Origin of the sequence: Streptomyces sp. NPDC005962, assembly GCF_040629205.1 — a bacterium.
Classification (GTDB): Bacteria; Actinomycetota; Actinomycetes; order Streptomycetales; family Streptomycetaceae; genus Streptomyces.
Genome location: NZ_JBEXVE010000010.1, coordinates 1 through 54,582, shown reverse-complemented (window position 1 = coordinate 54,582; position 54,582 = coordinate 1). Strand labels below are relative to the sequence as shown.

The 54,582-nt window shown below is 69.4% G+C and carries 55 protein-coding genes and 7 pseudogenes (1 of these 62 only partly in view); 33 read left to right on the top strand and 29 right to left on the bottom strand.

The window, feature by feature from the left end; translation table 11 throughout:
- Positions 1–189: the 3' end of a DUF4232 domain-containing protein gene (locus ABZ370_RS18525; RefSeq protein ID WP_358621735.1), read on the top strand. Its footprint begins 468 nt before the window's first position; the window shows 189 of its 657 coding nt (coding positions 469–657); the start codon falls outside the window, past its left edge; it ends in the stop codon at positions 187–189.
- An 85-nt stretch (positions 190–274) separates the two neighbouring features.
- On the opposite strand, the gene ABZ370_RS18520 is transcribed toward ABZ370_RS18525, so the two are convergent.
- The 4 genes from ABZ370_RS18520 to ABZ370_RS18505 all read right to left on the bottom strand — a co-directional run bounded on the left by ABZ370_RS18520 (position 275) and on the right by ABZ370_RS18505 (position 4,869).
- A complete protein-coding gene (locus ABZ370_RS18520; protein ID WP_358621732.1) occupies positions 275–1,645 on the bottom strand; it encodes an FAD-dependent oxidoreductase in 1,371 nt (456 codons plus the stop codon).
- Positions 1,642–3,033: a cation:dicarboxylase symporter family transporter gene (locus tag ABZ370_RS18515; protein ID WP_358621730.1), complete on the bottom strand. Its 1,392-nt coding sequence runs from the start codon at positions 3,031–3,033 to the stop codon at positions 1,642–1,644. Before ABZ370_RS18515 ends, ABZ370_RS18520 begins: the two co-directional genes overlap by 4 nt.
- Before the next feature lie 130 nt (positions 3,034–3,163).
- Positions 3,164–3,967: an IclR family transcriptional regulator gene (locus ABZ370_RS18510; RefSeq protein ID WP_358621727.1), complete on the bottom strand. Its 804-nt coding sequence runs from the start codon at positions 3,965–3,967 to the stop codon at positions 3,164–3,166.
- Positions 3,968–4,083: 116 nt separating this feature from the next.
- Positions 4,084–4,869 (bottom strand): SMP-30/gluconolactonase/LRE family protein, encoded by a 786-nt coding sequence (locus ABZ370_RS18505; protein WP_358621725.1) that lies wholly within the window; start codon positions 4,867–4,869, stop codon positions 4,084–4,086.
- Positions 4,870–5,344: 475 nt separating this feature from the next.
- Here ABZ370_RS18505 and ABZ370_RS18500 point away from each other — a divergent pair, with 475 nt between their 5' ends.
- The 3 genes from ABZ370_RS18500 to ABZ370_RS18490 all read left to right on the top strand — a co-directional run bounded on the left by ABZ370_RS18500 (position 5,345) and on the right by ABZ370_RS18490 (position 9,377).
- On the top strand, positions 5,345–6,586 hold the full coding sequence (locus ABZ370_RS18500) for a carboxylate--amine ligase (RefSeq protein WP_358621722.1): 1,242 nt from the start codon (positions 5,345–5,347) through the stop codon (positions 6,584–6,586).
- Between the two features lie 39 nt (positions 6,587–6,625).
- On the top strand, positions 6,626–8,656 hold the full coding sequence (locus ABZ370_RS18495; RefSeq protein WP_358621719.1) for a hypothetical protein: 2,031 nt from the start codon (positions 6,626–6,628) through the stop codon (positions 8,654–8,656).
- A 133-nt stretch (positions 8,657–8,789) separates the two neighbouring features.
- Positions 8,790–9,377, top strand: a complete 588-nt coding sequence (locus ABZ370_RS18490; RefSeq protein WP_358621717.1) for a hypothetical protein — start codon at positions 8,790–8,792, stop codon at positions 9,375–9,377.
- A gap of 155 nt (positions 9,378–9,532) precedes the next feature.
- Here ABZ370_RS18490 and ABZ370_RS18485 read toward each other — a convergent pair whose 3' ends face one another.
- Positions 9,533–10,471: an EamA family transporter gene (locus ABZ370_RS18485; RefSeq protein ID WP_358622263.1), complete on the bottom strand. Its 939-nt coding sequence runs from the start codon at positions 10,469–10,471 to the stop codon at positions 9,533–9,535.
- 406 nt (positions 10,472–10,877) lie between these two features.
- Between ABZ370_RS18485 and ABZ370_RS18480 the strand changes: the two genes are divergently transcribed.
- The 4 genes and pseudogenes from ABZ370_RS18480 to ABZ370_RS18465 all read left to right on the top strand — a co-directional run.
- Positions 10,878–11,882 carry a hypothetical protein gene (locus ABZ370_RS18480; protein WP_358621715.1) on the top strand — a complete coding sequence of 335 codons (1,005 nt, stop codon included), beginning with the start codon at positions 10,878–10,880 and terminating at the stop codon, positions 11,880–11,882.
- A gap of 215 nt (positions 11,883–12,097) precedes the next feature.
- Complete coding sequence (locus ABZ370_RS18475; RefSeq protein WP_358621713.1) at positions 12,098–13,150, top strand: helix-turn-helix domain-containing protein; 1,053 nt, start codon at positions 12,098–12,100, stop codon at positions 13,148–13,150.
- 175 nt (positions 13,151–13,325) lie between these two features.
- Positions 13,326–13,754, top strand: coding sequence for a peptidase inhibitor family I36 protein (locus ABZ370_RS18470; protein ID WP_358621710.1), 429 nt, complete (start codon positions 13,326–13,328; stop codon positions 13,752–13,754).
- A 437-nt stretch (positions 13,755–14,191) separates the two neighbouring features.
- Positions 14,192–14,684 (top strand): annotated as a pseudogene (locus ABZ370_RS18465) (transposase family protein); the annotation flags it as partial.
- A 35-nt stretch (positions 14,685–14,719) separates the two neighbouring features.
- Here ABZ370_RS18465 and ABZ370_RS18460 read toward each other — a convergent pair.
- A complete protein-coding gene (locus tag ABZ370_RS18460; RefSeq protein ID WP_358621708.1) occupies positions 14,720–14,962 on the bottom strand; it encodes a DUF5302 domain-containing protein in 243 nt (80 codons plus the stop codon).
- A gap of 131 nt (positions 14,963–15,093) precedes the next feature.
- Positions 15,094–16,509, bottom strand: coding sequence for a DEAD/DEAH box helicase (locus ABZ370_RS18455; protein ID WP_358621705.1), 1,416 nt, complete (start codon positions 16,507–16,509; stop codon positions 15,094–15,096).
- 162 nt (positions 16,510–16,671) lie between these two features.
- Between ABZ370_RS18455 and ABZ370_RS18450 the strand changes: the two are divergent.
- A pseudogene (locus ABZ370_RS18450) lies at positions 16,672–17,011 on the top strand (class I SAM-dependent methyltransferase); the annotation flags it as partial.
- 23 nt (positions 17,012–17,034) lie between these two features.
- Here the strand turns inward: ABZ370_RS18450 and rpsR are convergent.
- The 4 genes from rpsR to rpmG are packed head-to-tail and all read right to left on the bottom strand — an operon-like array spanning position 17,035 to position 18,901.
- Positions 17,035–17,277, bottom strand: coding sequence for a 30S ribosomal protein S18 (gene rpsR, locus ABZ370_RS18445; RefSeq protein WP_358621703.1), 243 nt, complete (start codon positions 17,275–17,277; stop codon positions 17,035–17,037).
- A 33-nt stretch (positions 17,278–17,310) separates the two neighbouring features.
- Positions 17,311–18,477: a GTP-binding protein gene (locus tag ABZ370_RS18440; RefSeq protein WP_358621700.1), complete on the bottom strand. Its 1,167-nt coding sequence runs from the start codon at positions 18,475–18,477 to the stop codon at positions 17,311–17,313.
- On the bottom strand, positions 18,474–18,731 hold the full coding sequence (locus ABZ370_RS18435; protein ID WP_358621697.1) for a type B 50S ribosomal protein L31: 258 nt from the start codon (positions 18,729–18,731) through the stop codon (positions 18,474–18,476). The genes ABZ370_RS18440 and ABZ370_RS18435 overlap by 4 nt, the downstream gene beginning before the upstream one ends.
- Before the next feature lie 5 nt (positions 18,732–18,736).
- The gene (gene rpmG, locus ABZ370_RS18430) at positions 18,737–18,901 is read right to left on the bottom strand and encodes a 50S ribosomal protein L33 (protein WP_009719228.1); all 165 of its coding nucleotides are present in this window, start codon (positions 18,899–18,901) and stop codon (positions 18,737–18,739) included.
- Positions 18,902–18,989: 88 nt separating this feature from the next.
- Between rpmG and rpmB the strand changes: the two genes are divergently transcribed.
- The 6 genes from rpmB to ABZ370_RS18400 all read left to right on the top strand — a co-directional run bounded on the left by rpmB (position 18,990) and on the right by ABZ370_RS18400 (position 24,733).
- A complete protein-coding gene (gene rpmB / locus ABZ370_RS18425; RefSeq protein ID WP_358621694.1) occupies positions 18,990–19,226 on the top strand; it encodes a 50S ribosomal protein L28 in 237 nt (78 codons plus the stop codon).
- Positions 19,226–19,531 carry a 30S ribosomal protein S14 gene (gene rpsN, locus ABZ370_RS18420; RefSeq protein WP_358621691.1) on the top strand — a complete coding sequence of 102 codons (306 nt, stop codon included), beginning with the start codon at positions 19,226–19,228 and terminating at the stop codon, positions 19,529–19,531. Before rpmB ends, rpsN begins: the two co-directional genes overlap by 1 nt.
- A 190-nt stretch (positions 19,532–19,721) precedes the next feature.
- Complete coding sequence (locus ABZ370_RS18415; RefSeq protein WP_358621689.1) at positions 19,722–21,212, top strand: ABC transporter substrate-binding protein; 1,491 nt, start codon at positions 19,722–19,724, stop codon at positions 21,210–21,212.
- On the top strand, positions 21,209–22,945 hold the full coding sequence (locus ABZ370_RS18410) for an ABC transporter permease subunit (protein ID WP_358621687.1): 1,737 nt from the start codon (positions 21,209–21,211) through the stop codon (positions 22,943–22,945). The genes ABZ370_RS18415 and ABZ370_RS18410 overlap by 4 nt, the downstream gene beginning before the upstream one ends.
- 61 nt (positions 22,946–23,006) lie before the next feature.
- A complete protein-coding gene (locus ABZ370_RS18405) occupies positions 23,007–24,017 on the top strand; it encodes an ABC transporter ATP-binding protein (protein WP_358621685.1) in 1,011 nt (336 codons plus the stop codon).
- Positions 24,014–24,733, top strand: coding sequence for a dipeptide/oligopeptide/nickel ABC transporter ATP-binding protein (locus ABZ370_RS18400; RefSeq protein WP_358621683.1), 720 nt, complete (start codon positions 24,014–24,016; stop codon positions 24,731–24,733). The genes ABZ370_RS18405 and ABZ370_RS18400 overlap by 4 nt, the downstream gene beginning before the upstream one ends.
- On the opposite strand, the gene ABZ370_RS18395 is transcribed toward ABZ370_RS18400, so the two are convergent.
- Entirely contained in the window at positions 24,705–25,121 is a 417-nt protein-coding gene (locus ABZ370_RS18395; protein ID WP_358621680.1) for a hypothetical protein, read from the bottom strand. The genes ABZ370_RS18400 and ABZ370_RS18395 overlap by 29 nt on opposite strands.
- 196 nt (positions 25,122–25,317) lie before the next feature.
- Here ABZ370_RS18395 and rpmF point away from each other — a divergent pair, with 196 nt between their 5' ends.
- Both rpmF and ABZ370_RS18385 read left to right on the top strand, forming a co-directional pair.
- Complete coding sequence (gene rpmF, locus ABZ370_RS18390) at positions 25,318–25,488, top strand: 50S ribosomal protein L32 (protein ID WP_358621678.1); 171 nt, start codon at positions 25,318–25,320, stop codon at positions 25,486–25,488.
- Between the two features lie 7 nt (positions 25,489–25,495).
- Positions 25,496–26,716, top strand: coding sequence for a GTP-binding protein (locus tag ABZ370_RS18385; RefSeq protein WP_358621676.1), 1,221 nt, complete (start codon positions 25,496–25,498; stop codon positions 26,714–26,716).
- Between the two features lie 232 nt (positions 26,717–26,948).
- Here ABZ370_RS18385 and ABZ370_RS18380 read toward each other — a convergent pair whose 3' ends face one another.
- Positions 26,949–28,070 (bottom strand): histidine kinase, encoded by a 1,122-nt coding sequence (locus ABZ370_RS18380; protein WP_358621674.1) that lies wholly within the window; start codon positions 28,068–28,070, stop codon positions 26,949–26,951.
- Positions 28,067–28,749, bottom strand: a pseudogene (locus ABZ370_RS18375) (response regulator transcription factor). Before ABZ370_RS18375 ends, ABZ370_RS18380 begins: the two are co-directional and overlap by 4 nt.
- Before the next feature lie 475 nt (positions 28,750–29,224).
- Between ABZ370_RS18375 and ABZ370_RS18370 the strand changes: the two are divergent.
- The 3 genes from ABZ370_RS18370 (at position 29,225) to ABZ370_RS18360 (ending at position 30,159) form a co-directional block, all read left to right on the top strand.
- Positions 29,225–29,512, top strand: a complete 288-nt coding sequence (locus ABZ370_RS18370) for a hypothetical protein (RefSeq protein ID WP_358621673.1) — start codon at positions 29,225–29,227, stop codon at positions 29,510–29,512.
- A gap of 14 nt (positions 29,513–29,526) precedes the next feature.
- Positions 29,527–29,730, top strand: a complete 204-nt coding sequence (locus tag ABZ370_RS18365) for a hypothetical protein (RefSeq protein ID WP_358621671.1) — start codon at positions 29,527–29,529, stop codon at positions 29,728–29,730.
- 297 nt (positions 29,731–30,027) lie between these two features.
- Positions 30,028–30,159, top strand: a complete 132-nt coding sequence (locus ABZ370_RS18360; RefSeq protein ID WP_358621669.1) for a hypothetical protein — start codon at positions 30,028–30,030, stop codon at positions 30,157–30,159.
- Between the two features lie 238 nt (positions 30,160–30,397).
- Here ABZ370_RS18360 and ABZ370_RS18355 read toward each other — a convergent pair whose 3' ends face one another.
- Complete coding sequence (locus ABZ370_RS18355; protein WP_358621666.1) at positions 30,398–31,042, bottom strand: TetR/AcrR family transcriptional regulator; 645 nt, start codon at positions 31,040–31,042, stop codon at positions 30,398–30,400.
- 79 nt (positions 31,043–31,121) lie between these two features.
- Between ABZ370_RS18355 and ABZ370_RS18350 the strand changes: the two genes are divergently transcribed.
- Positions 31,122–32,141, top strand: a complete 1,020-nt coding sequence (locus ABZ370_RS18350; RefSeq protein WP_358621664.1) for an NAD-dependent epimerase/dehydratase family protein — start codon at positions 31,122–31,124, stop codon at positions 32,139–32,141.
- 357 nt (positions 32,142–32,498) lie between these two features.
- Here the strand turns inward: ABZ370_RS18350 and ABZ370_RS18345 are convergent.
- From ABZ370_RS18345 to ABZ370_RS18335, 3 genes and pseudogenes are all read right to left on the bottom strand, one after another.
- Positions 32,499–33,264: pseudogene (locus ABZ370_RS18345) on the bottom strand (transposase family protein).
- A 215-nt stretch (positions 33,265–33,479) separates the two neighbouring features.
- A complete protein-coding gene (locus tag ABZ370_RS18340; RefSeq protein ID WP_358621662.1) occupies positions 33,480–33,830 on the bottom strand; it encodes a helix-turn-helix domain-containing protein in 351 nt (116 codons plus the stop codon).
- A gap of 202 nt (positions 33,831–34,032) precedes the next feature.
- Positions 34,033–35,160, bottom strand: a complete 1,128-nt coding sequence (locus ABZ370_RS18335; protein ID WP_358621659.1) for an NADH:flavin oxidoreductase — start codon at positions 35,158–35,160, stop codon at positions 34,033–34,035.
- 295 nt (positions 35,161–35,455) lie between these two features.
- On the opposite strand from ABZ370_RS18335, the pseudogene ABZ370_RS18330 reads away from it, so the two are divergent.
- A pseudogene (locus ABZ370_RS18330) lies at positions 35,456–35,649 on the top strand (helix-turn-helix domain-containing protein); the annotation flags it as partial.
- A 264-nt stretch (positions 35,650–35,913) separates the two neighbouring features.
- Here ABZ370_RS18330 and ABZ370_RS18325 read toward each other — a convergent pair.
- Positions 35,914–36,663, bottom strand: coding sequence for an SDR family oxidoreductase (locus tag ABZ370_RS18325; RefSeq protein WP_358621656.1), 750 nt, complete (start codon positions 36,661–36,663; stop codon positions 35,914–35,916).
- 239 nt (positions 36,664–36,902) lie between these two features.
- Between ABZ370_RS18325 and ABZ370_RS18320 the strand changes: the two genes are divergently transcribed.
- The gene (locus ABZ370_RS18320; RefSeq protein WP_358621653.1) at positions 36,903–37,811 is read left to right on the top strand and encodes a LysR family transcriptional regulator; all 909 of its coding nucleotides are present in this window, start codon (positions 36,903–36,905) and stop codon (positions 37,809–37,811) included.
- A 330-nt stretch (positions 37,812–38,141) separates the two neighbouring features.
- Here ABZ370_RS18320 and ABZ370_RS18315 read toward each other — a convergent pair whose 3' ends face one another.
- A complete protein-coding gene (locus tag ABZ370_RS18315; protein WP_358621651.1) occupies positions 38,142–38,594 on the bottom strand; it encodes a class I SAM-dependent methyltransferase in 453 nt (150 codons plus the stop codon).
- Here ABZ370_RS18315 and ABZ370_RS18310 point away from each other — a divergent pair.
- Both ABZ370_RS18310 and ABZ370_RS18305 read left to right on the top strand, forming a co-directional pair.
- A complete protein-coding gene (locus ABZ370_RS18310; protein ID WP_358621649.1) occupies positions 38,587–38,991 on the top strand; it encodes a pyridoxal-phosphate dependent enzyme in 405 nt (134 codons plus the stop codon). The genes ABZ370_RS18315 and ABZ370_RS18310 overlap by 8 nt on opposite strands.
- Positions 38,992–39,375: 384 nt before the next feature.
- Positions 39,376–39,582, top strand: a pseudogene (locus ABZ370_RS18305) (aminotransferase class I/II-fold pyridoxal phosphate-dependent enzyme); the annotation flags it as partial.
- Positions 39,583–40,068: 486 nt separating this feature from the next.
- Here ABZ370_RS18305 and ABZ370_RS18300 read toward each other — a convergent pair.
- From ABZ370_RS18300 to ABZ370_RS18290, 3 genes are read right to left on the bottom strand one after another with little or no spacing between them, the layout of a single operon-like run.
- Entirely contained in the window at positions 40,069–40,695 is a 627-nt protein-coding gene (locus ABZ370_RS18300; protein ID WP_358621646.1) for an RraA family protein, read from the bottom strand.
- Positions 40,692–41,348, bottom strand: a complete 657-nt coding sequence (locus ABZ370_RS18295) for an RraA family protein (protein ID WP_358621644.1) — start codon at positions 41,346–41,348, stop codon at positions 40,692–40,694. The genes ABZ370_RS18300 and ABZ370_RS18295 overlap by 4 nt, the downstream gene beginning before the upstream one ends.
- Positions 41,348–42,010, bottom strand: coding sequence for a 4-carboxy-4-hydroxy-2-oxoadipate aldolase/oxaloacetate decarboxylase (locus ABZ370_RS18290; RefSeq protein ID WP_358621641.1), 663 nt, complete (start codon positions 42,008–42,010; stop codon positions 41,348–41,350). Before ABZ370_RS18290 ends, ABZ370_RS18295 begins: the two co-directional genes overlap by 1 nt.
- Before the next feature lie 74 nt (positions 42,011–42,084).
- Between ABZ370_RS18290 and ABZ370_RS18285 the strand changes: the two genes are divergently transcribed.
- On the top strand, positions 42,085–42,984 hold the full coding sequence (locus ABZ370_RS18285) for a LysR family transcriptional regulator (protein WP_358621639.1): 900 nt from the start codon (positions 42,085–42,087) through the stop codon (positions 42,982–42,984).
- 24 nt (positions 42,985–43,008) lie between these two features.
- Here the strand turns inward: ABZ370_RS18285 and ABZ370_RS18280 are convergent, their stop codons facing one another.
- Positions 43,009–43,617 carry an aldolase/citrate lyase family protein gene (locus ABZ370_RS18280; protein ID WP_358622260.1) on the bottom strand — a complete coding sequence of 203 codons (609 nt, stop codon included), beginning with the start codon at positions 43,615–43,617 and terminating at the stop codon, positions 43,009–43,011.
- 40 nt (positions 43,618–43,657) lie between these two features.
- Entirely contained in the window at positions 43,658–43,861 is a 204-nt protein-coding gene (locus ABZ370_RS18275) for a hypothetical protein (protein WP_358621637.1), read from the bottom strand.
- A gap of 485 nt (positions 43,862–44,346) precedes the next feature.
- Here ABZ370_RS18275 and ABZ370_RS18270 point away from each other — a divergent pair, with 485 nt between their 5' ends.
- The 5 genes from ABZ370_RS18270 to ABZ370_RS18250 are packed head-to-tail and all read left to right on the top strand — an operon-like array spanning position 44,347 to position 49,948.
- Positions 44,347–45,774 (top strand): SLC13 family permease, encoded by a 1,428-nt coding sequence (locus ABZ370_RS18270; RefSeq protein WP_358621635.1) that lies wholly within the window; start codon positions 44,347–44,349, stop codon positions 45,772–45,774.
- Between the two features lie 31 nt (positions 45,775–45,805).
- Positions 45,806–47,041, top strand: coding sequence for a CoA transferase (locus ABZ370_RS18265; RefSeq protein WP_358621633.1), 1,236 nt, complete (start codon positions 45,806–45,808; stop codon positions 47,039–47,041).
- A complete protein-coding gene (locus tag ABZ370_RS18260) occupies positions 47,041–47,982 on the top strand; it encodes a hypothetical protein (RefSeq protein ID WP_358621630.1) in 942 nt (313 codons plus the stop codon). The genes ABZ370_RS18265 and ABZ370_RS18260 overlap by 1 nt, the downstream gene beginning before the upstream one ends.
- Positions 47,983–47,990: 8 nt before the next feature.
- Positions 47,991–48,953: a D-glycerate dehydrogenase gene (locus ABZ370_RS18255; protein ID WP_358621628.1), complete on the top strand. Its 963-nt coding sequence runs from the start codon at positions 47,991–47,993 to the stop codon at positions 48,951–48,953.
- On the top strand, positions 48,944–49,948 hold the full coding sequence (locus tag ABZ370_RS18250) for a glycerate kinase (protein ID WP_358621626.1): 1,005 nt from the start codon (positions 48,944–48,946) through the stop codon (positions 49,946–49,948). The genes ABZ370_RS18255 and ABZ370_RS18250 overlap by 10 nt, the downstream gene beginning before the upstream one ends.
- Here the strand turns inward: ABZ370_RS18250 and ABZ370_RS18245 are convergent.
- The gene (locus tag ABZ370_RS18245) at positions 49,914–50,687 is read right to left on the bottom strand and encodes an IclR family transcriptional regulator (protein WP_358621623.1); all 774 of its coding nucleotides are present in this window, start codon (positions 50,685–50,687) and stop codon (positions 49,914–49,916) included. The two genes, ABZ370_RS18250 and ABZ370_RS18245, sit on opposite strands and share 35 nt — an antisense overlap.
- Before the next feature lie 55 nt (positions 50,688–50,742).
- On the opposite strand from ABZ370_RS18245, the gene ilvA reads away from it, so the two are divergent.
- Complete coding sequence (ilvA, locus tag ABZ370_RS18240; protein ID WP_358621621.1) at positions 50,743–52,008, top strand: threonine ammonia-lyase IlvA; 1,266 nt, start codon at positions 50,743–50,745, stop codon at positions 52,006–52,008.
- Positions 52,009–52,158: 150 nt separating this feature from the next.
- On the opposite strand, the gene ABZ370_RS18235 is transcribed toward ilvA, so the two are convergent.
- From ABZ370_RS18235 to ABZ370_RS18225, 3 genes and pseudogenes are all read right to left on the bottom strand, one after another.
- A complete protein-coding gene (locus ABZ370_RS18235) occupies positions 52,159–52,542 on the bottom strand; it encodes a VOC family protein (RefSeq protein ID WP_358622257.1) in 384 nt (127 codons plus the stop codon).
- Positions 52,543–52,721: 179 nt separating this feature from the next.
- Positions 52,722–53,042 carry a sensor histidine kinase gene (locus ABZ370_RS18230; RefSeq protein WP_358622254.1) on the bottom strand — a complete coding sequence of 107 codons (321 nt, stop codon included), beginning with the start codon at positions 53,040–53,042 and terminating at the stop codon, positions 52,722–52,724.
- Positions 53,043–53,190: 148 nt separating this feature from the next.
- Positions 53,191–53,742 (bottom strand): annotated as a pseudogene (locus ABZ370_RS18225) (integrase); the annotation flags it as partial.
- Between the two features lie 233 nt (positions 53,743–53,975).
- Here ABZ370_RS18225 and ABZ370_RS18220 point away from each other — a divergent pair.
- Positions 53,976–54,287 (top strand): hypothetical protein, encoded by a 312-nt coding sequence (locus ABZ370_RS18220; protein ID WP_358621619.1) that lies wholly within the window; start codon positions 53,976–53,978, stop codon positions 54,285–54,287.
- Positions 54,288–54,582 lie beyond the last annotated feature (295 nt).

Sequence of the window (54,582 nt, the reverse complement as noted above, 5' to 3'; positions counted from 1 at the left end):
GGCGTCAACTACCCGGTCAACAAGACGGGTGGCTCCGGCGTCCGCATCACGGGGCTGGTGGTGACCCCGCCGAACGAGACGAAGTCGGTCACCCTCGACTGGCCGGGCACCGGCACACTGCCGGTCACGGACGGTACCGGCTCCGCGGTGAAGGTCGGACCGATCGGGGGCATCGGCCAGGGCGGCTGACCCGCACGTCCCAGGGTGCTCGGGTGGCACCACGCCGCTGCCCGAGCATCCACCGGTGCGGACCGCGAAGCCGACCGCCGGCGATTCATGTGATGGCAGACTGGGACGCCACGGCGCCGTCGGTCTCCGCCGTGCCGGGGCGATCGACGATCGCCCCGGCGGCGCGCAGGGCGTTCTGGAGATCGGCAACCGGCAAGTCGCCCGGGTCCACATCGGCCTTGGCCGAGAGGGCGGCGGCGGTCCCGGCCGCTTGGCCGAGGGGCATCACCCCACCCATGTGCCGCAGGCCCGCCATCGCGGCGGGCTCGGCGGAGAGGATGCGCCCCGCGACCAGCACCCCGGGGGCGCCGACCGGCAGCAGGCACCGATAGGGCACGGCGAAGGGCCCGTCAGGGCTCGAGAGATGCACGTCGTGCCCCTCATGGACGTCGACCGGCCCGCCGCCCCAGCTCACGGCGTCCCCAAACTCCCGGCCCGAGCGGACATCGTCGCCGGTCAGGCAGTAGCGGCCGCGGACACGGCGGGTCTCACGGACTCCGATCCAGGAAGCCGTAGTCGTGAGCGAGGCCTTCTCGAACCCGGGCATCTCGGCCCGCAGATAGTCGAGCGTGCTGCGGGCCTGGCGGCGTCCTTCGACCTCGGCGCGGCTGAGGTCTTCGGCCGAGGTGCCGTCGTGGCCGGCGACCGCGGTCATCAGCAGGAACGCGTCACCGTTCGACGGGCTCCACGACAGAGCCAGCGTGCGGTAGAACAGCCGCCCCGCCGCGACACCGTTGTGCACGATCTCCCGTCGCGTCTGCTTGGGGGTGCTCAGCAACCGCTCACGGTCGACGCCGGAGACCCGCAGCATCAACGTCATCGGCTGACGCGCCGCGGTCTCGACGTCGGGAAGGAACTCCGCGCCCGCCCGGACGGCGACAGCCCCCTGCCCGGTCGCGTCGACGAGCCGGGCCGCGGTCACGGCGGCGGGCCCGGCCGGTCCTTCGTAGAAGACGGTGGTGCGGGTGTCACCGGGAACGAGGTCGTTCACGTGTGCGTGGTGCACGACTCGCACACCCGTCTCGCCGATCAGGTCGTCCAGCACGAACTTGAGGATTTCGGGATCGAACGGGAACGTCTCAAAAGCCAGCGGCCGGTCGGTCAGCTCGCCGGCCACGTGCCGCACGAACTCATCCCCTCCTCCGGCCTGGCGGAGCCGACGGGTGATCTCGTACGGGATTCCACCGGTGACCTGGACATCGCGCCAGAAGAAGCCGTTGAAGGCGGCGACCATGCCGCCGGTCGCCGTCCCACCGAGGAAGCCCGCACGTTCGAGGAGGGTGACCGAGGCTCCGGAACGGGCTGCCGCGACCGCGGCGCAGACCCCCGCGGGCCCGCCGCCGACGACCAGGACGTCACACGATCCCCGCGGTGTCGGAACCGGCCGGGCGGGTCGCGTGATGTGAGTGGGTGTCACGAGTGCGTCACCTTCGTCGTCTTCTCGTCTGCCGTCTCACCGGTTGGGGGTTCGGTGGTGGTGGGCTCCGGTGCGTCGGCGGGCAGCGGGGGGACCGGGCGCCGGTCGAGGACGGCACGGGCACGGTCGAGGTCCAGCACCCCCTCCCAGCGGGAGACGACCAGGCCCGCCACGGTGTTGCCGCACAGGTTCGTGATGGCCGCGCCGTCGGAGAGGAAGCGGTTGATTCCGAAGATCAGCATGATCCCGGCCACCGGCACGGTTCCCACCGCGGAGAGTGTCGCGGCCAGCACGATGAACCCGGCCCCTGTCACGGCCGCGACTCCCTTGGAGGTCAGCATGAGGATCGCGACAAGTCCGATCTGCTGCCAGAGGCCGAGGTGAACGCCCGCGGCCTGGGCGATGAACAGCGAACAGAAGGTGTAATAGATCGAGGTGCCGTCCTGGTTGAACGAGTACCCGGTGGGCACGGTGAGCCCGTTGACCTCGCGCGGCGATCCGAGGTTCTCCAGCTTGCGCAGGATCTGCGGCAGGACGACCTCCGATGAGGAGGTGCCGAGGACGACCAGGATCTCGCTGCGGATATACCGGAGCAGTTTGAAGATGTTGAGCCCGATCATCCGCATGACACCACCGAGCACGACCACGATGAACAGGGCCGCGGTCAACCAGTACAAGCCGATGAACTCGCCGAGCCCGGCCAGTTTGCCGGGGCCGAAGGTCCCCACGATCGCGGTGAGAGCGCCGAAGACACCGACCGGCGCCGCGTACATCACGATACGAAGCACCTTGAACAGCACCTGGCCGACGGCCTCGACACCGCTGACGATGGGGCGTGCCGGAGCGCCGACCATGCGCAGTGCTACGGCGAACAGGACCGCCACGAACAGGATTTGCAGGATGTCGCCCTCGACGAAGGGGGCGACAACGCTCTTGGGGACCACGCCGGTGAGGATTTCCCACCAGTCCTTGTGCTCACCGGCGTCGATGTAGCCCGCGACCTGGGGGTCGACGGAGATGGCCTTCAAGTCGATGTTCATGCCCTGGCCGGGCTTGACCACGTTCATCACGACCAGGCCGATGATCAGCGCGATGGTGGTGACGGCCTCGAAGTAGATGAGGGAACGGAGCCCGATCCGGCCCGCGACCTTCAAGTCGGCCACACCTCCGATCCCCGTGACCACCAGGCAGAACACGATCGGTCCCACGATCATGCTGATCGCGCTGATGAACACGGTGCCGAGGGGCTGCAGCGACTGGGCCGTGCCGGGTGCCAGCACGCCGAACGCGACGGCCGCGGCCACGGCGACCAGTACCCAGAACAGGAGTTCCTGGTAGAAGCGCTTTCTGGGCTTCGGCGATGCCGATGCCGTGTCGGCAGACCGCATTGTCTGCTCCTTCCGCGGAGCCGGGCGGAGCCCGGGAGAGAGATCGGTAACCGTTCCGCTCCCGGTCTCGCCGTTCGGTGGCCGGGGTTCCTCCTGCTCCGAAGGCCGCTCACCGACCGTGGGGCATGTGTCAGGCCGAGTCGCTCAGCGCTTCGCCGAGCGAGGCCGACAGTTCGCGTGCCGCCCGGATCACCGACGGCGCGAGTTCGTGGAGCCGTTCCCGCGGCATCCGGTAGACCGGGGCCGAAACAGCGAGCGCCGCGACCGTGGTGTGGGTGTGGTCCCGAACGGGCGCGGCGACGGAGGCGAACTCCAGGTGAGACTCCTGGAACGCCACCGCGTAGCCCTGACGGCCCGCCTCGTCCACCTCGGCCCGCAGCGCCTCACCCGACGTGATGCTGTGCGGCGTGCTGGCCGGCAGGGGGCCGTGCACGAACGGCTCCCGCTGTGTGTCGGACAGTCCGGCAAGCAACACCTTGCCGAGGGCCGTGGTGTGCACCGGGCGGATCTCACCGACGTGAGTCGCCACCCGGATCGCCACCGGGGGTTCGGTGACCGCCAGGTACACGACCCCGTGCTCCGTCAGCTTTCCGAGGAACACCGCCTCGCCGACCTCATCGGTGAGGCGGTGCATCACCGGTCGCGCGGAGGGGACCAGGTCGATCCCTTCAAGAGCGATCGAACCGAGCTGCGCGAATCGGAGTCCGAGGGTGTAGCGGTGTGTGTCGGGGTCCTGGTCGATCAGACCGACGTCGCCGAGCTGGATCAACAGCCGCCGGACCGTGCTGGCCGGAAGTCCGGCACTCCGGGCGATCTCACTGAGCGTCCGGGCAGGGCGATCGACGGCGAAGGCCCCCAGGACGGCGGCGACCCGCGACACCACGTCCACACTCGCACCATTCCGCTCAGTGGAGCGGATTCCGTCTGTTGGCATGGCCGAAATCGTGTGGCCGAATCACGGCCAGTGTCAAGAGGTGACACCGACCGTCTCCGCTGGGGAGCCTTGCCGTAACGCTCCGGAACGGCTTCGCCGTGCGGGGTTTCCGTAACTCAGCCAAGCCTCTTGAGCGCCGGATCGGTCGTGCCGTGGAAGTTGACGTCCTTGGTTTCCGGTGTGCACGCGTAGGGGGAGCGGTGCCGCAGCAGATGGCGGACGATCCGGCCGTCGGGACGGACGGCCAGGACCCGCACGGTGGGCCGGGGACGGGGCTTGAGGTTCTTGATGGTGGCCCAGGCCGCCCTCCTGACCGCGGTGGCGGCGTGGTGCAGCCAGCTCACAGCGGGTTCCCGCGGCCCGGCCAGGGCGACCCAGAACACCCCGTCGGTGCCCCTGGTGAGGTTGTCGGGGTAGCCGGGCAGGTCGTTCACGAGGGTGTCGCGCTTTCCTGTTCGGGGCCCGGTCAGCCAGTGGCGGCTGATGCGGCGGTCGCCGCTCTCCGCGACGGCGACGAAGGACTCGTCGGGGGCAAGGGCGACTTCCGTTGGCGAACTGCAGCCCGTCGCACAGCACTTCCGGACGGCCGCCGGGCTGGAGCCGCAGCAGTTGTCCGTGCCGCGGTGTTCCAGGATGTGGCCGAGCCAGTTCTCCAGGGCGTAACGACGACTGGAGACGGTGAAGTAGACCGTGCCGTCCGCCGCCGTTGTCACGTTGCTGCGGAACCGGAGCGGGGTGCCGTTCACCTCGTCGGCGAGGGTGCGCACCGTCCGGCTCCGTGGGTCGACGCGCAGCAGGCCGCGGCGGGCGTACGGCAGCGTCAGACGCCAGATGTGCCCGTCCTCGGTCCCGGTCAGTATCCGGCCCTCGGCGTCGACGGTCACATGTTCCGGGCCTCGCATGTTCCGGGCCAGGACGCGCGGAGGAGGAAGCGGCTCGACCGCACCGTGTGCCGCGGCTTCGTGCGGAGAAGTGCGCCGCCGCATGGCCTCAGACCACCTTCCGGGCCCGTGCCGCCCTGACACAGCGCGTCATCTCCTCGGCGTAGGGCAGCGCGACGAACGCGCCCACGGCCAGCCCGATGGCTGCTCGGCTGCCCGAGGCAGACTTTCCGTGAGCAGATTCCCGGCGTCGTTGAACGCCACCAGCGTCGCGCCTGCCGCCTGACCTGTCAGCTCAACTCCCTGGTCAAGGAGTTAGCGGGCCGGGCCGGCTCCCGCCCGTCCTGTCTTCTCCGTCACCCCGAGCGGGAGGCGTACCCGCCCAAACGTGCCGTTTCCGCCCTCGCACGCGGGAGTGAGGTGCTTGCGCGGCAGAACACCGGGTAGGCGCCAGCCACACCGTCGATGAGCGCACGCGCCGAAGGAGAAACAGCCTATGACAAAAGGCGAACCGGCCACCAGGAACCCGAACAAGGGCTATGTAGCGCTTCTCGGCTGGAGTCTCAATGCGGTGGAAGCCCTCGACCGGTTCGACCGGCGATACGTCGTCGTGGCACCGGAATGGGCCGAGAAGTACTGCGTCGAGCACGACATCCCCTATGTGCCGTGGAATTTCGAACGGCTCAACGACCGCTCCATGGAGATCGCCGAGACTCTTCAGAACGAGGGTGTCGACGTCGCGATCCCGCTGTTCGAGGAAACGGTTGAATGGGCAGGGGCGATCAACTCCGTTCTGCTGGACAACCCGCGTTTGTACGGTCAGGCCCTGCTGCTGCGGGATAAGGCGCTGATGAAGCGCCGCGCGCAGCTCGGCGGCATCCGGGTCGGAATATTCGAGGAAGCCCGCGACCGGGACGATGTGATCCGCTTCCTCAAGCGTGTCAATCAGACCCTGCTCAAGCTGGACGGTGACCCGAACGACCCGATCCACCTCAAGGCGTTCGACAAGGCAGGATGCCTCGGGCACCGCGTCATCCGCACCCCGGACGAGGTCGACACGATTCCGGAAGAGGAATTCCCGGTTCTCATGGAATCCCACCTCGATGGCTGGGAATTCGCGGTCGAGGCCTGGGTGCACAACGGGAAGATCAAGTTCCTCAATATCTCCGAATACGTCACGCTGGGATATTCGGTGTTCGTGCCGGCAACCCCGGACCTGGAACGGTACCGCCCGCAGATCACGGCGCAGATCGAGAAGCTCATCAAGACGTTCGACATCGAGTTCGGCTTCGTTCACCCAGAGTATTTCGTCACCAGTGACGGCGAGATGTACTTCGGCGAGGTAGCCTACCGGCCGCCGGGCTTCAAGGTGTTCGAGCTGCTGGAGCGGGCATACGGGTTCAACGCCTACCATGCACTGGTGCTGGCGTTCGACCCGAAGACGACCGAGGAGGAGATCGACGCCTTCTTCCCGCGCGAAGTGGTCGACGCGTCCGGGGTCGCCGGCTGCTTCGGTGTCTACCCGCGCCGCCGCGTCGTCAGCGACCTGGAGATCCCGGAGGAGACCGAGGACGACGACTACTACGAGTCGCACGACCTCTCGACGCCGCTCGAGGAGACTGTCACCAAGAGGACCGCGTTCGGAACCCACTGGGGTCTGGTGTACTTCTTCGGTGAGGACCCCTACCGGATGCGCGACCTGTTGAAGAAGCAGGAAGAGCTCGACTTCTACGTCTGACGACCGCGTGGACGCAGGAGACCTACCCGAGGAAACCCATTGAAACCGACCGTCGACGTCAGCGGTGAGGTCACGACGCTGGACAAGCGCGTGACCTCACTCGACGACGCCATCCAGGCCATGGCCGAAACCCGCGACTTCGGCAAGCACACGAAGCTGCGGCGGGTCCTGGAAGCATTGCGGCGGGTGCTCATGCAGCCGGGCGGCGCCGCGGCGGTCCAGGCCAGGGCGCAGGCCCTTGAGGAAGCCGGGCTTTTCCAGGGGACGGACTGGGCGTCACCGGAGATCCTTATCCCGTCGCTGGTCAGGCCGGGCCTGCACAGCGGAGACGCGGACACCGTTGTCATGGAGGCGACCAGCGAGCTGCGGATGCTCGCCGTCGCCAATGGCGACTTCGCGCACCCGAAGTTGCCCGCCGAGGACGCCCGCCAGTTCCTGTCCCAGGTACTGGCAATGAACCTGGAGCTGCTGTTCACCCCGCCCAGCGAGGCGGAGCGAACCCAGCAGGGCCGGACAGCACAGCTCATCCGGAGCCTGTTCCGCCACCTCGCCGACGGCATCGGTTACGACAGCGTCATGGACAACCTGGTCGACGAGATCTGGCGGATCTTGCGCCAGCGTCCGATCCAGGTCGAGGCGGTGCAGTCCCTGATCACCCGGATCGCGACATACCGCGACGATCCGGACGTCGCTCTTGGCGTGTCGTCGGGGCTGGGCATCGACCGGCTCATCACGAGCCTGTTCGGGACCACCGAGGCGTGCCGGGAGGACCCGGGCATCGAGGTTTTCCGCTCCCGGCTCGAGGCGATGGACACCGGCGGCCTGCAGTACGAGGCGACGGGGTTCGCGCGGGCGATGCACGACACCGGCCTGGTGTCGCCGTACCACGCGGAACTGCTCCGGTTCCTCCTGGGCGAGAGCGACTACCTCCTCGGTGAGGCGCTCGGTCTGTCCGACACCGGCCGGAACTGCCTGCTGCGCTACAGCCAGCTGGTGCACCGGCTGATCGAGGTGGCCGTGCACCCGCAGACCGCGCAAAGCGTCTACGGGCTGGCGCTGCTGCTCGACCGCGGCATCCTTTACGAGCCGCCGGTGGTGCCCTCGCTGTGGCGCCAGCTGGGGCTCGAGCTCTCCCCGGTCACGCGGGAGCGGTTGACGACGGTTTTCGGCGAGGTGCCGGGGCCGCGGGCGCGGCTGGTCGCGGGGGTGCTCTCGATGCTGGGCCAGCCGCTCGGCGTCGGTCAGGGCGACAACCCCACCTGCCAGTCGGCCCGCGCGCTGTCGATGTGGTCCTACAACGACCCGGACTACCTGCTGCAAATGGTGGTCTGGGCGGCCCGCGACGACGAGGTCATCATGCACTTCGAGGGTCAGCCGATCTCGTCGAAGGACAGCGCGACCGGAGTCGCGAGCACGCTGCCGATGGACCTGGACCCCGTGTCGCTGCTCGTGGTCCCCCACTTGGACCGGATCTACGCCGAGATGGGGCGGCGCTGCGCCGCGCGGCCAGGGGACCCGCACCGGTGGGTCAACCCCGAGTTTCACGGCTGGTGGGCGGGGCGTGGGTTCCACATCAACGTCGACGTCGCGACCGGAAACCTGGTCGACCTCGACGAGTTCCTGCGGCAGTTCCACGCCACCTACCACCCGTCCTACAACGGCGAGCAGCCGCTGATCCATCCGCAGCCGGCCGGCGTCGCCGTCACCGACAGCGCGGCCCGCTACGTCGGCTGGCACGCGATCACGATCCTGCGGGCCGCGCCGGACCCACAGGACGTCATGCGGGTGTATTTCTTCAACCCGAACAACGACAGCGGCCAGGACTGGGGCGACGGCGTCGTCGTCTCCACCGCGGGCAACGGCGAGCGGTTCGGCGAGGCCTCACTGCCGTTCGACCAGTTCGCCTCGCGGCTCTACATCTTCCACGCCGACCCGCTCGAGCGCGGCGAACCGGAGCGGGTGCCCGCCGAAGACGTCGCGCGGATCATCGGCTACATCGAGCGCAGCTGGGGCAACGACCGGCTACCCGCGGGGATGCTGCAAGCCCTCGAAGGGCCCACGACCCTATGAGCCTCGCGCTCCAGCCGGAGTTCACCGTCTGACCTGTGGGTTCGCCGGGCGGCTGGAGTGCGGCCGGGCCATGGAGTGCTCAGGGGCGGTTTCACGGAGACCGCCCCTCGGACGAGCGACAACGCCGCAGGTAATGACAGCGACGGGCGACGCCACGGGCAACCAGCTGCTGCGCAGCTCGCCGTCGGAGACGACGTTCTACCTGCCCGGCATGGAGCTGCATCAGAACAAGTCCACCGGCGCGATCACCGCCACGCGTTACTACTCCCTCGGCGACCAGACGATAGCGGTCCGCGACACCGGTGGCGTCACCTTCCTGTCCGGCGACCACCACGGCACTGCCCAGCTCGCGGTGGACGCCGTCACCGGACAGACCCAGCGCCGTCGCCTGGACCCCTTCGGCCAGGTACGCGACGACGACTCCTCCCCCGCCTCGCCCTGGGTCGACGACAAAGGCTTCGTCGGCGGCACCAACGACGACACCTCCGGCACTTCGACCGTGCGCCCGCCGCTGATGGGGCGGACACGCCAAGAGCTGGGCGGGGGCTCCTCGTTGTGGAAGAAGCCGCCGATCGGCGTCGCACCGTCACGGCAGGTGCAGGACCGGACCCGGGGTGGCGACGTAACGCACTTCGCGCGGAGCCGATCTGACCCGGCTCAAGAGGAAGTCGAACCGGGAGCCGAGGTGGTCGCGCAGCTCGGCGTCCATCAGTGCTGGTAGCGCAAGTACGTCGGAGACTCGTCCGCCCCCTCCTGCAAGGCGAACCGGCGGACTTCGCGGAGGTCCGCGACGAAGTCCTGGAGCAGATGTGCTGTCTGGACCCAGCCATTGCCCGGTGCGCAGGCGCACGCCCTCGGCACCGCCCCGACAGTCGGCTACCGTGCCGACTCCGCCGACGCGTCGGGCTCCGCAGCCGCTCGGCTGCCTCGCGCGTCCTCCGGAGCCTGAGCCTTCACATTCCCCCGCATCCGCGACACCGCGACCCCGGACAGGCACAGGAGGCCGCCGAGCAGCGTCAGCCAGCCGGGCACCTCGCCGAGGAACAACCACGACATGAAGACGACGAGCACCGGCACCGCATAGGTCGTCGCACCCATCTTCCCGGCGGTCGTACGAGAGATCGCATAGGCCCACGTGGTGAACGCGAGAGCGGTCGGGAAGACGCCCAGGTACACCATCTGCAACGTCGCCGACGTGGGAGCCCGGCTTACCTGCGACACCAACTGGCCCGCGAACGGCAGGCATACCAGCGCTCCGGCAAGCGCACCGAACGTCGTCACCTGCATCGGTGTGGCGTGCTTCAACGCCGGCTTCTGCACCACTACGCCCACCGCGTACACCACTGCCGCGAACAGGCAGAGCAGGACGCCGAGGAGCGACGATCCTCCCCCACCGGACGTGGACAGTCCGACCACCACGGCCCCGGCGAACGACACCGCCACGCCCGCCATGAGCTTGGGCGGGAAGCCCTCCTTCAACAGCCACCCGCCCAGGAGCGCCATCAGGATCGGACCGACATTGACGATCAGGGACGCCGTACCGGCATCCACGATCTGCTCACCCCGGTTCAACGCGACCGTGTACGCGCCGAACCACAGGACTCCCGAGGCGAGGATGCCGGGCCACGCCTTGCGGGGCGGGAACCCGCCACGCCGGATCAGCAGGAGACCGCTCAACACGACGGACGCCACCGCCAGCCTGCCGAAGGCGAGCGCGCCCGGCCCGAAATGCGCAGCGGAGCTGCGGATCGCGATGAACGACGATGCCCACAGCAGCACAGTGACCGAGGCCGCAGCGAGCGCGCGGCCGTCCACCCCGCTCCCAGCGCCCGCATCGCCGTCCGCCGCTGTCGCCCCCACCCGTCGGCTCACGATCGCGTCCTCCCCGAGCTCTCCGCGTGCGTCCTGCGCGCACGTCAGCGGCAAGCTTGCATGATCCGACTCTTTGGAGGAAGGCGAACAGTGCGCTGTTCCGGGCAAGAACCGGCAGGCCCTCGACATGTCACGGCTCACCGTGCACAAGGTCGTTAGCCGGGAGCCAGGCGTCACCCGAAGCCTGGAAGCGAACGCCTCCGGCACAATCCGGCACAAGACGCGTCGACGCCCGGGCAGACACGATCCTGCGCGCGCCGCCCGACAAAGGACCGAAAATCGCCGCATCATACGAGGTTCCTGTGGGGAGATACGAGCGATCGCACGCTCAGAGTAATCAGGGAGTTACGTGGGGTGGAAACAGGCGTTCGAGGACGCGACGAAAGAGCTGCGGGAGACCCGCAGACAACTGGAGCGTCTCGACGACCCGACGGTCGGGCTGTCCGCACTACATGGAGGGATCGCACAGAGCCGCCTGAAGATCCAAGAAGCAGTCCAGACGGGCGTCACCGGACTGCGCGAGGAGAACCGCGAAGTACGCCGACGCCAAGACCGGATGATCAACGACCTGAACGAGACCCGGGCCGAGCTCCGGCAACTCCTGGACCTCACCGACGTCCTGCGCCACGCCGCCCTCCCCGGGGCCGATGGCCCGATTCAGGGTGACCGGCCAGCCCAGGACGATGGGGCAGAGAAGCCTTCGAAGGAAGCCCCCGAGGCGCAGCTCGCGGATTCCGGGATGCCGACAGACCACGAACTTGGGCCTGGCTCCGCCGTCACCACAGCGCACCAGCACGCCGAGACCGGCGTCGATCAGCAGGGGGAGACCATGGAGAGCATCGAGCGGCAGCCGCAGGCCGAGACCAAGGACGACGACCAGGACCTCGCCCTCAGGCATGCGATCGAGACCGCCTACCGCGGCACCGAGGCCCCCGTGCAAGCCTTGCCCTCCGCGCCGCAGGCTTCCGGGAGTCAGTCCGAGGACCCACGGGTCACCCACGGCGTCCTGCTGCTGAAAGCCGCCGGCGTCGCCTCCGCCGAACTCGTCGCGCACCGCGACACCTGGGAGTGGCTCGCCGCCCTGGCCGTCGACCACGGCCACTTCCGCACCCCGCCCGCGGTGGAGGACATCAAAGAGGGCCGCATCCAGACCGTCCTGTCCGGACGCTCTCTCATCGCCCTACTGATCGAACTGTGGAACACCCGCTCCACCGCCGCCCCGCTGGAGGCCGACTGGGCCCTGGCGACGACCACCTACAACCGCATCGCGACCGAGCTCACCAACATCGCAGGCCAGGGTGAGACCATCCGCATCGTCCTCGACGACGGCCTCCCCCACGGCGCCGATGACTGACCGCAACCGCGGACGGAACGCGTGAAGGCCGCCCGGACTCCGGGCGGCCTTCGTGTATCCGCGGTGGCTACCGCTCCGGGGCCACCGCGGGCGGCACCATCCCGGCGGCCCGTCCGTCCGCGCGGGTGCTGAACCCTCTGTGTGCCGGGCACCAGCGTCGCCCGGCCGAAGCGGCGGTCTTCTCGATCGATGTCCTGCCGGGCATTATCGGTTGCATGCCCGTTTTCACGGAGATGTCAGGACAGGGCGGCATGGAGCCGGGGCCGGTGGTGACGGTGGGCACCGATTCCGTCCCGGTGCCGGAGCGGTTCGGCTGGTGGTCCGAGATGGTCGGCCACGAAGTCATGCCCGTGGCGGTACGCAGCGCGCACACGGCCGCCTTCCGGGGCCGGGCGGAAGCCGTCGAGCTGCCGCACAGCCAGGTGACAGCCTTCGATTTCTCCCCGATGACAGCCCGCCGCTCGCCGGTCCACATCCGTCGCCACGACCCCGAGAACTACTACCTGCTCCTGGTCCGGGACAGCTCGGTCCGGCTGGAGCAGGCGCGCGGCGTCGCCTGCCTCCAAGCCGGCGACATGGCCCTGTTCTCCACCTCGCATCCACTGGCCTGCGAGTTCCTCGACCACGGCTGCCAGACCCGCCTGACGCTGATGCGGCTGCCGCGCCCCGTCCCGGCGCTGGCCGGCGGCCGGGCCGACCGGCTGCTGGCCGAGCCGCTGCCGCACCGGGCCGGGTCGGCGGCCCTGCTCGGCCTGTATCTGGCACAACTGCCGCAGGCCGCCCGCACCTGCGGCCCGGCGGAGCTGGCCCGGCTCGGCGCCATCGGGATGGACCTGGCCACCACCTTGCTGGCGACCCGGCTCGGAGTCCAGGACTCCCTGCCCGCCGAGACACGCAATGCGGTGCTGCTGGCCCGGATCAACGCCTTCATCGACCACCACCTGGGCGACCCCGAGTTATGCCCCGCGGCCATCGCCGCCCACCACCACGTCTCCGTACGCACTCTCCACCTGCTGTTCCAAAGCGAACCGGAAACCGTCAGCGCCTGGATACGTCGGCGCCGCCTGGAACGCTGCCACGCCGACCTCACCGACCCCCGGCTGCGGCGGCGGTCGATCAGCGCCGTCGCCGCCCGGTGGGGATTCCTGCGCCCGGCGGACTTCAGCCGGGCGTTCCGCGCCGCGTACGGCGTGACGCCCAGAGAACTCCGGCAGGCGGCGCTGCGCGGTCTGCCGGATGCGCGACGGGCTGCGCAGAGCGACAAGTAAGGCTGCACGCATCGCCAACTCGCGGCCGACGGCGCGCGTCACGATGTGAGGGAACGGGGGCACTGGCACCGCGCTTCGCCCCCGCGGCTTCCACCTCTTGCCCAACTGGTCACAGCAGGGTTGCCGCGCCAGATCAGTACCTCCACACCGCTCCTAGCCAAAAGGGGGAACATTCATGCGAAGACTGCTAGCCGTGTTCGCCGGTGTCGCCGCGCTCGCAGCGACACTCGCCGGACCGAACTCCGCAAGCGCATCCGAGACCCGCTTCACCGAAGTCGCCGGGGTCAGCGGGCTGTACAGGGTGACTGGAGCCAGCAGCGAAGCCATCGCGCAGGACGCGTACGACCGTTGTGGGGCGGGCACGTGCTTCTTCCAGCACTACCGGGGCGAAGGGCTGTTCTGGACCGTCCCCAGCTGCGGACGACACCATCTCCCCGGCTACCTCGACGGCAAGGCGACCTCGGCCTGGAACAGGACACCAACCCCCGTCGTCCTCTACGACGGCACCTACACCGGGCGGCTGGGAACCATGCCGGGGTGGTTCAAGGGCGACCTCAACCCTGCCCACGACAACAAGCTGAGCTCCGTCGACGCGGCCTGCTGAGCCGGTCCAAAACCTCAGCGTTCCGTTGACACCCGGGGCGTGCTGGCGTCGGTGTCCTGCTGCCTGAAGTCGGCGGCAGGACACCGACGGTGCGCCCCGCGTCGGCGCCGACCGTCCAGGTGCCCTTGCTGGTCACTCCGCGATCGGTCCTCCGCTGGCACGCACATGGAGATGGGCCCCTGGCCTGCGTATGCACCGTCGGGACGACAGGATTTGAACCTGCAACCCCTTGACCCCCAGGGGTGTTGTTCAGGCGCGCGCATACCGTATGGCCCCAAACTGGTCCCGGAAGAGTCAAGGCGTTTCGTACACCGCTGTCCTCATTCACAGCGCCCCTCAGTCGCGCAATACACAAGCCATGGCCTCAGCTCGGCGCGCCACCCCACGTACATTCTGCCGCACTCGACCTTCCCCACTCCCTGGTCGAGTGGGTCACCATGCTCATCGTCACCGGGGGTGTGACCGCCGCTGCAAGCTCCCACCGCACCAGCGTGCCCTGGTCGGCCTGGTGTACCTGCGCCGGCACGACACCCTCGCCCAGATCGCGGCCGGGTTCGGCATCTCCGTCGGCACCGCCCACGCCTACACGACAGCCGTCGTCGGCCTGCTTGCCGACCGCTCTCCTGGCCTGCTGCGTGCCCTGCGAGGCGGACCCGGACTCCGTCTTGCTCGACGGCACCCTGAGTGCGACCGGGTCGGCGACGGCCGGGCCGACTTCTCCCACAAGCACCGCCGACACGGAGTAAACGTGCGGATGGTGACCGACCCGGTCGGGCGGCTGCTGTGGATCTCACCGACTATCCCGGCCGCGCGCACGATCTCACTGCGGCCCGCGCCCACCGGATCATCCGGATCTGCGAACGCCGGGGCGTTCCCATCCTCGCCGACCGCGCCTACATGGGAGCTGGCCCGTGGGTGACGACACCCCTCACTCTGGAGCGGCAATGCTGAAAGAGCTCATTGACTCAGCCGCCGCTCTTGCGCCGGAACGACCGCTGGCTCGCAGCCGGGCCGTTCGCCCTACGGATCTTCGACGCCTCGACGTTCGCAGCGAGGTCAGCGGCGTCCGCCTGCACACTGCGCTTGCGCTCCAGGGCCTCCCGGAACTTGCGTTTCAGGTCGTAGTGGCCGTCGCTATCGGGCACCAGAGCGGACGTCTCGGGGTCGGTCGGCTCCGAACCTTCTTTGGATGCAGACTCTGCGGTCATGGAGACCTCCTGGGTTCGGGCAGTGGGAAGCACAGCTTGTCATGCCGAGCACACCACGAGGGCGTTCATCTCGTAGGTGTATGCACCGGAGTTCCGGGCTCGGAAGTTTTCGACTATCAGGGCGACGGCTCTCAGCCGCCGCGACGCACCCGGGCCGCCTTGCGGGCTTCGGCGAGCTCGCGGGCCTCGCGAGCCTTTCTGGACTTGCCGCCGGCGCCGCGGGAGGTGTCCTTGCTGGTACCCAGGCCGCGGAAGGGCGCGTTGGTGTTCTTGGGCCGGGGCGCGGCCGGCCCGCCGTCGAGCGGGGTGCCGGAGGGGGCCTTGGCCCCGGTGATCCGGCTCAGCTCCGCCTCGCCCGAGCGTACCGTGGTGATGGTCGGCTCGATGCCGGCCTCTGCCATCAGTCGGCTCATCTCGCGGCGCTGGCCCGCCAGCACCAACGTGACGACGCTGCCGGACTCACCGGCCCGGGCGGTACGGCCCGCGCGGTGCACATAGTCCTTGGGGTCGGTGGGCGGGTCGACGTTGACCACGAGATCGAGGTCGTCGACGTGCAGGCCACGGCCCGCGACATTGGTCGCCACCAGGACGGTGATCTGGCCGTTCTTGAACTGCGCCAGGGCCCGTGTGCGCTGTGGCTGGGGCTTGCCGCTGTGCAGGGCCACGGCGTGCACTCCGCTGGCCCGCAGATGCCGGGTGAGCTGGTCGACCGCGTGCTTGGTGTCCAGGAACAGCAGTACGCGGCCGTCGCGGGCGGCGATCTCCGTGGTGACGGCGTACCGGTCGGGGCCGTGGACGACCAGAACATGGTGGTCCATCGTCGTGACCGCGCCCGCGGACGTGTCGACCGAGTGGACGACGGGATCGCGGAGGTAGCGGCGGACCAGGTGGTCGACGTCGCGGTCCAGAGTGGCCGAGAACAGCATCCGCTGACCGTCGGGGTATACCTGGTCGAGCGCCTCGGTCACGTGCGGCAGGAAGCCCATGTCGCACATCTGGTCGGCCTCGTCGAGGACAGTGATCCCTACCCGTCCCAGGCGGCAGGCCCTGCGCTCGATGAGGTCGTGCAGACGGCCGGGGGTGGCGACGACCACCTCGGCTCCATCGCGCAGCGCAGCAACCTGCCGGCCGATCGACATGCCACCGACGACCGTGGCCATCCGCAGCCGCAGTGCCTTTGCGTATGGCGCAAGCGCCTCGGTGACCTGTTGGGCCAGCTCTCGGGTAGGCACCAGGATCAGAGCCAGGGGCTGCTTCGGTTCCGCGCGCCGCCCAGCCAGCCGTGCGAGCAGCGGTAGGCCGAAAGCGAGCGTCTTGCCCGATCCGGTGCGCCCGCGCCCCAGGACATCGCGTCCCGCAAGGGCGTTGGGCAGCGTGGCTGCTTGGATCGGGAAGGGCTCGCGCACACCGAGTTCGCTGAGCGTTCGCAGCACCTCGGTTGGTAGTTCCAGGCTGGCGAAGGAAGCGACCGGGGGCACCGTTGGCGCAGTGGCCATGAGCGGGGCGGGATCGCTGTGCGAGGTGCCGGGGAGGTCAGGGTGATTCATGAAGAGCCTTCCGCATGCGAACGTACCGAGGAAGGCCCGGTAGGAATGAGCAGTCGACGAACAAGAGGAACCGGACAGGCAGGATCGCCAACCGTCACGAGCACGCAAAAGCATGAGGGTAACACGAAGTGACAGCCCCGCGTCCCGCGACAGCATCAGCAGGTCACGGCGGGCCAAGCGCGTCCGCTGGTCGCCGACCTCGGCTGCGGCCCCGGCTCCCTCACCGCACGGCTGGCCAGGCGGCTGCCGGAGGCGGTAATCGTCGCGGTGGACATGGACCCGCTGCTACTGGAGGCTGCTGGAGCTCGCCCGAACCCGCCACGCCGACGCGGCCCGCTACGTTGAGACGGTCATCGGCGAGCCCGGGTGGCCCGGCGCACTGGACCTGAACCGCCCGCTGGGCGCCGCCGTCTCCACGACGGCGCTGCACTACCTAGCCGAGGGCTCCCTGCGGCGGGCCTCTCACCATCTCGCGGCCCTGTTGCGCCCCGGCGGCGCGATGGCCGCCCCTGCCGGATGCGGCGGCTACCGGGAGCCGTAGGGGATCAGAGCCATCTCGCGGGCGTTCTTGATGGCACGGGCTATCTGTCGCTGCTGCTGTCGCGTCACATGGGTCACCCGGGGGCTGCGGATCTTGCCTCGGTCGGAGATGAACTTCCGCAGCAGATCCGTGTCCTTGTAATCGACATACGTGATGCCGGCGGCGTAGAGCGGATTGACGCGTGGGCGCTTGGCGCCCCGCCGGTCGGAGGTGGCGCGGCGGGCCATGAGTGAGTCCTTTCGGTGCGGGGTGATACGCGGTCAGGCGACCGTGTCGAGCAGTTCGTCGAAGGCGCGCGACAGCTCTTTCCAGCCGTCCGGGCCCGCCGCGTACTCGGCGTCGGTGAGGAGACAGGAGTCGAGCAGAGCGAGGAGACCGTCGCGGTCGAGTTCGGGTGAGGTGAAGGTGAGGTGCTGGCAGCGGTCGCCGTGTTCGGGGTGCCAGTCGAGGGAGGCGGCGACGCGGCGCTCGGCGGGCACCATCTCCCAGGCGGCGTCGGGCAGCGCGGCCAGCCACGGTCCGGCCGACTCCACGCACAGCGCGCCGCCCGCGGCGTCCCACGACAGCAGCGTGTCGCCCCGGTCCGCCAGCCAGAAGCGGCCCCGGCTGCGGGCGGCGGCGCAGCTCAGATCTTCCAGCGCATCGTAGAGCCGCCCCGGGTGGAAGGGACGCTCGCGGCGCCAGACGAGGGTGCTCACGCCGTGCCCGTCGCTCTCCTGGGGCAGCAGCGCGCAGGCCGGGTGCTGACGGGCGGCCGCCGCCTCCACGTCGAATCCGGTCAGCAGAGCGGGCCCCAGGGCGCCTTCGCCTAGAGGTACCTGCCGTGCGCCGGGCGTGAGCTGGGCGAGCAGGGCGTGGTCCCCGTCGTCGGGGAGCTCGTCGACCGATGTGCCCTCCACGACGGCGATCACGGTCGGGTACTCGAGTTGCCGGGCGAAGGTGTCGGCGACGGTGCGCTGGTCGGTCGGGGCGGCAGCAAGACCGACATCCGCCAGATCATCGCCGTTCGCCAGATACGGCAACACCAGCGCCGGGTCGATCGCGGTGGCCACTCCGGTCAACCGCAGAGGCGCGCCCTCGTCGGCGATGACCGCGGCCATGGCCTGGGGTTCGACCGAGTCCCACAACTCCACCACGGCCAGCCGATGCCCGCCGCCCGCGGCCAGCCGCAGCAGTTCGGGGACCATGTCCTCACGGAGTGCGCAGCACGCGCAGTCGTTCACCAGCGGCGCGTCGCCGCTGTCGAGCGGGCCGGTGGCGTCCCGGACGGTGCGGCGCACGGCGCTGTCGGTGGCGGCGGACAGGTCGTGATGCAGGGCGACGGAGCCAGGGACCGTGCGCAAGATCTCCTCGACTGCGGCCCGGCGGGCGTCGGCGTGCAATCCGCCCACGATCGCGACGGGCAGCCACACCTGGTCCCCGTTCACCGGCTCCTCCGTCCGGGTCCGTAACGCCGCTCGAAGCGCTCCACGCGGCCCGCGGTGTCCATGATCCGCTGGGTGCCGGTGTAGAAGGGGTGGCTCGCCGAGGAGGTCTCGACGTCGATGACCGGGTAGGTGTTGCCGTCCTCCCACTCGACCGTCGTGTCGCTGGTGGCCGTGGAGCGGGTGAGGAAGGCGAAGTCCGCGGACCGGTCACGGAATACGACCGGTCGGTAGGTGGGATGGATGCCGGGCTTCATGGCGGTCAGCGCTCCTCTCGGAAGTCGACGTGGCGGCCGACGACCGGGTCGTACTTGCGCAGAGTCATCCGGTCGGGGTCGTTCCGCCGGTTCTTGCGGGTCACGTAGGTGTAGCCGGTGCCCGCGGTGGACCTCAGCTTGATGATCGGGCGTAGCTCATTGCGTGCCATGAGCCACAGCATACATAAACTTGGTTTTCATTTTCATTAAGCTGCTACTGTGCCACCCACACCACCCCCGGACACCTGGAGAGGAACCATGTCCGCCCACTGCCAACTCACCGGCCGGCAACCCGGCTTCGGCCAGAAAATCTCCCACTCCCACCGCCGGACCAAGCGCCGGTTCGACCCCAACATCCAGCACAAGCGCTACTGGCTGCCCAGCGAGGGACGCCACGTCCGGCTCACTCTCAGCGCCAAGGGCATCAAGACCGTCGACGTGATCGGCATCGAGGCCGCCGTGACCCGCATCCGCGCCAAGGGAGGAAAGGTCTGATGGCGAAGAAGAGCAAGATCGCCAAGAACGAGCAGCGGCGTGCGATCGTCGCCCGCTACGCCGAGCGCCGTGCCGAGCTGAAGAGGGTCATCACCGACCCCAACACCTCGGACGGGGAACGCCTGGCCGCCGAGCGGGAACTGCGCCGCCAGCCACGCGACGCCAGCGCCACCCGCGTCCGCAACCGCGACTCCATCGACGGCCGCCCCCGCGGCCACCTGCGCGCCTTCGGCCTCTCCCGAATCCGGCTGCGCCAGATGGCGCACGCGGGCGAACTTCCCGGCGTCACCAAGAGCAGCTGGTAACCCCCACCGGGGCGCTTGGCGCGGGCGGACGCCACAAGCCCAGCTCCGGCATGCCGCGTCCGCACCGCGCCCCCGCCGCGCAGACGTTCACGACATGCGCCGACACCCCAGACCAAAGATGACAATGATTATCGTGTGCTAAGTTCAAGGACAGGTAAATTCCCAGCTCGCCGCCCTCAGGAAGACTCCTGTGAACCTGCCCAAGACCCTGCCCATCGCCGCGATATCCGTGGCGTCCTCGCTTCTGCTCACCGGCTGTTTCTCCTCCGGCACACGATCCGCATCCGAGGGCAAGCGCATCCGCGTCGCGATGATGCAGCCGCCGCGGTCCGCCCTGTCCCCGCTCAGCGACGACGCCTTCAAGCTGTCGCGCTGGAGCACGGCCGAGACCCTGGTCAACCTCGACAAGGACGGCGACGCGCGGCCGGCCCTCGCCACGAAGTGGCGGCGAACCGGCGATAAGACGTGGACCTTCACCATCCGCCAAGGAGTGGAATTCCACGACGGGTCAGCGCTCACCGCCCAAGCCGTCGTACGGTCCCTGAACGCCGCCACCCGGGCCGCGCCCAAGCCGCGCATCCTGGACGGGGTCGACATGAAGGTGAAGGCGAGCGGTGGCAGCACCGTCACCGTCACCACCGCCGAGGCGGACCCGCTCGTCCCACAGCGGCTGTCCTCCCCGCAGCTGTCGATCCTCGCCGCCAAGGCGTACCGGGGGAAGACCGTCAGCCCGGTCGGCGCCGGCACCGGCGCCTTCGTCCTGAAGAAGGTGAACGGCACCACCTCGGCCACCCTCGACCGCAACGCGGACTACTGGGGCGGCAAGGCCAAGGCCGCCGGCATCGACGTCACCTTCGTGCCCGACGGAGCCGCCCGCGCCGCCGCCCTGCGCAGCGGCGATGCCGACATCGTCGAGGCCGTACCCGTCTCCCAGGCGGCGCTGCTGGACGAGAACCAGATCAGCGAAGTCCCCATGCCCCGGACCAACACCCTTTATCTCAACACCGAGCACGGCCCCTTCGCCGACCCGGCGCTACGCGCCGCCGCACGCCGGGCCATTGACGCCAAGGCGCTGGTCAAGGGCGTCTACGAGGGCCGCGCCGATGTCGCGCGGGGGCTGCTGGGTCCGGCGCTGCCCTGGGCGGCCAAGGGGCGGGACGGCCGTACCAAGACGGCCAGGGCCGGTGACCCGGGTGGCCGGTCCATCACCATCGGAACCTTCACCGATCGCGCCGAGCTGCCCGAGGTCGCCACCGTGCTGCAGCAGCAGCTGCGGGACGCGGGCTTCAAGGTGAAGCTGGAGGTGCGCGAGTACGCCAACATCGAATCCGACGCGCTCAAGGGAAAGTTCGACGCCTTCATCCTCTCCCGGGCGACCGTGCTGGACTCCGGTGACCCGGCCGCATACCTGCACAGCGACTTCGCCGGTGACGGCTCCTTCAACATCTCCCAGCTCAACGACCAAGCGGTCGACGGGGCGGTACGGAAGGCCGAGGCCACCGCGTCCGGCGATGCCCGGCGTGCGGCGATCCTGAAGGCCGAGACCGCGATTCTCCACACCGGCGCCGCGATCCCCATGCTGCACGAGCGGGTCATCCAGGGGGACGCCACCGACGTCGTGGGCTCCGCCAAGGACCCGCGCGAGCGTGAACTCGTCACCCACGAGACGTACGTCAAGTGAGCGCCGCCCTACGGGCCGGCCTGACCCGGGCAGGAGCCCTGGCCGCCGTCACCGCCGCCGTCGGACTGCTGCCGTGGCTGTCCGGCCGGGACCCGGCCCTCACCGTGCTGCGCGCCCGGTCCGCCGAGCAGGAGCCGACGCGCGAGGCGCTGGCGGCCGTGCGGCGGGATCTCGGACTGGACGCCGGGCCCCTGGCGCTGCTCGGCGACTGGACAGGCGGGCTGGTGCGCGGGGACTTCGGGGCATCCTGGGTCTCCGGCACCGACGTCCTGCCGTCCGTACTCTCCGGGCTCGGCGTCTCCCTCTCGCTGATGGGCGCGTCGCTGATGGTGGCGCTGCTGGTCGCCGCCGCGGTGTGTGCTCCGGCGCTGGTGCGGGGCGCGCGGGGCACGGTGCGCGGAGGTGGTGGCGCGGTGGCCGCGATGCTGGCAGCCGTGCCCGAATTCCTGCTGGCGACGGTGCTGTTGATCGTGCTCGGGGTGTGGTGGGGCTGGCTGCCGACCTCCGGGTGGCAGGGGCCCGTGAACATGGTGCTGCCCGCCCTCGCCATGGGCGTCCCGGCGGGAGGCATCGTCGGCAGGCTCATCGACGACGCGCTGCCCGCCGCCTTCGGTGAGCGGTGGGCAGGACTGTGGCGGGCCTCGGGGATCACCGGAGGCCGGATCGCCTGCGCGGCGCTGCGGCGGGCCATGCCCGCGCTGGTGCCGCAGCTCGGCCTGGTGGCGGTCGGTCTCACGGGGGGCGCCGTCGCCGTGGAGACCGTCTTCGCCGTGCCGGGCCTCGGGCGCACTGCCCTTGGCGCCGCCAAGTCCCAGGACGTGCCGCTGCTGCAAGGCGCTGTGCTCGCCCTGCTCGCGCTCGGGCTGGCTACCGGCGCGGTGGCACATCTCGTACGCGGCCGACTGCTCGGGCCGGGGCTGAAGGACGCTGCGCTGGCCCTGCCCGCGCCCGTCGTGCCCAAGCCGACACGGCTGCGCCGGGCGGTGCCAGTGCTGCTCGCGGCCGTCCTGACGGCCGCCATCGGCTGGGGACTGCTCGGTGATCCGTACCGTCTGGACACCGATGGGCGCCTGGCCGTGCCGTCCTTCGCCCACCCGCTCGGCACGGACGCACTGGGCCGCGACGTCCTGGCCCGGCTGGGACACGGCGCCGCCGCTACGGTCGGCGTGGCCATCGCCGTGTGCGTGGTCTCTTATCTCTTCGCCCTGGCCTTCGGCTTCCTGCCGAACGTCTCGGCCGGCACCGCCGATATCGCCAACGCCCTGCCCCCGGTCGTCGTCGGCATCCTCGTCGCCGCCGTCCTCGGCCCCGGCACGGCGGGAGCATCGCTTGCGGTCGCCCTCGTCTCCTGGCCCCCGCTGGCCGCGCATGCGGCGGCGCTGGTGGTGGAGACGCGCGCGGCGGCGTATCTGGCGGCGCAACGGGCCATCGGGGCAAGGCCGTTGTGGATTCTCACCCGGCACATACTTCCCGCGGTCGCCGGTCCAGTCGCCCGCCACGCGGTACTGCGGCTTCCCGGAATCGCGCTGGCTCTGGCCTCGCTCGGTTTCCTGGGGCTCGGCGCCCAGCCCCCCGCTCCCGAATGGGGCCTCATGCTCGACGAATCACGGCTGTACGTCGAGCGGGCCCCCTGGGCCGCCCTCGCGCCGGCACTCGCACTCGCCCTGCTGGCCGGGCTGGCGGTCTCCCTGTCGACCGCGGGCCTGCGCACGCGCCGCGACACCGGCCCGTGAGGTCTCCGCCCGCCCCGCATACATGTCCGATCCGCACCCTCCGCACCGAAGGTGACCGCCCATGCCCGAACCGCTCCTCGCAGTGCGCGATCTTCACGTGACCCTGAGAGGCGGGGGTCACGCCATACCCGCCGTGCGGGGGTTGTCGTTCGGAGTGCGCCAAGGCGAAGTCGTCGCGCTCGTCGGGGAGTCGGGAGCGGGGAAGTCCCTGACCGCGCGGGCGGTCCTCGGGATGCCACCGCACGGGGCCGGCGTCACCGGCAGCGTACGGCTGCGCGGGCGCGAGCTGAGGGGAGCGTCGTACGCGGGCGTGTGGGGCCGCCGGATGGCGTTCGTGCCGCAGGACGCGCTGACCGTGCTCAGCCCGGTCCACACGGTCGGCGACCAGATCACCGCGGCCGTGCGGTCCGTCGCGAAGACCTCCCGCCAGGAGGCCCGGGCCCGCGCCGTGGCAGCCCTGGACCGCGTGGGCATCGCGGACGCCGCGCGACGGGCGCGGGCGTATCCGCACGAGTTCTCCGGCGGTATGCGACAACGAGCGGTGATCGCCATGGCGATGGTGAACGAGCCGGAACTGGTCATCGCCGACGAGCCGACGACCGCGCTGGACCCGGCAGTCGAGGCCCAGGTACTGGAGGCCCTGGCAACCGCCCGCGAAGCGACCGGCGCGGCACTGGTGCTGATCACACATGACCTGCGGATCGTCGCGCGGCACGCGGACCGGGTTGTGGTCATGTACGCGGGGCGGGCCGTGGAATCGGGCCCGGTGGAGCCGGTGTTCCGCGCCCCCCGAGCGCCGTACACCGCGGGCCTGATCGCCTCACTGCCACCCGCCGAGGTGGACGCGGCGGACCGGTGGCTGCCGTCGATCGCCGGTGCGCCTCCGTCGCCGACGCACCTCCCACGGGGCTGCGCCTTCGCACCGCGCTGCCCGCTGGCCCGGCAGGACTGCGAGGACCAGGAGCCCGCGCTGGCCGCCGCCGGGGAGCCGGGACAGCTGGCCGCCTGCCACCACTCGACGGACCTTCCCGTGCCGGCGACCGGACTCTTCTCACGGAAGGCGACAGCATGAGCGACCCGCTGCTGAAGGTGACGGACCTTGTCGTCCGCTACGGCCGCCACACCGCCGTCGACAAGGTCTCCTTCGAGGTCCACCCGGGGGAAACACTCGCCCTGATCGGCCCATCGGGCTGCGGAAAATCCTCCACCGCCCTGGCCACACTCGCCCTGCGCCGCCCGGACGGCGGGAGCGTACGCTTCGATGGGCAGGAGCTCACCAGCCTGCGGGAGCGCGAACTGCGCCCGCTGCGGCCCCGGTTCCAGCCGGTCTTCCAGGACCCCTACGGCTCGCTCAGCCCCCGGCTGCCAGTCCGCGACGCGATCGCCGAACCCCTGCGCGCACAACGGAGGCCACTGGCAACCGGCCAGGTCGAGAAGCTGATGGAGACAGTCGGCCTCGACACCGCGCTGGGCGACCACCTGCCGCACGAACTGTCCGGCGGGCAATGCCAGCGCGTCGGAATCGCGCGGGCGCTGGCCGGTGAGCCCCGGTTGCTGGTGCTGGACGAACCGGTGTCGGCACTCGACCCGTCGGTGCGCGCGGGCGTGCTGAACCTGCTCACCGCCCTCCAGGAGGACCGAGGTCTGGCGTACCTGTTCATCTGCCATGACCTCACGCTCGTACGCCACTTCGCACACCGTGTCGCCGTCATGCGGCAGGGTCGGATCGTCGATACCCGACCTGCCCGCGAGCTGAGCCTTACCGCACTCGACAGCGGTCCTGCGTAGCCGCCGTGTCATGGGCCGGGTTCCCCTCCCACGGTTCAACCCTCAGGGTCCTGTGCCGTGGCGCCGAGCAGCGGATCGGGCAAGCAGGCTCAGTGGTCGGCGCCGAGGGCCAGTTCACGGCCCGGCGCTGGGGCGAGGCGGCGCCGTGGTCGATGCCGGCGGCGAGGGGTGCGAGGTCGTAGTGGTCGGACAGCGGGGTCCTGCCCAGCGGGGTCCGCCACAGCTCGGCCAGAAACGACCCGGCGTCGACGTTGTCGGGGAGCGCGAGCACCACATGCGGGGATGCGGCGGCCCGCGCGCGCACCAGCGCGTCGGGCGAGGCGAGCCGCAGCAGGTCCAGGACGCGGCCCGGGGATTCCGGGGTGTTGCCGGACACCACGCCCAGCAAGCCGCGGCCCCTCACTCCGGCCCCCGTCCGATGGCGGTGACGAGCGCATAAGCGCTCCTGCGCACCCGCAACATCACCAACGGCACTTTTCCTCCTGAGCGACGGCCTCACAGCAACCAGCACGCTACATGAAAACGGAATCCATTTTCATGTATGGTTACAGGGACAACGCCGAGCAGAAAAGGACCCATACATCATGGCCGTGCCCAAGCGGAAGATGTCCCGGAGCAACACCCGCCACCGCCGCGCGCAGTGGAAGGCAAGCGCGCCGGACCTGGTGGCCATCACCATCGACGGTCGCGAACACCAGGTGCCACGGCGGCTCGTCCCCGCCTACCGGCGTGGTCTGCTGCGCCCCGAGGGCTGACCGCGCCATGGCCGACCAGCTTCCGGTGACGGTCTTGTCGGGTTTCCTGGGATCGGGCAAGACCACCCTCCTCAATCACCTCCTCAACAACCGCGACGGGCTGCGGGTCGCCGTCATCGTCAACGACATGAGCGAGGTGAACATCGACGCCGCGCTCGTCCGCGACGGCGACGCGGCTCTCTCGCGCACCGAAGAGCGCCTCGTCGAGATGACGAACGGCTGCATCTGCTGCACCCTGCGCGACGACCTGCTGGAGGAGGTGGACCGGCTCGCCGGGGAAGGACGGTTCGACTATCTCCTCATCGAGTCCAGCGGCATCTCCGAGCCCATGCCCGTCGCCGCCACTTTCGCCTTCCCCCGCGACGACGGCGCCACGCTGGACGAGGTCGCACGGCTCGACACCATGGTCACGGTCGTCGACGCCGCGAACTTCCTCCCGGAGCTAGCCGACGGCGACGAGCTGGTCGCGCGGGGGCTTGACCAGTACGAGGACGACGAGCGCACCGTCAGCGATCTCCTCATGGACCAGGTCGAGTTCGCCGATGTCATCGTCCTCAACAAGCTCGACCTGGTCACCCCCGACACGGCCGAACGGCTGGCGGCAGCACTGACCCGGCTCAACCCGGCCGCCCGACTCGTACCCGCCACCCACGGCCGGGTCGCCCCCACGGACGTGCTCGGCACCGGCCGCTTCGACCTCGAACGCGCCCAGCAGGCCCCCGGCTGGGTGAGGGAACTCAACGGCGACCATGTGCCGGAGACCGAGGAGTACGGCATCTCCAGCAGCGTCTTCCGTGCCACCCGGCCCTTTCATCCCGCCCGGCTATGGGACTTCGTCGCCACGGACCTGGACACCAGGACCTACGGCGGCGTCCTGCGCTCCAAGGGCTTCTTCTGGCTGGCCACCCGCCCGCGGGTGACCGGACTGTGGTCACAGGCAGGCGCCGTCGCCCGGTTCGAGCCCTCCGGAGCATGGGACGGCCACAGCGAGGCCGGCGAAGCCGCCGAGCGCGGCCAGGAACTCGTCTTCATCGGCACCGACCTGCACCCCGCCGCCCTGCACCACGCCCTGTCCGCATGCCTGCTCACCGACGATGAGCACGCACTGGGCGCCCGGGGCTGGTCGGCCTGGGACGACCCCTTCCCCGCTTGGGAGACCTACGGCCTCGACGAGACATGTGACCACGAGCATGCCCTGCACGAGCCCGAACCCCTACCTCAGCGCTGAAGCGGATTCGCACTGCTTGGCACGCTATTCCATATTCCTGTCCCGCACTTGTCGCCACGACAAGGGATCACCACAGGTCAGAGCGGTAAGCGGAGGGATATGGTCGCAGGGTGGTCGCGTGATCCCCAGCACGGCGGCCGACAATGGAAGCGGTTGGTTCAATGCGTACCGCCGGAAGTGATTCCGCGGACCTCCACACTGTCGGTCCTTCGGACCGTAGGGCCAGCAGGCATCATCGTCCGATGGCGTCGCTTCCCGTCTCGGTCGGTACACGCATCCGGACGTTGTAGCCCCCGTCGACGGTCGGCCCCGAGGCGAAGTTGCCCTTGAGGTTCTCGGCCCGCTCGCGCAGGCCGATCAATCCGTGGTGTGCGCTGGGGAGGCGCAGGATGGGGCGGGTCGGCGGGGTGTTGGTGATGGTCACGCCCAGTGCGCCGTCGTCGTGCCACAGCCGTACGGTGGCGGTGGCGCCGGGAGCGTGTTTGCGGACGTTGGTGAGCGCTTCCTGGACGGTGCGGTAGATGGCGCGCTGCACCGGTGCGGCGATGGCGGAGGGCAGTTCACCCTCCAGTCGGGCTTCGATCCCGCTCGTGCCGATCAGCCGTTGGAGGTCGGCGAGGGTCGGCTGCGGGGTGAGTTCGCCGGCCCGGATGCCGGAGGCGCGGAGCAGGGTGACCATGTGGCGCAACTCGTCCAGGGTGGTCACGCTGAGTTCGCGGATGGTGCGGGCGGCGTCCTTGGTGTCCGGGTCGGTGGTGCCCACCTGAAGCGCCCCGGCCCGCACCGCGATCAGGGTGACCTGGTGGGACACGACGTCGTGCATCTCCCTCGCGAGCTGGGCGCGTTCGCGCGCCAGCACGTTCTGGGCGTGCATCCGGCGCTCGTGCTCACGGGCCTCCTCGACCTCCGCGAGCCGCAGCGACAGATCGTGCCGGGCCTGCACCAGCTGTCCCAGAAGGACGGGAGCGGCGGCCGGGGCGAGGAGATAGACGAAGTGGACCAGCGTCCACGTTCGGCCGTCCGACGCGTAGTCGGACAGCGGCCACGGCATGGCCGAGGCGGCGGCGGACAGCATGGCGCACACCACCAGCAGCCGACGGTCGCGGACCCGCGCGGCGAGGGTGTAGAGAGCCGCCAAAGGGGCGACCATGACCGCCAGGAACACCGCGGACGGCAACGCCGCCACGAACACCGACAGGGGAAACCGGCGCCGGAAAGCGAGCGCGAGACATCCCACGGCCGACCACACCATCACCGACCAGGACTCATCGTCGGAAGTGAGCCAAACATCGACCGCCGCGACACCGACGAGCAGCGCGTCCAGCAGGGGAGCGGGTATCCGGCGCCACCTCATCGGACACCCCCGGCCCCGGACGATCCGCCGCGCAGCAGCCCGGCCTGCTGGGCAAGCAGCGCCGCCCGCACCCGGCTACTCACCCGCAACTTGGCAAGGATCGCGCTGACGTAGTCCTTCACCGTGCCCGGGCTGAGATGGATTCGCGCGCCGATGTCGGTGTTCGACACCCCTCCGCGATCAGCACGAGGACCTCCCGTTCCCGGCCCGTGAGCAGCTCCACGCGCCGCACCTCGGCATCATCGGCGTCCGTGTCGGCGTCTGCGTCCTGGTGGGCGTGGAGTATGGCGCTGGACGCCTTCGGGGAGAGCACCACCCCACCCGCGGCGAGCGTCCGTACCAGCTGGGCCAGTTGCTCGGGCTCGGTGTCCTTGAGGATGAACCCGGCCGCTCCGCCACGGAGCGCGGTCAGGATGTATTCGTCGGAGTCGAAAGTGGTCAGCATGGCCACCACCGGGGGCTCCGACATCGCCCGGATGCCGCGCAGCACGGTGAGGCCGTCGACGTCCGGCATCCGGATGTCCAGCAGGACGACATCGGGGCGCACCCGGAGCGCGGTGTCCAGGGCCTCCGCGCCGCCTGACGTGGCGACCACGTCGATGTCGCCCGCCGCGTTGAGGATGAACTGGAAACCGGACCGGATCAGGGCCTCGTCGTCCACCACCTGTACCCGGATCACAGCCGCTCCGTCCCACTGCCCGCCACCGTAGCCACTCCCGGGCCAAGACTACGGACGCACAGCGCCACACCGGGCCGAACAGCGATGAACCCGATGGCCGGCGGGGTGGCTCCAGCCACTCGGCGGGGGCGGTCACGACGAACGGCGGAGCTGCTCCCGACCTTCGCCGGATACAGCCGGAAACGCCCGCCGACCAGCCTCGGCTTCATGACCCAGAACACTTCCCCAGAACAGCGGACGGCTCCCTCCGTCGAGCCCCCACCGCCCCCGCTCCCACGCCCGTACACCGTCTGATCGGCGTGGACCTCGCACGCGGCCTCGCGGTGTTCGGAATGTACGCGGCGCACGTCGGCCCCGACCCGTCCGTCGGCGGTGCCACCGGCTTCGCCATGGAACTCGCGCACGGCCGAGCCTCCGCCCTGTTCGCCTTCCTGGCGGGCTGGCGCTGGCCTGGGTCCCGTTCGTCATCGCGGGCATGGCAGTGGCCCGCCTCGACCTCGCCTCCACGGCGGTACGCATCCGGCTGGCCATCGCGGGAGGCGCGCTCGCCGCTGTCGGCTACGGTGGCTCCTGGCTGGCCCTGCACCTGGTGCCGGGGGTCCGATCCGCGCTCGCGCACTCCGCGTGGGAACCCGGGGCGGTCATGTCGGCCTGGTGGTCCGACGCCGCCGGTTATCCGACCGGAGACACCCCGGCGTGGCTGTGGGCGGCCTCACCGCAGTCGACCGGTTCCCGCGCGTCCGGAAGTGCGTCGCCCCGGTGATCGCGGTCGGCACGATGTCGTTGACCGCGTACGTCTTCCACGTCGTGGGCATCCGGATGCTGGGCATCGAGGAACTCCCCGGCTCCCCGCTGCGGGTGCTGCTCGGCTTCTTCGCCTCTGTGACAGTGCTGGCCGTCGTCTGGTCCCGATTCTTCCGGCGGGGGCCGCTGGAGTATCTCCTCAACGGCGCCACCAAAGTAGCTCGTCACCTCACATAGCCGACGGCCAAGTGCCCTCCCAGGAACGCTCGCCCGACCTGTTGGGCCGAGCAGGCACAGCGTTTCACCGGGGCCCCAGAGGGAGGGTGATGCCGTCGACTATGTGCCGACCGTCTGCATGGCGGCCGACCCGGTTCGCGTGGAGTCCGAACGCCGCTTCCGGTCCTGCCCGCGTTGGGGCGGGCCTTCCATCCCGGGGAGGGGGAGCGATCGTGGTCGTCCGACGCGGCCGTCTCCCTTCGCTCGCGGCTGCTGGAGGGCAATCCGCACCGACCGGCCTGTCCCCTCTTCCGGCTCTTGGCTGTGCTCGTAGGAGCGCTGGACCAGAGCATCCGCGAGCGCGGACAGGGCGTCCCAGTCGGACAGGGCCAGGGTGCGGGGATCGTCGAGTTCGTCCTCGGCCCGCTGGTGTTCGGACCGCCAGCCTGAGACGCGGGTGGGGTTGATCTGTGGGTGCGCCTACGAGGTCGTGGATCCGGCAGGGCACACCCTCGTTCTCAAATGGGTCCCCTGCACGGGTGACACCGCCGAAGCGGCATGGGAGAGTCGCATCCCACGGGTGTTCTCTCACTCTATGGACATGGAAGTGCGGGAAGTCCCATCACCCCAGTTCACAGGGCATCCGCGCCTTCATGTCCGACGCATGGACCGGCGGTTGTCGGGTGGATCAAGGCTTAGCCGCGACGGTCGACGGGTCACGGTCGGTCGGGGACACATCGAGGAGCCGCAGCATCGCGGGGAGCAAGTCGCTCGTCAACGGATCTGAGGTGTCTTCGTCGATCGCGCCCTCCAGTGCGAGGCTTGTATAGCCGTGCACGAGTGACCACACTGCGTAGCTCGGCACCAGCGCGGGGTCCGCCCTGTCCGGAAGTTGCGCATCCTGGCCGCGCAGGCCACGGTCCAGGGCGCGGAGCGCCCGGTGCTTCTGCTCGGCCAGGTCTGGATCGTTGAAGTCGAACTGGGTCATGCGCCACATGAGGTCGAACAGCGCGCGGTTGTCCCGGGCGAACGCAACATATTCGGCCGAGAGCGCCGCGACCCGCTCCCGCACATCGCGCCCGACGACCTCCACCGCCTCCAGCCGGTCGCAGAGCTGGCGGTAGGCGCGCGTGGCGAGCGCGCCGAGTAGCCCGCGCGCGTCGCCGAAGTGGTGCTTGGGGGCGGACTGCGACACTCCCGCCCGCCGTGCGGCCTCGCGCATGCTGAACCCGGCGACACCGCTCTCGGACAGCACTTCTAGCGCGCTGTCGAGTAGCGCCGCGCGCAGATTGCCGTGGTGGTAACGATCGCCGGCCCTCGGCTCTTCGGACATCATCAAGTCCTTATCTTGACAGTGAGCAGACCCTCCGTAAACTACTCACTGTCAAGATAAGGCGATCACTGGGGCAGGTATGACAGACACGGTCCTTGTCACGGGTGTCTCGGGGTTCATCGGCGGTCACACAGCGGCAGAGCTTCTGCGTCGCGGATACGCGGTCCGCGGGTCGGTGCGGTCACCGGCCCGCGCCGCCGAGGTGCGCGCTGCGATGGCAGAGGCAGGCGCAGACGACACGTTGTTGGAGACCCTGCAGCTCGATCTGCTGTCGGACGAGGGATGGGCAGCAGCGACCGCGGGCTGCCGGTTCGTACTGCACGTCGCTTCCCCCTTCGTCACGACGAAGCCGAACAACCCGGAGGACTTGATCCGCCCCGCCGTACAGGGCACGACGCGGGCCATCGACGCGGCGCTCGATGCAGGCGTGGAGCGCGTGGTCGTCACCTCGTCTCTCGCGGCGGTGCAGTACGCCCCGGCACGCAGAGATCACCTCTTCACTGCATCCGACTGGACCCCACTCGACCGCCGCGGCCTCGGTGCCTACGTAGTTTCGAAGGTCCGGGCCGAGCGCGCGGCGTGGGACATCGCCGACCGACGCGGCGTGCGCGACCGGCTCGCCGTCATCAACCCGGGCGCGGTCATCGGGCCCCTCCTCTCCGACGACCCAGGAACCTCGGTCTCGGCGATCCAGCAGATCATGGCCGGCGCGCTGCCGATGGTCCCAGACCTGCGACTCCCGTGGGTACACGTGCGAGACGTCGCCGACGCGCACATCGAGGCCATGACCTCCGAAACGGCGGGCGCACATCGCACGATCGTCGCGACCGACCCGTCCTCGCTCATCGACGTCGCCGCGGTACTCCGCGAGAGGCTTCCCGAGGCGAGCCGGAAGATCCCCACACGGGCGATGCCGACATGGCTCACCTGGGTCGCGAGCGTGTTCGAACCTCAGCTGCGCGACAACCGATGGCTCATCGGCTCGACGCAGCGCTTCGACCACGACCCCGCCGAGGCGCTCCTGGCCCGCCCGCTCCACTCGATCCCCGACACGATCGAGGAAACCGGCCGCAGCCTCGCCGAGCGCGGACTCGTCTGAGGCCGTCCTGGAAACCACGACATGTGCAGAGCGCCCAGGCCGGGTGACGACCTCGCACCAACCGCAGGACGCCTTCGGGAACTGGAAAACTCCCCTCTCGAGCGAAAGTGCAGGGCGGCAGTCAGCCGGGCCCACACGGCCCGATAGCCGCACTCCTCGATTCGCTGGATGCGGTAAACGCCGGCCCGGCCTTGAGGCCGGCCACGACCTGGACGTGACCACGGCGTGCGCAGAGCTCTGAGGCCGGTAGTGACGCAAAATGACGATCGAGACGTCGACGACACGTCACATCGCCGCCCAGGTGGGGACATCACCCAGCAGCACACGGAGTCGTCGCAGGATGAGCCTTTTCCGACCTCAGCCTGACGTCGCCAGGTGCAGCGTGATGACGGCCTTGACCAGGTTGGTGATGCGGGTTGTACTGCAGCGGAGCTTGCGCAGCAGCCGCCAGGACTTGAGGGTGGCCATCGCTTGCTCGCCCAAGGCGCGGATCTTGGCATGGGAAACGTTGACCGCCTGCTGGCCCTCGGAGAGCTTGTCCCAGCGGCCCCGGTAGGGGACGCGAACCGTGCCGCCGGTCCCCTGGTACCCCTTGTCGGCCCAGCAGCGCACCTCGGCGTCCGCCAAGGCGCCGATGATGCCGTGGGCGCGGGCCGCCTTGATGTCGTGGACTGCGCCGGGCAGGGCGGGCGAGGCCCACAGCAGTCGGCTAAAAGGATCGGCGATGACCTGCACGTTCATCCCGTGTTTCTTGTGTTTACCCGAGTAGAAGGGGCGGTCGGCGGCGATCCGGTCGATCGGGAGCGGCGTGCCGTCCAGGATCACGAACGCCTTGCGGGCGGCAGTCCGGATCGCTGTGGTGAGGTCGGGGGCGAGGGCCGCCAGGACCTCGACTGCCTCGCCGATGTACCGGTAGACGGTGGCAATCCCGACGCCGAACCCGGCGGCGAGCTGGGTGTAGGTGTGACCGCACCGCAAATGGGCCAGGACCAGCAGCGCCTGCCGGTCCGTACCGAGCCGGCGCCACCGCGTCCCACGCTCCCGGCGCCGGGGCGGCCAACAGACCGGACAGGTACCGCAGAGTTGCACTGGACAGATCGATCCCCGATGGGTAGACAAGCACATGATGCTCCGGGCGGACAGGTTGATCTTGGTCGACAACCCGTCTACCAGGAGCTTCACTATTTCCTCAACGCCACCTCTATGCCAACTGACCTTCTGCTCTGCCAAGTTGGAAACGGCTCACTCGCAGCCACCCGAACCACCCCCGGGATCCACTGCCAAGCAGGCTACGCCCACGGCAAAGACAACGGCATTGCCTCTCAGCATCGTCATCCATCAGGATCTGACGGGTTGGCTCGCCAACGCCCCTGTCCGATCCATGTGGGCGTATCCCCATTCGCACAGCGGGCGCAGCGCTTCAGCCAGACTCGAGCCGAACGGTGTCAGGGAGTATTCGACGTGAGGGGGAAGCTCCTGGAAGTCCTTGCGGAGGACAATGCAGTCTGCCTCAAGGTCTTTGAGCGCACCGATCAGCACTTTCTCGGTAACGCCGTCGACAAGGCGGCGCAGCTGGCCGAACCGCTGGGGACCGTGCACGGCGAGCTGCCACAGCACCAGAAACTTCCACCTGCCCCCGACGACGGACAGTGCGGCGTCCAATCCGCAGTAGAACCCACGCTCAGTCATCTGGACATACCCTTCCGTCCGCCACCACCTGGAGGCACTTACCCCAAAGTAGGTACTTGCTGGCGGGAGGGGACTTGTTGTTGGCCGATGATCAGAGTGAGCCACCGGACCGCAGTCGAGGACTCATCCGTACATAAATCCGCTTCGGTGCATGGACTCGTGCCTGAGCTGAATCGGTGAGGGCGGATGCCGGGACCCGACGTCAGCGCAGGGTGGCGACCTGGTCGACGGTGAACGGGATCAGCGCCTCCGTGTCCGCGGTGAGGACCTTGCGAGCCCACTCCGGGTCGGCGATCAGGGCCCGGCCGACCGCGATCAGGTCGAACTCGTCCCGCTCCAGCCGGTCCAGCAGGTTCTCGATGCCCGCCACCCCGGTCCGGCTCCCGCTGTGGAACCCCGGTTCGAACTCCTTGTCCAGGCCGACGGAGCCGACGCTGATGGTGGCCTTGCCGGTGAGCTTCTTCGTCCAGCCCGCGAGATTCAGGTCCGAGTCCTCGAACTCCGGCACCCAGTACCGGCGGGTGGAGGAGTGGAAGGCGTCCACCCCGGCCTCCGCGAGCGGGGCGAGGACCGCCTCCAGCTCCTGCGGGGTGGTGGCCAGCCGCGCGTCGTAGTTGTTCAGCTTCCACTGCGAGGTGCGGAAGACGATCGGGAAGTCGGCGGAGACGGCCTTCCGGCAGGCGGCCACGATCTCGGCGGCGAAGCGGGTACGGGCGACCGGGTCGCCGCCGTAGCCGTCGGTGCGGCGGTTGGTGCGCTCCCACAGGAACTCGTCGATCAGAAGGCCATGGGCGCCGTGCAGTTCGACGCCGTCGAAGCCGGTGCGCTCGGCCGCGGCGGCGGCCTCGGCGAAGGCCGCGATCACCGCGTCCAGGTCGTCCTGGGTCATGGCCTTACCGGCCGGGGCGCCGTCCAGCCCGATGCCCGACGGGCTGACCGTCGGGGCGTCGGGGACCGGGCCCGCGCCCTCGGGGCGCTGCACCCCGACGTGGCAGATCTGCGCCATGATGCGGCCGCCCGCGCGGTGCACCTCCGCCACCACGTTCTTCCAGCCTGTCAGCACGTCCTCGCCGTGGAATAGCGGCGCCCGGACGCTGTCCCCCGCCGAGTCGTGACGGATGTACGTTCCCTCGGTGACGATCAGCCCGACCCCGCCGGCCGCCCGGCGTGCGTAGTACCGCGCCACATCGGCACCGGGGACGCCGCCCGGCGAGAAGTCGCGCGTCATCGGCGCCATGACGATCCGGTTCGGGACGGTGAGCCCGCGCAGGGTGAACGGGCGGGACAGGGTCTGAGCCGCGCGGTCGGCGGCAGCGCTGCTGGCAGGCACGTGAATGCTCCTCGAAGTAGGACGACGTTCCGCGGAGGGCCGGCTCTCGGAGGCGGCGGAGATGTCGGTGGTGCTGGACGTGTCGGGCATGATCGATGTGCCTTTCGCGCATTCGGTTGGTTTGGTCTGCCTCCCCGACGCCGAGGCTCGTGCTCCCGAACCCGGGACGGGGCTTGACGGCCAGGCCGATTGCCTACGCCAGAACCGAGGGAACATGCCGTGCCTTTCCACGGGCAAGTACCTACTTTTTTGTAAGTGCCTCCAGCGTGGGTGTCTTCGTAAAACAGGAGCCACGATGAGAACCGATCGCCAGTACTGCTGTGGGCTCGACGCAGCACTATCGGTGGTTGGCGGCCGGTGGAAGTACCTAGTCGTGCGCGCAAGGACTTTCGGGAGGTGCCCCCGCACGTGGAGTACTCCTTGACACCCTTCGGGGTCAGCCTCGCCGAGGCGTTGCGCCCCCTCTGCGACTGGGGTTACGTCCACATGGGCCGCGATCACCCTTATTGCCAGGCAGATCACCCGTCGAAGTTCCCGCAGGAGCGGTCAGTCGACCTCCCCCGAGGTTCAACGCGACTGACCGTCAGCAGTTCCCGAGCAGCCAAGTTTTCAGCCATCGAACGGCGACAAGCTAACTGCCGTACCCGGAGTTCTCGAACTCACCGATGCTACGAACGATACGAATGAGCGGAGTGATCCCGCGCCAAAAACGCAGGAAAAGCTCATGACCAGTTCTGCTCCGACCGAAGTGGGCTATACCTGAGCCATACCGCCGTCGATGCAGAGTTCTGCACCTGTCATGAAACTGCTCTCGTCCGAGGCGAGAAACAGCGCACCATTGGCGATCTCCTCGGAAAGCCCGAGGCGGCCCATCGGGACAAGGGTACTCATATGGGCTCGGAGAGCTACTGGATCTTGACCGAAGTACTCGGCCTGTCCGTCGATGATGAGTGTGTCGATCGGCCCCGGACTCAGCACGTTGACCCGAAGACCCCGGTCGCCGAACTCTGCCGCCCACGTGCGCGCGTAGGAGCGCACGGCGGCCTTCGCCGCGCTGTAAACCCCTGCCCCGGGTTGCCCCTTGAATGCCGTGATCGAGCCCAGCAAAACGATCGAGCCGCCCGTTCGTAGAATCGGCAGCGCCTTCTGGACGGTGAACAGTGTGCCGCGGGCATTGAGGTCGAATGTGCGGTCGAAGTGTTCCTCGGTCACATCCCCGAAGTTCAACCGCTCAATGCTTCCAGCGTTCGCGACGATCACATCGAGGTGCCCGCTCTCCTGACGGATAGCCTCGACCACATTGTCGAGGTCACCCGACACTGTGGCGTCCGCGGTGACCGCCGTGACATGCCCCTCAATGGAAGCCTTCGCGGCTTCGAGCGCCTCCTTCCGCCGCCCCGTGATGTAGACGTGGGCGCCTTCACTTCCGAATCTCTGGGCAATCGCCAGACCAAGGCCCGCGCTCCCGCCAGTGACGAGGGCTACCTTGTTCGCGAGACGCATGCTTTCTCCTTGAGCCGAGACTGTGAGCACCGGACACATTGCTTTGCCTCATCCTGCTTTTGACAGCTGGCGTCGCAGGACTTGCGTGCCTGCAGGACGCGGCTGCCGTCCCGCAGCTTTCCGGTCCTGGTGGCTGCGCTGGGCGTGCACCACGGTAGGACCGGCCCGGCATAGAGGCAAATAGTGGCAACGTATACTCTGCATTGACATCTCCTATGTCATGTCGAAGGTGGATGCGAATGAACCTGCGCCAGTACGAATATGCCCTGGCCGTCGCCGACGAGGGCTCCATGACAGCGGCGGCAGAACGTCTGCGGGTCACTCAGCCCTCTCTGTCGCAGCAGATCGGCACCTTGGAGAAGCACCTCGGGGTGCAGCTGTTCACCCGCACCCCGAGCGGGGTGACGGTGACGGTGGCTGGGCGGGCTTTCCTCGCGGAGGCGAAGATCGCGACGACCGCATCCCGGCGTGCCATCACGGCCGCCCGCGCCGCCAACGGGGAACTGGCAGGCGAACTCATCATGGCTGTCCACATGGGCCTGGGAGCACGCCAGCTGCCCCAGGTATTGGGGCAACTGCGCAATCGCCACCCGAAGCTGCAGGTGACTCTCCACGAGGAGCCCGATCCCGCGGACATGGAACGACTGGTCCGCCAGGGAACCCTCGACATGGTCCTCGTGCACCACATCCCCGCCGGGTGCACCTTCGACATTCACCCTCTGGGCGAGGAAGCCTACGTCGCCGTCCTGCCGAAGGGGCACCCGCTTCTCTCGGACGGCGCCGCCCTGCGTCTGGAAGACCTGGCGTCAGAGGGGTGGATCCGGTTCCGGCGCGCCAGCCTGCTCGACGACTACCTCGCCCACCTGCTCGCCAACGCGGGCCTCAGCCCGCACACCGTGGCCCGAGCGTCACAGATCTCCACTGCGGTGCGGCTCGTGGCGCAGGGCTTGGGCGTCACTGTGGTCCCGGCCTCGGCCATCCCCGAAGGCTTCGAAGAACTGGCCTGCCCGGTACTGCCCTCCCTGACCGAGCCCGTCCTCGTCGGCGTGCGGCGCAATCCGGGTCCGGCAGAGACGGCCATGCTCGACCATCTCAACCAGCAGAACTGGTGCGGTACAGGCCTCCTCTGTCAGCCCGCAACTGATTGAGCGTTCACTTTCCACGTTGCACAGGGCGTTCCGCATCAGCAGCCGGAGGTCCTCGGGATGCCTCCGCAGCCACGAGGTCAGCGTCTCCTGGCCGCTCATCACCTCGTGCTATTCGAGCAGCGTGCTGAGCTCGACGTACTGGCGGGACCGCCAGGCATCGCGCACACCCTGCTCGCGGACAGCTCCCTCCCCTCCTCCAGGAGCACTCGACGTCCATGGTCGCCCCGTCCGCTCACCGGGTTCCACGCACCCGAATACTCGGCGGCGTGATCAACGAATACAGATACGCCACCTGGCCAGGAACGACGAGTTTCCGAACGGCACAGGGCATTAGGGCTTGCTATGCACGGAAACGGCATACTTCCCGTCGCTGTAAGGGTCGCGAGCCCACGTCGCGTACCGGGCTTCCATGGTGAGTCCCACCGCACGGCAGTGCGCGTCGTAATCGTCCAGGGTGTAACCGCGGTCCAGGGCGAAACCCGCGACGAGACGCCCGGCCGGACGCACATGAGCCGCCGCCCCAGCCACCAGGGCCGGTTCCGTTCCCGGTGGGGTGAACAGAGGGACATTGCCCGCCAGCACCACGACATCAAATGACAACCCCAGGTCAAGGTTGATCAGATCCTGCAGATACCAGCGGATCTTCGGGGCCAACTGCCGAGCGGTGGCGAGCATCGACTCATCGGTGTCCACACCCGCCACGTCGATCCCGTGACGGGCCAGCTCGATAGCCACCCGGCCGGTACCGCAACCCGCATCGAGGACCGTGGTCGGCGTGATCACAGCCCTCGGCCATGAGTTCGAGGACCTGGCCAACCACATCGTCGAGCCGGTCGGCTTCGACAAGATGGCCCGGTCCCTCGCGACCGGCCGCGCGTGCGCCAACCCGCGCCCGCCGGGCGGCGTCATGGACGCGATCTCCGGCCCGGTGGCCGGCGCACGCCCTCTGGCCGTCCTCAGCGGCCACGACGTGACCGGCCTGACGGTCACCGACGAGGAAGCCCTGGCCGCGGTGGCCGATGCCCACCGCCTCCTCAAGATCGTGGTCGAGCCGGGCGCCGCCGCGTCCCTGGCGGCGCTGCTGGCAGGGAAGCTCGACGTAGGGGGCAGGACTGTGGCGCTCGTGGCGTCGGGCGGCAACGTCGATCCGGCGGTCTACCGCCGGGCCCTGGCGGACTGAGGCGGCATCCCGCTTTCGCCGGGCGCCAGTTCCTTACGCCGGAGAGCCGGTCGCCGACACGCGGGGGGGGGACGGCACACGCGCTATGGCGATCCCGAGCCGCGCGAGGTCATCGCCGAGCAGGCGAGCAGCCTCTCCCTCCGAGCCCTACTCCGAGCGTGAGGTCCTGATCAGCCACGGCGGGTCGGCGGTCAGAACGGCAACGGTCCTGGCCGTCGTGAAACCGGGCGACCTTGTGGCGATCCCGAGCCCGCCTACTCGCTCTATCCCGACGCCGCCTCTGGCGGGAGGTAATCCGGTCCTCGTCCCCACCGCCGTCCATCACCTGGAGTTCGAAGCGCTGTCCGCAGCGGCAGCGTTGCCCGGCGCACCCATGGTCGTGCTTTGCAACCCGTTCAACCCGCTGGCACGGTGCTGCCGACCAGGCGGCTGTCACAGCTCGGCGAAGTCCTCGTCGGGACCGACGTGCTCGTCCTCGTCAACGAGGTGTACGTCGAACTCGTCTGCGTCGGCGCGGAGTTCGGCTCCTCGCCCGGTATCGACTCACTGCCGGAGCGGCTGATCCACTGCACCACACTCTCCAAGACGTATGCGATGACCGGCCGGCATCGGCTACGCGACCCAACCGTCCGACGTCATTGCCGCGATCCGTCATGTCGACGCGAAGCGACTGGTCGTCACGGACGTGCTGCGCCGCACGAACCCGTGGGCGCCTTCTGCGCGTTCACCCACTACAACGTTGACCTGCCCTCAACGGAAGTGGCCCGGCCGTTCCTGCAGGACGGCATCGCCGTACGCTCCGGCGGCGAGTTCGGCCCAGCAGCCGGCTGCACATCCGCCCGTCTTTCACAGCCCCCTGGACGCGCTCGACGAGCGGGCCTCCGCGGCGCGCCCCTAGCAGGTCCTCGACTCCGCCCCGGTTCATATGCGCCGCAGGCCGGGCGGAACAGCCCCGCCCGCCCCATCCTTTGGCGGCCGGGGCTGTTTGCATGTCGGTGCACCCCGGGGGTCACGGCCGAAGCCGAAACGGGGCGCGAGGTACAGGGCCCAGCGCCCGGTAACAGCAGACGGGTCTCCTCAGGTGCGTGGCCCGGACGTCTCGGAGCCGCTGGGCAAGGTGTAGTACTCGAGCGTCGTCACACCGCCGCGGATGGCTTCGAGCGCGCGCTGCTCGGCGGCGACCCGGTCATCGGACTGGCCGAGGGTCTTCGCCACCGCCTCGACCGGCACGACCACCACGCCGTCCGCGTCGCCAACGATGAGGTCTCCGGGGTGTACGACCACATCGGCCACGCGGACGGGGACGTCGAACTGGCCGGGGTGTTCCTTGCCGGTGCCGACCACGGTGACGTGGCGGGCGAAGACGGGGAAGTCCAGCTCCGCCTGCTCGGCCGTATCGCGTACGCCGCCGTCCACTACCAGCCCGAGGATGCCGCGCTGCTGGGCGGCGACGGCGAGGATCTCACCCCAGTGGCCGTGCCGGGCGCCTTGGAGATCGACCACCAGGACGCTGCCTGGAGGGGCAGTCGCCACCGCGCGGTGCAGGGCGAGGTTGTCTCCGCCGATGCCCTGCACGGTGAACGCCGGACCGGCCAGACGTGCCCCCGGCCAGGCGGCGCGCAGGGCCGAATCGCAGGGGCGGGCGGCCGAGGAGGACGCCTCGTAGAGGGTGGCGGTGCTGTGTCCGCGTGCCGCGTCCGTCATGCCTGGCTCCTGGTCTGAAGGCTGTGGTAGCCGAACCCTTCCCGGGCCGCACGCAGGGGGCTGCCCTCGCGCACGGCGGCGACGATATCGGCCTCGACGCGCTCAATGCGCTCAGCGGTGTCGGTGACCCTCTCCGCCTCGGTGGCGGGGACGGCGACCACGCCGTCGGCGTCAGCGCAGATCAGAGTGCCGGGGCGGACCTCGACGCCGGAGACGGTCACAGGCTCGCCGAGGGCCATCAGGCGCACTCGGTCCTTGCCGGTGCGCATGAAACGCCCGCGGCTGAAAAGCGGGTAAGTCTGCGTCAGCGACGCCGACACGTCGCGGCAGACGCCGTTGATCACAGTACCGGCGATACCGCGGTGGGCGGCGACCTCGGTCATGATGCCGCCCCAGACTGTGACATCGGTGCGGCCGTCGTTGTCGATGACGATGACCGATCCGGGCGGGACGTCGTCGAGGAAGTCGCCTACCGTGCCGTCGCTGGACTCGTCGACGGGCGCGTAGCGGACGGTAAAGGCCGGGCCCACCGCGCGGAAGTCGTTGGACAGGGGGGAGAGGCCGTGCAACGCGCCCTCGATCCCGGTTCGGTCGAGGGCGTCGGAGATCGCGGCGGTGGGCAGCGCGCGCAGGCGCACGACGAAGTCACTCATCACTTTGCTTCCGTTCCTGCCAGGCGGGCGTCTCGCATCGCCTGTGGCAGCGGCACTCCGGTCCGCACCTCGGCCTCGATGGCCGCCTCCCGGTCGGCGAGCCGCTGGGCGGCCTCCAGTACCTCGGTAGCCCGCTCGCGGGGCACGACCACGACACCCCCCTCGTCCGCGAGCAGCACATCTCCCTGCCGCGCGGTCACCTCTCCGAGCCGGATGGGCTCACCGGACGACTTCTGCCGCAGGCGGCCGCGCGCGGTCACCGGCACCTGGGCGCGGGCAAACACCGGAAAGCCGAGTTCGCGCGCCTGCGCCACGTCCCGGCAAGCGCCGTCCGTGACGACGCCGCGGATGCCGCGCACCGAGGCGCCGACGCTGATGATGCCGCCCCACGACGACACGTCCGTGCGGCCGCCGTTGGCGACCACAACGACGTCCTGGGGGCCAGCCTCGGCAATCGCGCCGGTCAGGATATGGGCGCCGCCCTGCCCCCCGGTCAGGGGTTCGAGCTCGACGGTCCGTGCGAACCCCGTCACCCTGGGCGTGCCCCACATCGGTCGCAGCCCGCCCTGTCCGGGCGGGAGACCGCAGGCTTCGAGGGCATCGGACACGGTCGCGCTGTCCAACGCCGCGAACTGGGCCAACAAGGAAGTTCCAACTGTCATGTCCCTCAGTCAAGCAACGCGGCTTCATATACTGAAGGTCTGATTTCATCTCCTAGTGATATGTGGAGCGACTGATGATCGAGGTCCGCCAGGCCCGCTACTTCCTCGCCGTCGCGGAAACGCTCCACTTCGGCCGGGCTGCGGAACAGCTCGGCATGTCGCAGCCGCCGCTGAGTCAGGCGATCCTCCAGCTGGAACGCCAACTGGGCGTGCGGCTGTTCGACCGCAACGAACGCAGGGTCCGACTCACCGAGACCGGCCGGGCGTTCGCCGAGGAGTGCCGCAAGCTGGTGGCGGCCGCCCGGCACGCCCATGAGGTGGCGGCTCAGGCCGAGGCCGGACTGGTGGGCACGCTGCGGATCGGGGTGGTGACCTCGGCCCTCAGCGAACCGCTGCTGGGCACGCTGGCAGCGTTTCGGCAGGCCCGGCCCCGCGTCGACCTGCACCTCACGGAAGTCGACACCGGTCAGGGCCAGGAAGCCGTCGCTCGGCACGAGATCGACCTTGCCGTCATCCGGCCCAGCGCGCCGGTGCGTGGGCTGCGCGTGCAGCCCTGGCGACACGACCAGTTCGTGATCGCGCTACCCAGCGGGCATGCGCTGGCCGGGGACACCCCGGACCCGGTCGACCTCGCGCGGTTCGCGGACGAGCCCTGGGCGTGGCTTCGCCGTGAGGCGTCCCCCGACTACCACGACCAGCTCATGGCGACCTGCCGCCGAGCCGGGTTCACCCCCGAGGCGCGCCACATCGCCAACTCGATCCTGACCCAGCTTGCGATGGTGGCCTGCGGCCTCGGTGTCACCCTCGTACCGAATGCGGCCGTCCGCTCGATCCAAGGACCCATCGTCTACCGGCCCCTCATCGACCCTGCCGACATCGTCGAACTATCCCTCGTCTCCCGGGCCGACGCGCACGAGCCGCTGGTGCAGGAGTTCCTGCGCCACGCCTCGGCCGACCGGCAGGAGACGATCTAGGCACGTCGGGGGCGGGCGGTGCCCTCACCGCCCCGTTCCGGTTTCCCGCACCGCACGTGCCATCCGGGTCCCCGGTGCGGCTCGTGCCCAGCGGAGTTCGTTCTGGTCCCGTACGGCGGTGGTGACGCCGTCCACTGGCGGGCAGATGCCGACTGCCGCCGAGGCGAGGACGAGGCGGGAGCGGGCGTGGGCCAGGGCAAGGGTGTCGTCGTGGGCTGTGCCGAGCTCTGCGACCAGGTCCACGTTGCCGAAGGCGGCACGTACGACGCCAGGCACGGAGCACAGGTCGTAGGCCCGTACGACACCGAGGGCCGTCTCGATGAGCGGGATCAGCGGGCAGCGGCCGGCGGTACGGACGGCGATGTCGGTCAGGGCGGCGGGGCCCTCGGCCTTCGGGACCATCATCGGGCAGCCGTGGTCGGCGGCTGTCCGCCTCGAAGCACGGGGTGCCGGGTGCGTTGACGCGTACGACGGGTCCGGTGCCGGGGCCGGGCCAGTCGGCGGCGCCTTGCCGGGGGCCTGCTCCTTGTCGTCGGCGGCGACCGCGTCCGCCAGGTCGACGATGACGAAGTCGGCGCCGGAGCGGGCGGCCTTGCCGAAGCGGTCCGGGCGGTGGCCCGGCACGAAGAGCAGGGCCCGGGCGGCCGCGACGGGCCCTCCCGGCTCCTGAAGTTCATTGATGCGCGTGGTCGGCGAAGGTCACCTCCGCGGTCGCGTGCTGTGCGTCGCGGTGGGTGGCGGTACGCAGCTGGGCGCCGGTGCCGGAGGGTGCGCCCTCGGCGAGGAGGTGTTCGACCGCGAACGCCGGTCGGCGAAGTCGGAACGAGAGTGAGCGCACCCGGCGCTCGGGAGCGTTGCGGCGCGCCACGTCCAGCATGAACAGGGCGAGCAGCGGGCCGTGGACGACGAGGCCCGGGTAGCCCTTCGTGTCACGGCAGTACGTGGCGTCGTAGTGGATGCGGTGGGCGTTGGCGGTGAGGGCGCTGAGGCGGAACAGGAGGGTTGGGTCGGGCCGGAGGCCCAGATGCCACGGGCCCTCGGGATGGGGGCGGGGCGGTCGTCGATGGTGGCCGGATGCTGTCCGCCGGCGCTACTCCCGCCTCCGCCGCCATGGGCCAGTGCGGTGCGGCCCCACGCCGGGCGGGTCCTGGACGGCGCTGAGCTAGCGGCAGTTGGGGCCCGGTGCGTCGATTTCACGAGCGGCACGCGCTCGCCGCTTCCGTTCCTGCCCGCACACCGTTCGGCAGATGCATGTTTCCAGACTGTTGACCCGCATCGTGGGTTCATGCTCATAATGCGGGCCATCGGGTCGAGCCGCCGGCTTCGTATACGCCCCACTCCGCACAAAACCGGACGGTAGGCATGTCGGATACCGCAATCCTGCTCAACACGGCCATCGCCGTGATCGCCATCGTGTTCCTGATCGTGCGGCTACGGATGAACCCCGTGGTCGCCCTGGTCCTGGGCGCCTGCTATCTCGGTCTCGCGACCGGCCTCGGGGTCGACAAGACCGTGAAGACCATCAGCAAGGGCTTCGGCGACGTCATGGCCGACATCGGACTCCTGATCGCGTTCGGAGTGCTCATCGGAGCCCTGCTGCGCGAGCTCGGAGCCATCGAGCGGCTCGTCGACACCCTGTTGCGGGCCGCGGGCCCGAAGCGGATCCCCCACGCGATGGCCTTGACGATCGCGACCTTCTTGCAGTCCATCTATCTGGACGTGCTGCTGGTGATCACCGGGCCGCTGGCCAAGGGCATAGCCTCCAAGCTCGGCCGATACGGAACCGCCCGCATGGCCACTGCCCTGGCCATAGGGCTGGAGTGCGGCATCGTCTTCACGGTCCCAGGTGCCGGAGCGCTGGCGCTCGCCGCGCTCCTTGACGTGCCGCTCGGCACGTACCTGCTGTACGGACTCATCGTCGTCATCCCGACCGTGACCATCGCCATCACGCTCATGAACTTCGCGCTGACGCGCGGCTGGTGGAACCCGGCACTCGATGAAGAGGACGTTCCCGGCCCGGCGCCGAGCGCGCCCGCGGGCGGCGGTACGGCCGACGACGCGTATCCCGCCGGGCAGCCTGCCGGCGGAACCATGACAGCGGTGGAGGTGAAGGCTCGCACGCAACCGCAACCGCAACCGCAACCGCAGCCCGGACTCCTCCTCCTCTTCTCGCCCCTCCTCGTTTCACTCCTCCTCATCGCCACCGGAGCCCTCGCCGAGGTGGCCAGGTGGCACAACCCCTTGGTGCAGTTGCTTTCCAGCCCTGTCGTGGCCCTGCTGCTCGGCCTGGTCGCCACCTGCCTCGTCGCCCGGCGCCACCTCGGACAGCCCCGGGTGGACGCGGCGCTGAGCAAGGGCATGCGCGACAGCGGACAGATCCTCCTCCTCAACGGTGTCGGAGGCTGTCTCGCAGCGATGATCGCCGCCTGTGGGCTGGGGCACATCCTCGGGGATTACTTCAAGGCCAACACCTGGGCCCCGCTTCTGATGGTCTGGCTGGTGGCCGCCGTACTGCACGTCGCGGTCGGCTCGGTGACGATCTCCGCGATCACCGCCGCCGGCCTGCTCGCGCCGGTGGCCCCCACGCTGGGCCTCGATCCCGTACTGATCGCGCTGGCTGCCGGAGCCGGATCGTTGTTCTTCGTGCACCTGACCAGCAACACCTTCTGGCTGCTCCAGTCCCTGATGGGCCAGACCACCCGCGGCACCCTCAAGACCTGTTCGGTCGGGGTCTCCGTCGCCTCCGTCGTCGCGATGGGCCCGATCCTCGCGCTGAGCGCCATCCTCTGACCCCTTCCCCCCCACCTGACGTTAGGACACCATGACGAATTGCAGCACACAGTTGCCACTGCACGGAGTGCGTGTGCTCGAACTCGGCAATTACATCGCGGGCCCCACCGCCGGGCGGCTGCTCGCGGACTTCGGCGCCGAGGTGATCAAAATCGAACGCCCGCATACAGGCGACGAGTTGAGGAACTGGCGGCTCTACGCCGGTGATGTCTCGATGTTCTTCCGCACCATCAACCGGAACAAGAAGTCGGTGGTGCTGGACCTCAAGACGGACCGTGGCCGGACGACCGTGCTGGACCTGGTGCGGCGATGCGATGTCGTGATCGAGAACTTCCGCCCCGGCACGCTGGAGCGCTGGGGACTCGGCCCCTCGGCACTCGAGGAGGCCAACCCCGATATCGTGCTGGCCCGCATCTCCGCCTTCGGCCAGACAGGGCCGCTGTCGGACCGCCCGGGATTCGCCGCGGTGGCCGAGGCCATGGGCGGTCTGCGCCACCTGGTCGGGGAAGCCGACCGCCCGCCCTCCCGAGTCGGGGTGTCCATCGGCGATTCGATCGCGGGCCTGTACGCGGCGTTCGGCGCCGTGATCTCGCTCCTCCAGCGCGAACGGGTACCCACGAAGGCGCCGTTGTCGGAGCGAACGGTGGATGTCGCCTTGCACGAGGCCGTCTTCTCGATGATGGAATCCCTCGTTCCTGACTACCTCGCCTACGGCCTCGAACGGCAGCGGGTCGGCGGCAGGATGGAGGGCATCGCCCCCACCAACGCGTACGAGTGCGGGGACGGGCCCAGCGTGGTGATCGCCGGCAACGGCGACGCGATCTTCCGGCGCTATATGCGGGCCATCGGTCGTCCCGATCTCGCCGACGATCCAGGATTGCAGACCAACGCGGAACGCTGGGCCCGTCGTGACGAACTCGACGACGCGATCAACGCGTGGACCAAGACGCTTCCTCGTGACGAGGTGCTCGAAGCCCTCGACGCCGCAGGTGTCCCGGCGGGCCCGATCTACAGCGCGGAGGACATCTGCGTGGACCAGCAATTCGCGGTCCGCGGCATGATCCAGCCGCTGCCGGTCCGCATAGCGGCAGAGGAGCCCCAGGAAGTGGGATTCCCCGGCATCGTCCCCGTCCTCGGCGAGAAGTCCCTGCCTGTCCGATCCCTCGGCCCCGACCTCGGCGAACACACCCGACAGGTGCTCACCGACCTGCTCGGCAAGGACGACGAGGAGACCGACGCGATCATCATGGAGATGGAGAAGAAGTAATGAGTACGCCTGTGACTCTGCGCGATGTGACGCTGCGCGACGGCCTCCAGCTCACCGGCAAGCCCTTGTCCACCGACCGCAAGGTGGCCATCGTCCGCGAACTCCTCTCCCTCGGCATCCCCAGCCTGGAGATCGGCTCGCTGGCCAATCCGACCCTCGTCCCGCCCATGGCCAACACACTGGAGGTGATCGAACGTCTGAATCCGGATGAGCTCGCCCGGTCCTGGGTCTGGGTGGCCACCCCACGGCACGTCGAGAAGGCGGCGAGGGCGGGCGCGGTGAACTTCCAGTACTGCCTGTCGGCATCCGACCGCCACAACCAGGCCAACATCGGCCGGTCCACCGAGGACAGCCTCGCGGCCATGCCGGCGGCGATCGAGCACGCCCGCTCGGCCGGCGGGCGCATTCAGCTCTGTGTGGCCACGGCCTTCACCTGCCCGTTCGACGGCCTCGTCCCGGAGGAAACGGTGCTCCGGATCGCCAACGACCCCCGTGCGGAGGGTGCCGAGGACATCGTGCTGTGCGACACCCTCGGGCAGGCCGTGCCGGTTCAGGTGACCAGCCTGGTCTCCGCAGTGGCAACGCGGTCGCCCGCGCGGCGGATCGTCTACCACGGACACGACACGTGGGGCATGGGCGTCGCCAACTCCCTGGCCGCGGTGGCCGCCGGAGCGAGCGAACTGGACGGCGCGCTCGGGGGCCTCGGCGGCTGTCCGTTCGCACCCGGCGCCAGTGGGAACGCCGCGACGGAAGACCTGCTGTTCGCACTGCGCCCCGACTGGCTGACGCCGGACACCTTCGGCGCCGTGGTGGAACTGGCCGACGGGCTGCTGGCAGAACTGGACGAGCCGAACCGCTCCAGGGCAGGCCAGGCGGCCCACTCCAGCACCACCGCGTTCGAGTGGGCCGTGGCGGCACCGGATGCGCAGGCGTGCCGATGAAATTCCTGGTGACAACCCCCGTCCCGGCCCCCGGAATGGACATTCTCCAGGCGGCCGGTGAGGTGTACGTACCCGAACGGCAGCTGTCCGCGGGCGAACTGCGCCGGGAATGCTCCTCGGGGAACGTCGACATCGTCGTCGCCCAGCTGACAGATGTGTTCGACAGAGCCGTACTCGAGCACGCCAAGATCAAGGGCATCTCCAACTACGCGGTCGGATACGACAACGTCGACGTGGCAACCGCCACACAGTGCGGAATCCTCGTGGGCAACACGCCCGGGGTCCTCACCGACGCCACAGCCGACATCGCGATGCTTCTCCTGCTGGCCACGGCACGGCGCTGCGTGGAGGCCGACCGTTTCCTCCGCGCGGGGAAATACCAGGGCTGGCAGCCCGAGCTGCTCCTCGGAAGCGATGTCAGCGGGGCCACGCTCGGACTCGTCGGCTTCGGACGGATCGCCCGGGCGACGGCTGAACGGGCCCTCGGGTTCGGCATGACCGTGCGCTACACCGCACGCAGCGGACCCGTACCTGCCGAGCGGCTCGGACACCTCGCCGACAGGGTGCGGTTCGCCGAGTGGGACGACCTGGTGTCCACCAGCGACTTCCTTTCGCTGCACGTCCCGTTGACCGACGCCACACACCATCTCGTGGACGAGAAGGCCCTTCGCGCCATGAAGCCGACAGCCTGCCTCGTCAACACCTCCCGCGGGCCCGTGGTGGACGAGAAAGCACTCGTCGAGGCGCTGCGCTCGGGTGAGATCGCCGGAGCCGGACTCGATGTGTACGAGGACGAACCCGCGCTCGCCGATGGCCTCGCCGACCTGCCCAACACCACACTCCTGCCCCACGTCGGCAGCGCCACCCGCTCCGTCCGCGCCACCATGGCCGAGGTCTGCGCGAACAACGCGGTTGCCATGGGGCGCGGCGAGATGCCGGCCCATGCGGTGAACCCGGAGGCATGGCGATGAAGGTCGTCGTGGCGCCCGACAGCTTCAAGGGTACGTACACCGCGCCGCAGGTGGCCACGGCGATCGGCCGGGGACTGGCGCAGACCCCGGCCGTCCCCGTGCTCGTCCCCGTGGCCGACGGCGGCGAGGGAACCCTCGCCGTCCTCGCCGAACCCCTCGGACTACGCCACCGTGCCGCACCTGCCCGCAACCCCTGGGGGGCGGAATGCGAGGGGACGATCGCCCTGGCGCCCTCCGGCGCCGCCTACATCGAGCTCGCCCAGGTGTGCGGGATCAACGCCCCCCACCACGACTCGCGGGATCCGGTGGCCGCCGACACGTACGGCGTCGGGATGCTGATGGCCGACGCCGCCCGTCACGGTGTCACCGAGATCGTCGTGGCCGCCGGCGGAACCGCCACCAGCGACGGTGGGTTCGGGGCCTTGCGGGCGATCGACGAATGCGGTGGCCTGCGCGGCACCCCGGTGACGGTCCTGACCGATGTCACCACCCCTTACGCGGAAGCGGCACGGGTGTTCGGCCCGCAGAAGGGTGCGGACACGAGGCAGGTCGCCTCCCTGACACTGCGCCTGCGGCACCAGGCGGGACTGCTGCCGCGCGACCCGACGAACGTGCCACGGACCGGGGCTGCCGGCGGCTTCGCCGGGGCGATGTGGGCACGGTACGACGCCGAGCTGGTATCAGGCGCGGACCACGTCTTGAACGCGCTGTCCTTCGACGACCACCTCGCCGACGCGGAAGCTGTCGTCGTCGGGGAGGGGCGCCTCGACGAGCAGAGCAGTCAGGGGAAGATTGTGTCGGCCGTGCTGGCCCGCTCGGCCGGCACCGCGCGCTTCGCCGTGGCAGGGTCCGTCGGCCCGGATCTCGGGCCCCTGCGCGAGGAGTTCATGGACATCGTCGTGGCGAGCGACGAGGCAGCCATGGAAGCGGCGGGCCGGGCCATCGGACAACGGCTGCGGCTCAGGCCGGGTACCGGCCGCCGAGTGCTCGGGTGATCTGCTCGGCATGCTCCACCACCAGATCGACCCATTCGACGCACCGCTCATAGGGCATGCGCAGTGTCGGCCCGTGGGCCATGAGCGCCCCGACCAGATCCCCGGCCGAGTCGAACACCGGGGCCGCGAGGCCCGACGCACCGTCGATGCGTTCGCCGACCGTGATGGCATAACCCTCGGAACGCGTCTGCTGGACCAGCCCGCGCAGTTCGTCCCGGTCGGTCACGGTGCTCTCGGTCAGCTGCGGAAGCTCTTCCCGCAGCACGCGCTCGGCGAGATCCGGATCCCAGGCCAGCAGCACCCGTCCCGACGACCCCACGGTGATGGGGGCGATCTTCCCCACCGACATCTCCCGGCGAAGGGCGTGCGATGTCTCGGCGACCGCGATGCACACCCGCTGGGCGCCTTCGGAGCGGAAGAAGCACGCGGTCTCCCCGGTCCGGTCGCGAAGGTCCTTCAGGGCGGGGTTGATCACCTCGAGGATGTCGAGGTCCTTCGCCGCGGCAGCCGCCCAGTAGGCCATCTTCACCCCGATCCGGAAAGTATCCTCGGAGCGGTCGAGAAACCCGTGCGCCACCAGGTTCGTCACCAGGCGTTGCACGGTCGAGGCAGGAAGCCCGGTCTGCTGCTGGATCTCGCGCAGGCTCATAGAAGGCCGGGCCAGTGTGAAAGCGTTGAGAATCTCGGAGATCTTTCCCAGGACGAGCAGCGGAGCCTGCTTCGACCCTTCGTTCGCCACCGTGGCGGACTTACCTCGGGCTGCCATGCGCCCAACGATACGACAGGAGAAACGGGTGACTGAGCACAGCGGGACCGGTGGCGTGGGCGCATCGGACGTGATCGCGGCCGCACGACGGTGTGCGGAGGTGATCCGGCCGAGCCCCCTGCACCGCAGCGAGCGGCTCTCCGCGCGGTACGGATTCGACGTGTGGCTCAAGCGGGAGGACCAGCAGGCCGTACGGTCGTACAAGGCACGCGGCGCCTACAACCTCATCGCGCAGCTGTCCGCGGAGGAACGCCGGCGAGGTGTGGTCTGCGCGAGCGCCGGCAATCACGGTCAGGGTGTCGCACTGGCCTGTGCCTCCCTGGGCGTGCCCGCCCGGGTGTACCTGCCGAGGACGACACCCCGGCAGAAGCGGGACCGGGTGAGGATACTCGGCGGCGAGCACGTCCGCATGATCGTGGAGGGCGACACCTACGACGACGCCGCCGCTGCGGCGCTCGCATACACCCATGCTTCCGGAGCCACCCTCGTACCCGCCTTCGACGACCCGCGCACCATCGCGGGGCAGGGCACCGTGGTGAGGGAAGCCGTCGAGCAGCTCGGCCGCGCTCCGGACGCCGTGATCGTCCCCGTGGGCGGTGGCGGCCTGCTCGCGGGCGCCACCGCCTGGCTCCGTGAGACGCACCCGACCGTCCAGATGATCGGCGCCGAACCGCAGGGCGCGGCGAGTATGGCCGCGGCCCTGGCCGCCGGAGGCCCCGTGACGTTGCCGGACATCGATCCCTTCGTCGACGGGGCGGCCGTACGCACCGTCGGTCGGCACACCTACGCGGCCGTCGCCCAGCAGCCGCCTCGCATGCTCGCTGTGCCGGAGGGCCGGATCTGTGCGGAGATGCTCGACCTCTACCAATCCGACGGCATCATCAGCGAACCGGCGGGCGCCCTGGCCTCCGCCGCGCTCGACCGCGATCCGGGCCTGGAGCCCGGCGCGACGGTCGTGTGCGTCGTCTCGGGCGGCAACAACGACGTGAGCAGGTACGCCGAGATCGTCGAACGTGCGCTGCTCTTCGAAGGACGCAAGCACTACTTCCTCGTCGAGTTCCCGCAGGAACCGGGCGCACTGCGACGGTTCCTCGACGTCGTGCTGGGACCGGAGGACGACATCACCCTCTTCGAGTACGTGAAGCGGAACAACCGCGAGACGGGCCCCGCACTGGTGGGCATCGAACTCGGTGCGCCTGACGGCCTCGAGCCGCTGCTGGACCGCATGGGCAAGGTCCCGCACCGTATCGAGCGTGTGCCTCCGGACAGCCCGCTCTTCACGTTCCTGACCTGACACCCGGGCCCGCTCGGGCAAGCGTGCCGCCACGGACAACCTCGGCCTCTGTGCGGACGGAGGACGTCGCCCTGATCACCCTCCGCGTCGTCGTCTCCACACCGGCGGGCTCCTGCCGACCGACCCTGGAGCTCTGCCAAAGCGTTCGCCTCAGCTGAGGTAGTTGCTGAGCTCGATCAGATTGTGGTCCGGGTCGCGCAGGTACACGCTGATGATCGGCCCTGTGGCGCCCGTTCGTTCAACTGGTCCTTCCTCCACCGCCACTGCCAGGTTGGCCAGTTCCTCCAACACGCGGTCGATGGGGTCATCGACGATGAGGCACAGATCAGCACTTCCCGGGGTGGGACGCTGGGCCTTGGGCTCGAACTCGTTTCCGGCCTGATGCAGATTGATCTTGCTGTGGCCGAAGGACAGCGCGCGGCGGCCGCCTTTGAAGGTGACCGGCGCCATGCCCAGAACACGTGTGTAGAAGTCGACTGTGGTCTCGATGTCGGCCACGGTGAGCACCAAGTGGTCGAGACGCTGGATCCGCATCGTTCGGGTACCTCGCTTCTTGTCCGTATCAACCGGCGTGGCGGTCACCCTTCGGGGCGACCGAGGATCGTAACAACGCACTCTGCCAGTACCATCAGCTCCCCCCGGATCGTGGCGGTCACCCTTCGGGTAGGCGAGGTTCGCGGTGCGGCCGGATTGGCACATCGGCGCTCGGCCGTTCAGCCTGCCGGGAGGGAGATCACGAAGCGGGCTCCGGGTGTGGTGGGGCTGAGGGCCAAGTTGCCGCCCGATGTGCGGGCCAGGGGGAGGCCCAGGCCCGCTCCATGGTGACCGTCCGTGGGGTGCACCGGGTGCCCCGGGTCGAAGATCGCATCCCGATCGCGGTCCGGTACGCCAGGCCCGTCGTCCGCCACCACCACGCATACGCCCTCGGGCCGCGCCGCACACTCCAGGACGATTATGTCGACGGCATAGCGACGGGCGTTGTCCAACAAGGGGATGAGGATCCGCTCGGCGACCGCCGGGGAGACGCCCGCCACCAGGGCGGACTCCTCGCCTTCCAGGCGGACGTCGACCGGCGGCGCTGCCGGGTGGTCGTGTGCGCTGTGGGTGGCCAGGTCCCGTACGAGCGCGCATCTGCCGGGGGCCTTGGAGCCGCGGCCGCGGGCCTCCGCCAGCAGCGTCTCGCAGGAAATCACAGGCAATCACGCCGGTAGCCTGCGCAGAGAGGAACTCGCGCCAGGTTGGGCCACTGCGGCGCGGTGCGGGATCGATCCCCGCGGTGTGGAGTATCTGCCAGACGGTCGAGGCGGCGATCGGGTGTCCGAGCCGGGCCAGTTCACCCTGGATCCGGCGATGGCCCCATCGGCTGTTCTCGCGAGCCAGGCGCAGCACGAGTTTCTTGACGGCGGCCTTGGTGGGCGGCCGTCCGGGACCTCGGCGTCGTCGGGAGTAGTCCCATCGGCGGGCGACGAGCCTGCGGTGCCAGGCCAGCTGCGTGCTCGGTGTGACCGGGAAGACCTTGGCCCAGCGGCGGTGGGGGATCAGGGAGGACAGGGCTGCGAACCAGAGACGGTCCGCCGGCTCGTACCGTACTCGCCCCTGCAGTTGGCGTCGTAGCACAGCGTTTTCGTGCCGGAAGACGAGGAGCTCAGCCTCCTTCGAGGTGTCCCGCCGTAGGAGCACTGCTGGGACAGAGAGAAGACATCGAGTCATCCGGTAGAGAAGCGACACGACCATCCAACCAGGATCGCAGTGCTACGCGGAGGCCCGTGGCCTTTTGACCAGCAGCGACGATTATTCGAGCCCGACAGGACCGCCCGCTCGCCCTGCTCGGTCTCAAGTGATCACGAAACGGACGCCCGCCGAATGAGGGATCACCCATCGAACCACCGAACGTGATGGCACGCACGCGTTGAGTTATGAAAAGATCCGTGCGGCTGGCATCGTGCCGGTCCAGCGAGGAGACACCCATGCCCGAGACCGCACCCAACTCAAAGGGCCCCGCACCGGCCCAGTACAAGCCCGCAGCTACCGAACCCGCGCCCATCCCAACCGGCCAGGTCAAGCCCGAGGACATCGCCACACTGTCGATTGAGTACCGTGACGGTCGGCCCGTCATTGTCGTCAGCGGCGGGACGTATGTTCCGGCGACACTGATGGTCGTAGACGGGTCCGACAAGGCGGCCGAAGCACCCAATCAGCTCCGCTACATTGGGGAATTCGTCTTGCACTGCCACATTCTCGACCACGAGGATACCGGCATAGTGGAACTCCTGCGCTGAATCGCCCTGGTACGCCAACGCCAGTACCGGGGCGTCGTGCTGTCAGGGCGGCGTACTGACCGCCCGAAAGTCCTGCCTGGTAAGTCCTCCTGGGGCACTTCGCCCCGGCATCAGTCAGCAGGTCGGCGTCTGGAGAAGCTGCACGTCCTCGTGCCCGGCCCTGCAACCAGCGCCGGGTGTCAAGAAGGCTGGTACGCCTGCCGCGTGGCGAGTTCGCGTACCGTCGCCATGTCGCTGAACGGCAGCAGTTCCTCGTTGACGATCTGGTAGGGCTCGCTGCCTTTGCCCGCGATCA

Bases quoted from the DNA above. Each gene is read 5' to 3' on its own strand.
- ABZ370_RS18285 (WP_358621639.1), top strand. From the start codon at position 42,085: ATGATCGAGGTCCGCCAGGCCCGCTACTTCCTCGCCGTCGCGGAAACG.
- ABZ370_RS18515 (WP_358621730.1), bottom strand. From the start codon at position 3,033: ATGCGGTCTGCCGACACGGCATCGGCATCGCCGAAGCCCAGAAAGCGC.
- ABZ370_RS18400 (WP_358621683.1), top strand. From the start codon at position 24,014: ATGAGCGACCCGCTGCTGAAGGTGACGGACCTTGTCGTCCGCTACGGC.
- ABZ370_RS18350 (WP_358621664.1), top strand. From the start codon at position 31,122: ATGACAGACACGGTCCTTGTCACGGGTGTCTCGGGGTTCATCGGCGGT.
- rpmB (WP_358621694.1), top strand. From the start codon at position 18,990: ATGTCCGCCCACTGCCAACTCACCGGCCGGCAACCCGGCTTCGGCCAG.
- ABZ370_RS18500 (WP_358621722.1), top strand. From the start codon at position 5,345: ATGACAAAAGGCGAACCGGCCACCAGGAACCCGAACAAGGGCTATGTA.
- ABZ370_RS18470 (WP_358621710.1), top strand. From the start codon at position 13,326: ATGCGAAGACTGCTAGCCGTGTTCGCCGGTGTCGCCGCGCTCGCAGCG.
- ABZ370_RS18235 (WP_358622257.1), bottom strand. From the start codon at position 52,542: ATGCGGATCCAGCGTCTCGACCACTTGGTGCTCACCGTGGCCGACATC.
- ABZ370_RS18220 (WP_358621619.1), top strand. From the start codon at position 53,976: ATGCCCGAGACCGCACCCAACTCAAAGGGCCCCGCACCGGCCCAGTAC.
- ABZ370_RS18510 (WP_358621727.1), bottom strand. From the start codon at position 3,967: ATGCCAACAGACGGAATCCGCTCCACTGAGCGGAATGGTGCGAGTGTG.
- ABZ370_RS18270 (WP_358621635.1), top strand. From the start codon at position 44,347: ATGTCGGATACCGCAATCCTGCTCAACACGGCCATCGCCGTGATCGCC.
- ABZ370_RS18475 (WP_358621713.1), top strand. From the start codon at position 12,098: ATGCCCGTTTTCACGGAGATGTCAGGACAGGGCGGCATGGAGCCGGGG.
- ABZ370_RS18250 (WP_358621626.1), top strand. From the start codon at position 48,944: ATGGCGATGAAGGTCGTCGTGGCGCCCGACAGCTTCAAGGGTACGTAC.
- ABZ370_RS18355 (WP_358621666.1), bottom strand. From the start codon at position 31,042: ATGTCCGAAGAGCCGAGGGCCGGCGATCGTTACCACCACGGCAATCTG.
- ABZ370_RS18325 (WP_358621656.1), bottom strand. From the start codon at position 36,663: ATGCGTCTCGCGAACAAGGTAGCCCTCGTCACTGGCGGGAGCGCGGGC.
- ABZ370_RS18405 (WP_358621685.1), top strand. From the start codon at position 23,007: ATGCCCGAACCGCTCCTCGCAGTGCGCGATCTTCACGTGACCCTGAGA.
- ABZ370_RS18490 (WP_358621717.1), top strand. From the start codon at position 8,790: ATGACAGCGACGGGCGACGCCACGGGCAACCAGCTGCTGCGCAGCTCG.
- ABZ370_RS18365 (WP_358621671.1), top strand. From the start codon at position 29,527: ATGTCGTTGACCGCGTACGTCTTCCACGTCGTGGGCATCCGGATGCTG.
- ABZ370_RS18275 (WP_358621637.1), bottom strand. From the start codon at position 43,861: ATGCTGGACGTGGCGCGCCGCAACGCTCCCGAGCGCCGGGTGCGCTCA.
- ABZ370_RS18290 (WP_358621641.1), bottom strand. From the start codon at position 42,010: ATGACAGTTGGAACTTCCTTGTTGGCCCAGTTCGCGGCGTTGGACAGC.
- ABZ370_RS18435 (WP_358621697.1), bottom strand. From the start codon at position 18,731: ATGAAGCCCGGCATCCATCCCACCTACCGACCGGTCGTATTCCGTGAC.
- ABZ370_RS18385 (WP_358621676.1), top strand. From the start codon at position 25,496: ATGGCCGACCAGCTTCCGGTGACGGTCTTGTCGGGTTTCCTGGGATCG.
- ABZ370_RS18370 (WP_358621673.1), top strand. From the start codon at position 29,225: ATGGCAGTGGCCCGCCTCGACCTCGCCTCCACGGCGGTACGCATCCGG.
- ABZ370_RS18460 (WP_358621708.1), bottom strand. From the start codon at position 14,962: ATGACCGCAGAGTCTGCATCCAAAGAAGGTTCGGAGCCGACCGACCCC.
- ABZ370_RS18320 (WP_358621653.1), top strand. From the start codon at position 36,903: ATGAACCTGCGCCAGTACGAATATGCCCTGGCCGTCGCCGACGAGGGC.
- ABZ370_RS18265 (WP_358621633.1), top strand. From the start codon at position 45,806: ATGACGAATTGCAGCACACAGTTGCCACTGCACGGAGTGCGTGTGCTC.
- rpsN (WP_358621691.1), top strand. From the start codon at position 19,226: ATGGCGAAGAAGAGCAAGATCGCCAAGAACGAGCAGCGGCGTGCGATC.
- ABZ370_RS18260 (WP_358621630.1), top strand. From the start codon at position 47,041: ATGAGTACGCCTGTGACTCTGCGCGATGTGACGCTGCGCGACGGCCTC.
- rpsR (WP_358621703.1), bottom strand. From the start codon at position 17,277: ATGGCCCGCCGCGCCACCTCCGACCGGCGGGGCGCCAAGCGCCCACGC.
- ABZ370_RS18300 (WP_358621646.1), bottom strand. From the start codon at position 40,695: ATGACGGACGCGGCACGCGGACACAGCACCGCCACCCTCTACGAGGCG.
- ABZ370_RS18340 (WP_358621662.1), bottom strand. From the start codon at position 33,830: ATGACTGAGCGTGGGTTCTACTGCGGATTGGACGCCGCACTGTCCGTC.
- ABZ370_RS18380 (WP_358621674.1), bottom strand. From the start codon at position 28,070: ATGAGGTGGCGCCGGATACCCGCTCCCCTGCTGGACGCGCTGCTCGTC.
- ABZ370_RS18295 (WP_358621644.1), bottom strand. From the start codon at position 41,348: ATGAGTGACTTCGTCGTGCGCCTGCGCGCGCTGCCCACCGCCGCGATC.
- ABZ370_RS18505 (WP_358621725.1), bottom strand. From the start codon at position 4,869: ATGCGAGGCCCGGAACATGTGACCGTCGACGCCGAGGGCCGGATACTG.
- ABZ370_RS18455 (WP_358621705.1), bottom strand. From the start codon at position 16,509: ATGAATCACCCTGACCTCCCCGGCACCTCGCACAGCGATCCCGCCCCG.
- rpmF (WP_358621678.1), top strand. From the start codon at position 25,318: ATGGCCGTGCCCAAGCGGAAGATGTCCCGGAGCAACACCCGCCACCGC.
- rpmG (WP_009719228.1), bottom strand. From the start codon at position 18,901: ATGGCACGCAATGAGCTACGCCCGATCATCAAGCTGAGGTCCACCGCG.